Consider the following 55,779-nt stretch of genomic DNA (forward strand, 5'->3'; position numbering starts at 1 on the left):
ACGTCCTTCCAACCCTCCTCCCCGTGCCCGCGCCTCCCCACACCTCCCCCCTTTCTGGTTCTCCCCCCCTCTCCCCCCCCCCCCCCCCCCCCAACCGGTTATGCTCCCCCCCTCCTTCCCCCCCCCCCCCCACTTGTGCGTACGGAAGCCTGCGTACGAGCCCTGCCTACCAGGCGGTCGTCGTCGTCTTCTCCTCCGGCAGCAGCGCCCACAGCGCCAGATAGAGCAGGAACTGCGGGCCGGGCAGCAGGCACGAGAGCAGGAAGAACACACGAACCGTGTTCGCGGAGGTGTTGAAGCGCCGCGCCAGCGCCGCGCACACTCCGCCGATCATGCGTCCGTCACGAGGGCGGATCAATGCGGCCATGGTGGGCTCTCCTTGAAGACCTGTTGGGAGTCACTCCTTGTGGTGCTCCCGTTGTCTCCATGGTGCGGCGGGCGCCCCGCCCCGGGCGTCGCTCTACGGAGCGATGCCGACCCTGGGAATCGTCGGGGTCGCGCCCTGAGGGCCCTCGTCCCGGTGGACGGGCTCCGTGTCGTCCCCCCGGCGTACGGTCCCCCGTACCGTACGGGTACGCCTCCGCCGCCGCAGTCGGGCCCGGCCCGCGGGCACCAGCAGCAGATGCGCCAGCGCCACCCCGGCCGTATTGAGCAGCAGCGAGTCCACATCGACCACCCGGCCGGGGACGCCCGTCTGCAACAGCTCGATGCCCAGCGAGATCATCCCGCCCGCCGTGACCGTACGGGCCATGGAGGCCCAGCCGGAGACGGCGATCCTGCCCCCCGCCATCGGCAGCAGCACCCCGAGCGGCGCCAGCAGGAGCAGCCCTTCGGCGATCCGCCGCGCGCCGGCCACCGGTCCGAGCGCCAGATCCGCCTTGATGCCCGCCAGGGGCGTCAGATTGGCCGCGTGCACCCAGGGGACATCCAGTGGGCGGAGCGTCAGCCACCCCACCAGCAGCAGATGCAGCAGGAGGAGTACGAGCCCCGCCGTACGGAAGCGGATGACGGCGCTGCCGCCCGGACCTTGACGCACGTCCCCAAGGACGCGGCGGCCGGCGGAATCGGTTCCGCCGCTCGCACGTGATGCCCGTCATGAGACCGGAGTCACCCCGGCGGCGGTACGAACCGTACGGTCACGGGGCGCGGCGGTACGAACCGTCCGGCGGTATGACCCGGCCGTACGGTTACGGAGCGGAGCCCGGCCCCGATCCCGACCGCGGCCCGGAAGCGGACGCCGCCCCGGAAGCGGAACCCGCCCCGGACGCGGACGCCGCCGCTGCCCCGGACCCCGAAGGCTCCGGCGCGAGCGTCGGCACCGCGGTGTCCGGGTTGACCTTCGTCTCCCGGTCGCATCCGTAGGCGCGCGCCGGATAGTCGCCGGGCCCGCCCAGCACCACCGTCCCGTCCGTGACCTCGCTCTCCGCGAAGGTGCAGACGATCTGTGCCAGCGCCGTCGCCGGCAGGTCCTCGGGCTGGCGGCTCAGCCGCAGCGCGTCCGCGGGATCGCCCTTGCGGGGCGCGGAGAGAATCAGCGGACCCCGCACATAGGTGGTGAAGCCCGCCTCGCGCTCGCTCTTCGACGGCTGCGCCTGAAGCTCGTCGAGCAGGCCCTGCGCGATCTCCACCCGGTTGTCCGCCGCTTTCCCCTGCGGGATCCGCGCCGCGCGCTCCACCGAAGAAAGGCCGGAGGCGCAGGCGAGATAGATCCGTACCGGAACGCCGGGACGCGCTTGAGTGATCACGCTCTCACCGGCGACCTGGCAGGGCATCCGCGAGGGCGCGGGCCCGGCGTCCACCGGTACGGACGTGGTCCTGATGCCGCAGCCGACGGCGAGGACCGCCAGCGCGGCCACCCCCGCGAGGCGCCGCAGCGCGCCGGCCGTCCGGCCGCCGCCCGGGCCACCCCGCGCCGACCGCGTCCCGGTGCTTCGCGGCATCACGGTGCTCCTGAGCGTCACCGCGCGCCGCCTTCCTCGTCCGCTGCCCCGTCCTCGCCGTCCCGGTCGTGGTCCCGCGCCGCGGTCTCCGTACCGGGCTTCGCGCCGTCCTTCGGCAGCCGCAGCACGAACACCGCGCCGCCGCCCGGCACATTGGCCGCGGTGATGTCACCGCCGTGGATATGCGCGTTCTCCATCGCGATCGACAGCCCCAGACCGCTGCCGTCCGACCGCGGCCGTGAGGCGCTCGCCTTGTAGAACCGGTCGAAGACATGCGGCAGGACGTCTTCGGGGATGCCCGGGCCGTGGTCGCGTACCTCGATCACCAGCGAGCCGCTTTCCGTACGCACCGAGACCCGCACCGGCGAACCGCCGTGCTTGAGGGCGTTGCCGATCAGATTCGCCATGATCACATCGAGCCTGCGCGGATCGAGCCGCGCCATGATGCCCCGCTCGGCGTCCAGATCCACCGCGTCCAGCCAGGCCCGCGCGTCGATACAGGCCGTGACCTGGTCGGCGACATCGACATCGTCCAGCACGAGCCGGGCCGTACCCGCGTCAAAGCGGGTGACCTCCATCAGATTCTCCACCAGCACATTGAGCCGCCGGGTCTCGCTCACCACCAGTGTCACGGCGGGCGCGATCATCGGGTCGAGACTGTCCGCCTCGTCCTCCAGGACCTCGGTCACGGCGGTCAGCGCGGTCAGCGGCGTCCGCAGCTCATGCGACATGTCCGCGACGAAACGGCGGCTCGACTCCTCCCGCGCGCTCATGTCCGCGACCTTCTTCTGGAGCGACTCGGCGGCCTTGTTGAACGTACGCGACAGATCGGCCAGTTCGTCGGTCCCCGACACCCGCAGCCGGGTGTCGAGCTTGCCCTCCCCGAGCTGCCGCGCCGCCTCGCCGAGGCGCTGCACGGGCTTCAGTACGGTCGTGGCCGCGGCCTGCGCCAGCAGCGCCGAGCCGACCAGCGCGAGGGCCGTCGCGATACCCAGCGACCAGGCCAGCGAGTTCAGATCCGCCCGCTCCTGGTCCAGCGACTTGAAGAGATAGCCGGTCGGACCGCCCCCGATGATCCGCGTACCGCCCACCAGATACGGCGTACCGTCGCGCTCGGTGCGCAGCCAGAACACGTGGTACGGGTAGGCGTTCCCGGAGGTGATCTTCTGCTGGTTGTTGACCGCCTGCTGGAGCGACTCCGGTACGTCGTCCAGGGTGAAGGTGTCCGGGTCGGACACGCCGACTATCGGCTTGCCCTCGGCGCGCTCGCCCATCAGCAGCACGCTGTATCCGGCGCTGCCGCCCGCCATCTGCTCCGCCGTGCTCTGCAGCTCGCTCTGGCTCGGCCACAGCGGCAGCTCGGCCGCGCGGCTCTGCATCTTCTGCTGGAAGTCGTTGAGCGCCGAGTCCTGGGTACGGGTCAGCACGGCCTCGCGGTTGAGCCAGTACGCGATCCCCGACGCGGAGACCGCGGCGGTCAGCGCCACCGCGCCGAAGACCACCACGAGCCGCAGCCGCAGACTGGTCCAGCGCAGGCCCGCGAGGATCGCCTTCTTCGCGGCACCGCCCCGCGCCGCCGCGCCGGGCTCCGCCGATCCGTCGCGCCGCGGGCCTACGGCCGGCCCGTCCACGGCGGGTGGCGCACTCACGAAGGCGCGTCCAGCCGGTACCCGACGCCCCGTACCGTACGGATCAGGGTCGGCGAGGACGGTACGTCCTCCACCTTCGCCCGCAGGCGCTGCACACAGGCGTCCACCAGCCGCGAGTCGCCCAGATAGTCGTGCTCCCACACCAGCCGCAGAAGCTGCTGCCGGGACAGCGCCTGGCCGGGGCGGCGGCTCAGCTCCAGCAGCAGCCGCAGCTCGGTCGGGGTGAGCTGGAGGTCCTCGCCGTTCTTGGTGACCGTCATCGCCGACCGGTCGATCACCAGACCGCCGAAGGTCGCCGAGTCCGTGGACTCGCGCTCGCCGCGCCGCAGCACCGCGCGGATCCGCGCGTCCAGCACCCGGCCCTGCACCGGCTTCACCACATAGTCGTCGGCCCCGGACTCCAGACCGACCACCACGTCGATGTCGTCGCTGCGCGCGGTCAGCAGGATGATCGGCAACTGGTCGGTGCGCCTGATGCGCCGGCACACCTCGAAGCCGTCGATCCCGGGCAGCATCACGTCCAGCACGATCAGATCCGGCCGCTGCTCGCGCAACAGTTTCAGGCCGTCCTCTCCCGTCGCCGCGGTGGCCACCCGGTGGCCCTGGCGCGACAGCGAGAGTTCGAGGGCCGTGCGGATGGCGTCGTCGTCCTCGATCAGCAACAGGAAAGGCACGGAGGTCATTGTGTCCCATGGGGGACCGCAGTTCGACCGTTGGAGCGCTCCCATGCGTTCCGCACTGCCCTTCCGCTGTCCTTCCGTTCTCCTTCCGCACTGTCCGCGCAAGCACCACTGCCCCCTGTGACAGGCCTGTGACAGTCGGCGGACAGCGCCATGAAACTGCCCCGGCAAGCTTCTCGGCACAGGGGAAAACAAGACAGCCAAGCAAGACAGCCAAGACAGTAAGCAACTCCACATGACGGGGGGCGCGGGATGAACGCACTGCACGGCACGGCCTCGAACGCGGTGGTCACGCGTCTTCATGACGTCACAAGGAGCGGTGAGAAGTCCGGCGCCGTGAACGGGCGGGGGTGCGTTCGCGGCGCCGGGCGTCAGCACAAGCCGTCGTACATGACGGTGGTTGACGCGGACCGGGCGGCCGACGGGGGAGCGGGGGCAACCGGCGGGCCGGGGGCGACCGGGGGAGCCGCCGCGTACGGGGAGGCATCGGGGGAGCGGACGCTCCCGGCGCGGACGGCGGACGCCGAAGCGGCGTTCACCGCCTACGTCCAGGAGCGCCGCGCCTCCCTGTACGCCACCGCGTACCACCTCACCGGGGACCGGTTCGAGGCGGAGGACCTCCTCCAGAGCGCCCTCTTCTCGACGTACCGGGCCTGGGACAGGATCAGCGACAAGGCCGCGGTCGGCGGCTATCTGCGCCGGACCATGACCAATCTGCACATCAGCGCCTGGCGCAGGCGCAAGCTCAACGAATACCCGACGGAGGAGCTGCCGGAGACGGCGGGCGACACCGACGCGATGCGCGGCACGGAGCTGCGCGCGGTGCTCTGGCAGGCGCTCGCCCGGCTGCCGGAACTCCAGCGCACGATGCTGGTGCTGCGCTACTACGAGGGCCGCACCGACCCGGAGATCGCGGACATTCTCGGTATCAGTGTCGGCACGGTGAAGTCGAGCATCTGGCGGTCGCTCCGCCGGCTGCGCGAGGACGAGGTCCTCAGCTTCGGCCGTGACGAGGAGGAGTCCTTCGGCGAACTGGTCGCCTGAGGGCGGTAGGGGGAAAGACGGGGGAGTACGGGGGAAGGTGGGGGGCCCGCGGTCTCGGGGGAGACGGCGGGAGTACGGAGACAACGGGGGCTCACGGGGGAGCACGGAAAGGGCGGGACTGTACGGGACTGGGGGGTCCTGTACAGTCCCGCCTTTGCCGCTGAACCGCGGCCGCTCTCGCGGAGGTGGTTGCTCGCCGTAGGGGTTGCTCAATGGCCGCTTGCGGTAGGGGCGGCCGAGTCGCAGGTCTCCGCGGCAGCTTCTGCCGCGGCGATACGGGTCAGGGCTTCCGTACGGCCGCAGGGGTACGCTCCGAGGCCCGTCTGGCGGCCGACGATCGAGCGTTCGGCGCGCATCAGCCGCCAGCCGCGCCGGAGCAGGAACGGCACCGACTTCCGCCCCTCGCGCAGATCGCGCAGCAGCCGCCGCCGGAAGGTCGTCGAGGGCCGGCCGCGCAGACAGAGCGCGTCCGCCAGGACGCCCAACTCCCGGCAGCGCGCGACGATATCGGCGGCGAAGATGCCCTCCGCGAGGAACAGCGGGGTGTCCGCGAGATCGAGCGCCTCGGTGCCGGAGCGGGCGCTGGTGGCGATGGAGTAGACGGGCACGTGCGTACGGCCCGTACGGCACAGCTCCTCGATCGCCGCGACCGCGGCGTCCGCGTCCCAGGACAGGGCGGAGTCCCAGTCGATGTCCGTACTGTCCGGGACGAGCGGCAGCGTCGGGTCGTCGCCCTCCTTGTAGAAGTCGTCGAGGCGCAGCACGGGCAGGCCGGTGCGCGCGGCGAGGGAGGACTTGCCGGAACCGGAGGGACCCGCGAGCAGTACGACCCGGGCGGGGTGGGATGGGGAACTCACGGGACACCAGTGTGAGGCATGGACGGTTCCTCGTAACCCCCCGGGTACGGCCCGTTGGTGTGGCGTACCGCAACTCGACGACACCGCGTGTCGTTACGGTGACGGAACAGTCGACCGATCACCCGGCCAGGCAGGAAACCTCATGGCACGTCACACAGCTACTCCGTCCCCGAGTTCCTCGTCCCCGCGCGCTGCCCGCTCCCCGCACCGCGCTCTGCTGCGCGCCGGTCTGACCGTCACCGCGGCGGCGGGCGCGGCGCTCGGTCTGGGCGGTACGGCGGCGCAGGCGTCGTCGGCGCCGGACAACGACAGCCAGTTGGCGGCGGCGGGCACGGCCGCGACGCAGGGCCTCACCGGCGCGCTCACCCACTCCACCACCGGCGCCCTGACCCCGATCACCAAGCTCCGCCTCAATCCCCTTTCCGGCACCGGGGTCGACCCCCTGGACAACGCGGTGGGCACAAAGGTCGCCGACTTCAAACCCGTCTCCACCGCAGCCCTGACGGACCCCTTGACCAAGGGCACCGGCTCCCTCCAGGACTTTCCCCTGGTGGGCCCGGTCCTGGGCCTGCTCCTGCCCCCGCAGCCCTGACGACCAGCCCTGACCATTCGGGCAGCGGGGCGGGGCGCCCCGCTGCCGGAAGGTCCGGGAGGTTCAGTACGACGAGCCCGCGGCGCCCAGGGCGCCGGTGGGGTGCCAGACCGTTTTGGTTTCGAGGAATGCCGTGAGGCGGTGGGTGCCGGGGTCCCCGGTCCAGTCCGTGGGGCGGGGGCGGAGGACTCGTTTGAGGTTGTCCGCCGCCGCGATCTCCAGTTCCTTCGCCAGGACCTCGTCCGCGCCGGTCAGGTCGATGCCGTTCACGTCCTGGTGCGCGGCGAGCGGGGCCGCGATCTCCGCCGTACGGCCCGAGAGGACGTTGACCACACCGCCCGGCAGGTCCGACGTCGCCAGTACCTCGCCCAGGGACAGCGCAGGAAGCGGGGCGCGCTCGCTGGCGACGACCACCGCCGTATTGCCCGTGGCGATCAGCGGGGCGATCACCGAGACCAGCCCCAGGAACGACGAGTCCTGCGGCGCCAGCACCGTCACGACACCGGTCGGCTCCGGCGTGGAAAGGTTGAAGAACGGCCCCGCCACCGGATTCGCCCCGCCCACGACCTGTGCGATCTTGTCGGTCCACCCGGCGTACCAGACCCAGCGGTCCACCGCCGCGTCCACCGCCGCCGCTGCCTTCTGCTTCGACAGCCCCTCCGCGTCCGCGACTTCCCGTACGAACTGGCCCCTGCGCCCCTCCAGCATCTCCGCGACGCGGTACAGCACCTGGCCCCTGTTGTACGCCGTCGCCCCCGACCAGCCGCCGAACGCCTTGCGCGCCGCGACGACCGCGTCCCGGGCGTCCTTGCGGGAGGACAGCGGGGCGTTGGCCAGCCATTCGCCCTTGGAGTCGGTCACTTCGTACACCCGGCCGCTCTCACTGCGGGGGAACTTGCCCCCGACGTACAGCTTGTAGGTCTTGAAGACACTCAGCCGCGTCGTCGCCTCAGACATCGAGATACGCCTCCAGACCGTGGCGGCCGCCCTCGCGGCCGTACCCCGACTCCTTGTAGCCGCCGAACGGCGAGGTCGGGTCGAACTTGTTGAACGTATTGGCCCAGACGACACCCGCCCGGAGCCGGCTCGCCACCGCCAGGATCCGGGAGCCCTTCTCCGTCCAGATCCCCGCCGACAGGCCGTACTGCGTGTTGTTCGCCTTGGCCACGGCCTCCTCCGGCGTACGGAACGTCAGCACCGACAGCACCGGGCCGAAGATCTCGTCCCGCGCGATCGTGTGCGCCTGCGTCACGTTCGTGAAGAGCGTCGGCGCGAACCAGTAGCCGGACGACGGCAGTTCGCACTCCGGCGACCACCGCTCCGCGCCCTCCGCCTCGCCCGTCTCCGCCAGCGCGGTGATACGGGCGAGCTGCTCGGCCGAGTTGATCGCGCCCAGATCGGTGTTCTTGTCCAGCGGATCGCCGACCCGCAGCGTGGACAGCCGCCGCTTGAGCGAGTCCAGCACCTCCTCGTGCACCGACTCCTGTACGAGCAGCCGGGAGCCCGCGCAGCACACCTGGCCCTGGTTGAAGAAGATGCCGGTGACGATGCCCTCGACCGCCTGGTCGACCGGCGCGTCGTCGAAGACGATGTTGGCGCCCTTGCCGCCCAGTTCGAGCGTGACCCTCTTGTCCGTACCGGCGATCTCGCGCGCGATGGCCTTGCCGACGGCGGTGGAACCGGTGAAGGCCACCTTGTCGATGCCGGGGTGCGAGACCAGCGCCGCGCCCGTCGTGCCGTCACCGGTCACGATGTTGACGACGCCCTTGGGGAGCCCGGCCTGGCGGCAGATGTCCGCGAAGAAGAGCGCGGAGAGCGGGGTCGTCTCGGCGGGCTTCAGCACCACGGTGTTGCCGGTGGCCAGCGCCGGGGCGATCTTCCAGGCCAGCATGAGCAGCGGGAAGTTCCAGGGAATCACCTGGCCCGCGACCCCCAGCGGTCTCGGGTCCGCGCCGAACCCGGCGTGGCCGAGCTTGTCGGCCCACCCCGCGTAGTAGAAGAAGTGCGCCGCGACCAGCGGGAGATCGGTGTCGCGCGTCTCCCTGATCGGCTTGCCGTTGTCCAGGGTCTCCAGGACGGCCAGCTCGCGCGAGCGCTCCTGGATGATCCGGGCGATACGGAACAGATACTTGGCCCGCTCGGAACCCGGCAGCGTCGACCACTTCTCGAACGCCTTGCGCGCGGCCCCGACAGCCCGGTCGACATCCTCGGCGCTCCCGTGGGCGACCTCGGAGAGCACCTCCTCCGTCGCCGGGGACACCGTCTTGAAGACCTTCCCGCCGGCCGCCTCGGTGAACTCGCCGTCGATGAACAGCCCGTACGCCGGGGCGATGTCGACGACGGCGCGCGACTCGGGCGCGGGGGCGTACTCGAATACGGATGCCATGGTGATCAGTCCACCGTCACATAGTCGGGGCCGGAGTAGCGGCCGGTGCTGAGCTTCTGACGCTGCATCAGCAGATCGTTCAGCAGGCTGGAGGCGCCGAAGCGGAACCAGTGGCTGTCCAGCCAGTCCGCGCCCGCGGTCTCGTTGACCAGCACCAGGAACTTGACCGCGTCCTTGCTGGTACGGATACCGCCCGCGGGCTTCACCCCGATCTGGACGCCGGTCCGTGCGCGGAAGTCCCGTACGGCCTCCAGCATCAGCAGGGTGTTGGCGGGGGTGGCGTTGACCCCCACCTTGCCCGTCGACGTCTTGATGAAGTCGGCGCCGGCGAGCATGCCGAGCCAGGAGGCACGCCGGATGTTGTCGTACGTGGACAGCTCCCCGGTCTCGAAGATGACCTTGAGCCGGGCGGCCCCCGCGGCCTCCTTCACCGCGCGGATCTCCTCGTACACCTTGAGGTAGTGACCCGCGAGGAACGCGCCGCGGTCGATGACCATGTCGATCTCGTCCGCGCCCGCGGCGACGGCGTCCCGGGTGTCCGCGAGCTTCACCGCGAGGGAGGCGCGGCCTGCCGGGAAGGCGGTCGCGACGGAGGCGACCTTCACCGCGGACCCGGCGAGCGCGGCGACCGCGGTCTCCGCCATGTCCGGATACACACAGACGGCCGCGGTGGCGGGGGTCGTACGGTCGGTCGGGTCGGGCCGCTGTGCCTTGGCGGCGAGCGCCCGGACCTTGCCGGGGGTGTCCGCGCCTTCGAGTGTGGTCAGGTCGATCATGGAGATGGCCAGGTCGATGGCGTACGCCTTGGCCGTGGTCTTGATCGAACGCGTCCCGAGCGACGCGGCTCGCGCCTCCAGACCGACGGCGTCGACGCCGGGCAGCCCGTGCAGGAAACGGCGCAGCGCGCTGTCGGACGCGGCCACGTCGGCGAATGCGGGGGTGATGGTGGGCATGGTCACCAGATGAGCATATCTACGCGCGTAGCGACCTGTACAGGGGGCGGGTCGTTGTGAGGCCGAGCTGTGACCGGGGGCGGGGCGGGCTCGGGTCGGACGAGGGCCGGGGGCGGACCCGGGGAGGGGGCGGCCTGGGCCGGGCGGGGGACCGGGGACTTCGGGCGGCTTCGAGGGTCGGGGGCCGCGTACGGCAGAATCGGGCATATGACGAGTTCCGAGCCTGAGCGGTCCCGGCGGATGGTTGTGCCCGAGGGGGCGGAGCCCGCGCCTGGGGCGGAGTCGCCGCGCGCGGCGGAATCGACGCGTCCGGGTGGGGCGGGCCCCGAGCCCGCGCCGACGCCGGGGGCCGCGGCGGCGTCCGAGTCCGAGCCGGCATCCGGGCCCGAGTCCGCGCCCGGGGCTGCGGCGGCCTCCGCGGCCTCCGCGGCCTCCGCGGCGGCCGTGACCTACCGTGACCAGGTCTACCGGTCGACCGGCGGGATCTTCGGGGGCGTCGTGCTCCTGGGGGGCGTCGGCTGGCTGGGCGTGGACGCGCTGGTACAGGGCACCGGCCGCACCCCGTGGCTGGCCCTGGCCGGCCTGCTCTTCGCCGTACCGCTGATCGTCGCGTTCAGCCTGCGTCCGGCGGTCTTCGCGGGCGAGGACCGGCTGCGGATCAGGAACCCGTTCCGGACGGTCGTACTGCCATGGGCGACGGTGACCGGGATACGGGCCGCGTACTCGTGCGAGGTGTTCACGGAGGGGGCGGGGAAGTTCCAGCTCTGGGCGGTGCCGGTGTCGCTGCGCCAGCGGAACCGGGCGAACCGGTACCAGGACCGTGTGGCGCGGCAGGGTTCGTCGGCGGGTTCGGCGGCGGGCGGGCCGGCGGCGGGCCGGACGGCGGTCGACCCGGTGCGCCTGGCGGTGGCGGACCGGGCGGTGGCGGACCTGCGGTCCCTGGCGGCGCGGGCGGAATCCCGCGCGACGGCTCGGGGGGCGGTGTCGGTGCGGTGGGCGTACGAGGTCCTGGCCCCGACGGCGGCGGGCGCGGTGCTGCTGGCGGTGCTGCTGGCGCTGTAGCCCGGGGCGCGCCCCGGCTGCCGCTTGCCCTCGATCGCCGGACGGGCTTGTCCTCGCGCCCCCGGCACGGTGTCCGACCGGTCCGGCGTATCAGCCGGCAGTCTCTCCTCCGCCTCAGCCGCGGCTGTCAGAGGTGTGCAATACGGTTCTGCCATGGCAGCCAGAATCGATCTGACCCTTGATTGCACAGACGCGAAGCTCCTGGCCGGGTTCTGGAAGACGGCGCTGGGGTATGTGGACGAGCCGCCGCCGGCTCCCTTCAGAACCCGCGAGGAGTGGCTCGCGCAGTTCGACCTCCCGGAGGGCGAATCCGCGGATGACGCCGCGTGGCTCTGTGATCCGGACGGCGCCGGACCCCGGCTCTCCATCCTCAAGGTCCCCGAGCCGAAGACCGCGAAGAACCGGCTCCATATCGACGTCCGGGTGCCGGGACACGGCAGCCCCGATGAGAAGTGGGCGCGGATCAGGGCGGAGTCCGAGCGGCTGGTGAAGGCGGGCGGGGCCGTCCTGGAGGAGTTCGAGGGGCACCATGTGGTGATGGCCGACCCGGAGGGCAACGAGTTCTGCGTCGCCGCGGCCCCGGCTTGAGGCCGACGCGGTGCGGGGCGCGTGTCTTGACCGGGCCCGCCCGGTCGGCCGGTTCGTCCTCAATCGCCGGACGGGCTTCGATGTGGGCCCGCATCGGGCTGGTCCCCGGCGCCGGGGTGGGCGGTTCCGTCCTCAATCGCCGGACGGGCTGGATTTTGCGCCCCCGCGCCCCGGGTGGGCCCGGCGGGAGCACCGCACTCGCACCGCGTCCCGCGTCAAATCCCCGCTGCCACCGCCAGCCCCCTCTTGAGCTCCGCCAGTACCTCCCTCGCCTCCCCCCTCGCCCCTGCCAGCGCCGTTGCGTCCGTCACCGGGATCACGACCTCCAGGTAGCACTTGAGCTTCGGCTCCGTGCCGCTCGGGCGGACGATGACGCGGGCTCGGTACGCGCCCGCGAGGTGGTAGCGGAGGCCGTCCGTCGGGGGGAGGGTGGGGGTGCCGGCGGTGAGGTCCTCCGTGGAGACGACGGACAGGCCCGCCAGCTCCACCGGCGGACGCTCCCGCAGCCGCCGCATCGCGTCGGCGATCAGTGACAGGTCCTTGACGCGGACCGAGAGCTGGTCGGTCGCGTGCAGGCCGTGCGTGACGGCCAGGTCGTCCAGGAGGTCGGTCAGCGTACGGCCCTGCGCCTTCAGTTCGGACGCCAGCTCCGCCACCAGCAGCGCCGCCGTGATCCCGTCCTTGTCCTTCACGCCCTCGGGGTCGACGCAGTACCCGAGCGCCTCCTCGTACCCGTACCGCAGCCCCTCGACCCGGGCGATCCACTTGAAGCCGGTCAGCGTCTCCTCGTACCCCAGCTCCGCAGCCTCGGCGATCCGGCCGAGCAGCGACGACGAGACGATCGACTCGGCGAAGGTGCCGCGCGCGCCCTTGTGGACGAGGTGCGCGGCGAGCAGCGCGCCGGTCTCGTCGCCGCTGAGCATCCGCCAGCCCGCGCCGCCGTCGGCGGTCTCGTCCGGCACGGCCACCGCGCAGCGGTCCGCGTCCGGGTCATTCGCGATGACCAGGTCGGGCTGGACGCGCCGGGCCGTCGCGAAGGCCAGGTCCATCGCGCCGGGCTCCTCCGGGTTCGGGAACGCGACGGTCGGGAACGCCGGATCCGGCTCGGCCTGCTCCGGCACCGGGACCGGCGCCGGGAAGCCGGCCCGCGCGAAGGCCGCCAGGAGGGTTTCCGTACCGACGCCGTGCAGCGCCGTGTGGACGGTCCGGGCGGTACGGGGGGTGCCGGGCGTCAGGACCGTGTCCGTACGTTCCAGATACGCCGTCAGGACCTCCTCCCCGAGGATCTTCCAGCCGCCGTCCGGACGCGGTACGGAAGCGAGCGGGCCGACCGCGTCGATCCGGGCCGCGATCTCGCCGTCCGCTGGCGGCACGATCTGTGAGCCGCCGCCCAGATAGACCTTGTAGCCGTTGTCCCGGGGCGGGTTGTGGCTCGCGGTGACCTCCACTCCGGCCACGGCCCCCAAGTGCCGTACGGCGAAGGCCAGTACGGGGGTGGGCAGCGGCCGGGGCAGCACGGCCGCGCGCAGCCCCGCGCCGGTCATCACGGCCGCGGTGTCCCGCGCGAAGTCCGCCGACCTGTAGCGGGCGTCGTAGCCGATGACGACCAGCCCGCCCCCGTCGCCGCGGTTGTTCAGATACTCGGCCAGGCCGGCCGCGGCCCGGATGACCACGGCCCGGTTCATCCGCATGGGCCCGGCGCCCAGCTCCCCGCGCAGCCCGGCCGTGCCGAAGCGCAGGGTGCCGGAGAACCGTTCGGTGAGCGAGTCCAGATCCCCGGCCTCGATGATCCGGGCGAGTTCCTCGCGGGTCTCGCCGTCCGGGTCCTCGGCCAGCCAGGCCCTGGCCCGGGTGATGACGTCCTGCTCCATGGGGTCCTGCTGCTGCACGGTAGGGGGAACCTCCTTGCGCCTGAACCGGCGCCGCTCTCGCGGAGGTGGTTGGTCTCCGCTTCGGTTGCTCAATGCCTGGTTGACGCGGTACGGGGACCGGCCGGCAGTCCCGGCCTGGTGTCCTTCCCCGCCCGGGCCGCGCTCAGACGCGTTCGAGCACCCGGGCCAGCAGCGCGCCCATCTGCGTCGCCGAGTCACGGCCCGCCTGGAGGACCTCCTCGTGGTTGAGGGGCTCGCCCGACAGGCCCGCGGCCAGATTGGTGACCAGCGAGATCCCCAGCACCTCGGCGCCCGCCTCGCGCGCCGCGATGGCCTCCAGGACCGTGGACATGCCGACGAGATCGCCGCCCATCACCCGGACCATATTGATCTCGGCGGGCGTCTCGTAGTGCGGCCCGGGGAACTGTACGTACACCCCCTCCTCCAGCTCCGGGTCGATCTCCTTGCACAGCGCGCGCAGCCGCGGCGAGTACAGATCGGTCAGATCCACGAAGTTCGCGCCGACGATCGGCGAGACGGCCGTCAGATTGATGTGGTCGCTGATCAGTACGGGCTGGCCCGGGCGCATGCCCTCGCGCAGCCCGCCGCAGCCGTTGGTCAGGACGACGGTCTTGCAGCCCGCGGCGACGGCGGTACGGACCCCGTGCGCCACCGCCGCCACATCGCGGCCCTCGTAGTAGTGCGTACGGCCGAGGAAGACCAGGGCGCGCTTGTCGGCGATCTTGTACGAGCGGATCAGCCCGCCGTGGCCCGCCACGGCGGGCGCGGGGAACCCCGGCAGCTCGGTCACGGGGAACTCCGCCTCGGGCTCGCCGAGCGCTTCGACGGCCGGTGCCCAGCCGGAGCCCATCACAAGGACGACGTCATGGGTCTCGGCGCCGGTCAGCTCGCGCAGGCGCGCGGCGGCGGCGCCTGCGGCGGCCAGGGGGTCGGGTCCGTCGGCGTTGGCCGGGATAACAGATGCGTTCACGCGGATGAGGGTAGCCGGTCATTCCCTACGCGCGTAGATGATGTCCACATGCTCTTGACATCGTTGTGCTGTCGTTTCCGACAAAAGAGGTCACCGCATGGGTCCGTACGAGTGGCCGGGTGTCCGGTCCGTGCCGGTATGTCCGTCGGTTTCCGGCCGGATGCGCATCGCTTCCGGACGCCGGCTCAGCAGGGGCGCTTGCGCAGTTCCATCACATAGTCGTGCGGGGCTCCCGCCGATTCCGCCGCGTCCGCCAGCTCGCCCAGATAGCGGGCGGAGGGCAGCCCGCCCTCGTACGCGTTCAGTACGTACATCCAGGCCGGCTCCTCGCCGTCCAGGGTGTGTACGCGGATCCGCATCCGGCGGTATATGTCGAGCCCCACGCCCTCCCAGCGGTCCATGGAGTCCTCGTCCATCGGGGCGATGTCGTACAGCGCGACGAAGACCTGCGAGCGCGGCGCCTCCACCACCGTGACCAGCGCGCCCTCCCAGCCCATCTGCTCGCCGCCGAAGGTGAGCCGCCAGCCGTTGAGCCAGCCGGTGCCGCGCAGCGGGGAATGCGGGGCGCGGCGGGTCATCAGCCGCGCGTCGAGGTTGCCGGCGTACGCGGCGTAGAGCGACATGAGGTTGAGGGTACGGGAGGTGCGGGCGTGGCCGACGGTCCACCGGCCCGGGGGGTCCCGGATGGCGCCCGGGGGTTTCCCGATGGAGGGCCCCGGGGGGAAGCTGGGGTGAGCGTACGGGACACTGGAGTACGTACTGCATCCCCCGGGGGCTCCCCCGGAACCCCGGCCGGGGTGGCAGACGGGCCGGGTTGACAACGCGAGGCGGATTTTTTCGTGACCCGGATCGTGATCATCGGTGGCGGACCCGGCGGCTATGAGGCGGCCCTGGTCGGAGCCCAGCTCGGCGCGGAGGTGACCGTCGTGGACTGCGACGGCCTCGGCGGGGCGTCGGTGCTCACCGACTGCGTGCCGTCGAAGACCCTCATCGCCACGGCCGAGGTGATGACCACCTTCGACTCCTCGTACGAGGAGCTGGGCATCATCGTCGCGGACGACACGCCTCCGCTGGAGCGGTCGGCCCGCGTCGTCGGCGTCGACCTCGGCAAGGTCAACCGGCGGGTGAAGCGGCTCGCGCTCGCCCAGTCCCACGACATCACCGCCTCCGTCACCCGGGCGGGCGCGCGCGTCATGCGCGGCCGTGGCCGGCTCGACGGGCGGCAGGCCGTGGACGGCTCGCGCCAGGTGATCGTGACCGCGGCCGACGGCAGCGAGGAGTCGCTCACCGCCGACGCCGTGCTGATCGCCACCGGCGCGCACCCCCGGGAGATCCCGGACGCGCGGCCGGACGGCGAGCGCATCCTCAACTGGACGCAGGTGTACGACCTGGACGAGCTGCCCGAGGAACTGATCGTGGTCGGCTCCGGTGTGACGGGCGCCGAGTTCGCCGGTGCTTACCAGGCCCTGGGCTCGCGCGTCACCCTCGTCTCCTCCCGCGACCGGGTGCTGCCCGGCGAGGACCCGGACGCCGCCGCCGTACTGGAGGACGTCTTCCGGCGCCGGGGCATGAACGTGATGTCCCGCTCCCGCGCCGAGGCCGCCAAGCGGGTCGGCGACCGGGTCGAGGTCACCCTCTCCGACGGGCGGATCATCTCCGGTACGCACTGTCTGATGGCGGTCGGCGCGATACCGAACACCGCGGGCATGGGACTGGAGGAGGCCGGGGTCGTCCTCAAGGAGTCCGGCCACATCAAGACCGACCGGGTCTCCCGTACCTCCGCGCCGGGCGTCTACGCCGCCGGGGATGTCACCGGGATCTTCGCGCTCGCCTCGGTCGCGGCCATGCAGGGCCGGATCGCGATGTACCACTTCCTCGGCGACGCGGTCGCGCCGCTCAACCTCAAGACCGTCTCGTCGAACGTCTTCACCGACCCCGAGATCGCGACCGTCGGCTACAGCCAGGCGGACGTCGACAGCGGCCGGATCGACGCGCGGGTCGTCAAGCTGCCGCTGCTGCGGAACGCGCGCGCCAAGATGCAGGGCGTCAGGGACGGCTTCGTCAAGATATTCGCCCGGCCCGGTACGGGCATCGTCGTCGGCGGGGTGGTCGTCGCCCCGCGCGCGAGCGAGCTGATCCACCCCATCTCGCTCGCCGTCGACAACAGTCTGACCGTCGAGCAGATCGCCAACGCCTTCACCGTGTATCCGTCGCTGTCGGGCTCGATCGCCGAGGTGGCACGGCAGTTGCACACGCGAAAGACGGCGGAAGAGGGCTGAGCCCGCGGGGCCGGGCGGCCCCGTACGGGGTGCTGCCGGGGCTCTCGCCCAGGCCCGGGTGGCGGTTCTGTCCGGTGTGGATCACCTTCGTGTCGGCGTATACCACTTCGTGTGCTCGTCTGAGTACAACTTCTGTTATTCGGCGCAAACTGCTGAAAGCAGACGGTCGTTGGGGTTACTGTCAGTTTCGTGTTCGCTGCAGAACGTCGCCAATTGATCCTCGAAATGGTGCGCGCCAACGGAGCCGTGTCGCTCCGGGAGCTCGCCCGCGTCGTCCAGACCTCCGAAGTGACCGTACGGCGGGACGTGCGGGCGCTGGAGGCGGAAGGACTCCTCGACCGCCGGCACGGCGGTGCGGTATTGCCGGGCGGATTCACGCGAGAATCCGGCTTTCCGCAAAAGTCCCATCTCGCAACGGCGGAGAAGACGGCCATCGCCGACCTCGCCGCGAGCTTCGTCGAAGAGGGCGAGGCCGTGGTGGTCGGCGCCGGTACGACCACGCAGGAGCTGGCGCGCCGGCTCGCGCGGATCCCCGGGCTGACCGTTGTCACCAACTCCCTGCTGGTCGCGCAGGCGCTGGCCCATGCCAACCGGGTCGAGGTCGTCATGACCGGCGGCACGCTGCGCGGTTCGAACTACGCGCTGGTCGGCAGCGGGGCGGAGCAGTCGCTCCAGGGGCTGCGGGTCACCCGCGCGTTCCTCTCGGGGAGCGGGCTGACGGCCGAGCGCGGTCTCTCCACGTCCAACATGCTGTCGGCGAGCGTCGACCGGGCGCTGGTGCAGGCGGCGGCGGAGGTCGTGGTGCTGGCCGACCACACGAAGCTCGGTACGGACACGATGTTCCAGACGGTGCCCACGGATCTGATCAGCCGGCTGGTGACGGACGAGCCGCCGGCGCATGACGATCGGGCGGGTACGGAGCTTCAGGCGCTGGCGGACCAGGGTGTGCAGGTCGCGGTGGCGGGAGCGGGGGTGGGCGCGGGTTCCGTCGGCGCGGGCCCGGGGTCGCCGTCTTCCGGCGGTGGCCCGTCGGCCGACGCGCCGCCTCCGGCCCGCCAGCCGCGCCGGGACGTCCCGGTCCCGGGCCAGCGCCGCACGCACGGGGGCGCCCAGGGAGGCCCGGCGGGCGGCTCCGGCGCGCAACTGCGCAGCGCACCGACCTCACTGACGCCGGACCCGACGGAGCGGGCGGCCCGCGTGGCAGACCTCCGCCGCAGATAGCCGGGGCCGTCCGGAGTACGGGTTCGTCCTCAATCGCCGGACGGGCTTGATTTTGCGCACCCGGCACCGGCGCTGACCGTTCCGTCCTCAATCGCCGGACGGGCTTGAATGTGGGCCCGCATCCGACGGAGACCCGATCACGTACCGGCGCCCCCGCCCTGCAAGGCGCCCGGCATCAGGCGCCGCCCAGCAAAACCAAGCCCGTCCGGCGATTGAGGACGGAACCGGTGGCCCCGGTGCGGGGCGCCTTTCGGTTGGGCTTCTGCCCGCAGGGCAAGAACAAGCCCGTCCGGCGATTGAGGACGACGCCCGGTGCGGGGCTACGCGTGGGGTTTCAGGCCTGTCAGGGTGAGGTTCAGGAGGCGGTCCGCGAGCTCCGGGGCCGATGGGGACTGCTCCGCCGCCAGCGCGATCGCGTTCGTGAGCTGCATCAGGTCGTCGATCGACACCTCCGCCCGCACATGCCCCGCCCGCTGCGCCCGTACCAGCAGCCGTTCCCCCGCCGCCCGTAGCGGCACGCTGCACTCCGACAGTGCCGAACTCTGGTCGTACGAGACCGACATCAGGGCGCGCGACAGCCCCCGGTACTCGCCCGCGTGCGTGATCAGGGCGCGCAGCCACTCGACCAGGGACGCGCAGGGCGGGTCGGCCCGGGAGAGTTCGTGGGAGCGTTCCAACAGCGAGGCCAGGGCCTCCTGGAAGACCGCGTTCAGCAGCGCGTGGCGGTTGGGGAAGTGCCGGTAGAGCGTGCCGATGCCCACGCCCGCCCGGCGCGCGATGTCCTCCAGCGAGGCGTCCGTACCGTGCTCCGCGAAGCACGCACGCGCCTCGGCCAGCAGCCGTTCGTAGTTGCGGCGCGCGTCCGCGCGCATGGGCCGCGGTGTCTGGGCCGTACTCGTCGCCGTACTCGTCGCCATTCGCGGTCCTCCTCCCACCCGGTGGCGTCCAGGATGCCAGGCCCGCGGACCGTACCGGGTACGGCGAGGTCCTGTCCGGTGGGTCTTCGGGGATCAGGCCGCGGCGTCTGGTGCGGTGGATCGCAAGGCGGAGGATCGCCCGTGTACTGGATGTACTCGGGCGACTCCGACAACGCAGCGAGGTGCCGTGCCAGGCGTCGCGGGCCCCCGAAGACCCACCGGACAGGGCCTGGGCCGCCGGATGGATCCGGCGGCCCTCCGTCGGAGGTCAGTCCTTGATCTCGCAGATCGTCGCGCCCGACGTGAGCGACGCGCCGACCTCCGCCGAGAGGCCCTTGATCGTGCCCGAGCGGTGCGCGTTCAGGGGCTGTTCCATCTTCATCGCCTCCAGCACGACCACCAGATCGCCCTCCTTGACCTGCTGGCCCTCCTCCACCGCGACCTTCACGATCGTGCCCTGCATCGGGGAGGCCAGGGTGTCGCCCGAAGCCGCGGACGCGGACTTCTTGGCCGCGCGCCGCTTGGGCTTGGCGCCCGCGGCGAGGCCGGTCCGGGCCAGGGTCATGCCCAGGCTGGTGGGCAGGGAGACCTCCAGCCGCTTGCCGCCGACCTCGACCACAACCGTCTCACGGCCGGGCTCGTCATCGGTCTCGGCGTCGGCCGGGGCGGCGAAGGCCGGGATGTCGTTGACGAACTCGGTCTCCATCCAGCGGGTGTGGACGCTGAACGGGTTGGACGTGAACGCCGGGTCGGTGACGACCTTGCGGTGGAAGGGGATCGCCGTGGCCATCCCCTCGACCGTGAACTCCTCCAGCGCCCGCGACGCCCGCTGGAGCGCCTGCTCACGGGTGGCGCCGGTGATGATCAGCTTGGCCAGCAGGGAGTCCCAGGCCGGGCCGATGACCGAGCCGGACTCGACGCCCGCGTCCAGCCGGACGCCGGGGCCCGCGGGCGGGGCGAAGGCCGTGACCGTACCGGGGGCGGGCAGGAAGCCGCGGCCCGGGTCCTCGCCGTTGATACGGAACTCGAAGGAGTGCCCGCGCACCGCCGGGTCGTCGTACCCCAGCGGCTCGCCGTCCGCGATCCGGAACATCTCGCGGACCAGGTCGATCCCGGTGACCTCCTCGGTGACCGGATGCTCCACCTGGAGACGGGTGTTGACCTCAAGGAAGGAGATCGTGCCGTCCGTGCCGACGAGGAACTCGACCGTGCCCGCGCCGACGTACCCCGCCTCCTTGAGGATCGCCTTGGACGCCGCGTACAGCTCGGCGTTCTGCTCGTCGGAGAGGAACGGCGCCGGGGCCTCCTCGACGAGCTTCTGGTGGCGGCGCTGGAGCGAGCAGTCACGGGTGGAGACGACCACCACATGCCCGTGCTTGTCGGCCAGGCACTGGGTCTCCACGTGCCGGGGCTTGTCCAGATAGCGCTCGACGAAGCACTCGCCGCGGCCGAAGGCTGCGACCGCCTCGCGGACGGCCGACTCGTACAGTTCGGGGATCTCTTCGAGCGTACGGGCGACCTTGAGGCCGCGCCCGCCGCCGCCGAAGGCCGCCTTGATGGCGATCGGCAGACCGTGCTCCTCGGCGAACGCCACGACCTCGCCGGAGCCGGAGACCGGATCGGGGGTGCCCGCCACCAGGGGGGCGCCGGCGCGCTGCGCGATATGGCGGGCGGCGACCTTGTCACCGAGGTCGCGGATGGCCTGCGGCGGCGGGCCGATCCAGGTCAGCCCGGCGTCCAGGACGGCCTGGGCGAATTCCGCGTTCTCGGACAGGAATCCGTAGCCCGGATGGATCGCGTCCGCGCCCGAGTCCTTCGCCGCCTGGAGCACCTTGGCCATGTCCAGATAGCTGGCCGCCGGGGTGTCACCGCCCAGGGCGAACGCCTCGTCTGCCGCGCGGACGTGCAGGGCGTCCCGGTCCGGGTCGGCGTAGACGGCTACGCTCTGGATCCCGGCATCCCGGCAGGCACGGGCGACGCGGACAGCGATTTCGCCTCGGTTGGCGATGAGCACCTTGCGCACGATGGCTCCCTCCTTGAAACAAGCTGAGTTTAGGGACTGCCGACACGCCCCATCGAACAGTCCCCATTCGTGAGCTTCCCCACACGGAGCGTGTTTCGAGGCCGGCTCAAGTCGCGAAATCCCTTGTGACACCACGGTACGCCGCGATCCACCGTCGCACAGTAGCGTCCTGATGTGGTCCAGCTCTCTGTCCGAGTGCCCCTCGGCGGATCGCGATTCTTTGTGGAGTCCCTACGAATGGCGGAATGCTCCGCCGGCTTCGTTCGGGCCCTTGTCCGAAGGTTTACCCGTTAGTAGCGTGCGCGATGGCGTACGTACTGGCGGTAACAGAGGGCAAGGGAATGAGGTGGGGAGCCGTGGGGCGGAGACCGGTGGCCTGGGTGGCCGCGGTCGTACTGCTGCTGGAGGCGCTCGGCATCGTGTTCGTCAACGGGGTGCTCGCCACGGTGGTCGACAACCAGCGGATGTCCCTGGCGGGGCTCGATCCTGACGCGATGTCCGCCGGGAGCTGGGTGCTGGGCGGGATCCTCGGGCTGTTTCTCGTGCTGTGCGCGGCGATCGTGGTGCGTACGGCCGTCCGGGACCGGGCGCCCGGTCGCTGGGCGCGGTACGCGCTGATCGGCTGCGCCGTGGTGCACGGGGTGCTGGGCGCGCTGGCGGTGGGGCTGGTGGGGTGGACGGCGTTCGCGTTCCTGATGGTGGTCCTGGGGATGCTGGTCCTGGTCCTGGTGGCGTACGAGCAGCGGGACGCGGCGGCGGCCTGAGGCCAACCGCCGTGGCGACGGCGGGAGTTCAGGTCCGGGGCCGGTTCCGGACCGGGGGCCGGTTCAGGACCACAGGTCGGTGATCGTGATGCCGTGCTCGGCGAGCAGCCTGCGCAGCAGGGGCAGCGACAGACCGATGACATTGCCGTGGTCGCCGTCGATGGAGTCCACGAAGGGCGCGGAGAGGCCGTCCAGGGTGAAGGCGCCGGCCACGCGGAGGGGTTCGCCGGAGGCGACGTACGCGGCGATCTCGTCGTCCGTCGGGCTGCTGAAGCGGACGGTGGTCGAGGCTGTCGCTGAGGCGCTGCGGCCGGTCTCGGTGTCGATCACGCAGTGGCCGGTATGGAGGATCCCGGCGCGCCCGCGCATCGACTTCCAGCGGGAGGTGGCCTCCTCCGCGTCGGCGGGCTTGCCGAGCGCCTCGCCGTCCAGTTCCAGCAGGGAGTCGCAGCCGATGACCAGGGCTCCGGCCGCCTCTGGGCGCGCGGCCACGGCGGCGGCCTTGGCCTCGGCGAGTACGAGCACGAGCGCGGCCGCGTCCGGCGCGGAGAGCGCGTCCTCGTCGACCCCGCTGACGATCACCTCGGGCGCGAGCCCCGCCTGCCGGAGCAGATTGAGCCGGGCGGGCGAGGCGGAGGCGAGGACGAGCCGACGGCGCTGATCAGTCATGCGGGCCATGGTAGGTGCCTGCGTACGGCTCGGTGAAAGCCGGTCAGTGCACGCCGAGAACGATCATCGCCACCACCACGGCCAGCGCGAGCAGCACGCCCGCGCGGCGCAGCATCGACTGGGCGTCGCGCAGTTCCTGGGGCGGCTCGTTCTTGGGGTCGGACCACAGCATGGAGCCGATACTCCGGCCACCCGGACCGGAGCGCCTGAGTACGGGTACTCATCCACGGCGCCCCGGCGGGCCGTCCCGGACCAGGACCTGTCCGCGGATCAGCCATGGAACGCGCCGGCGCGCGCGCCCGCGAGGGCCACCGCCACGGCCCGCTCCGCGTCGGCCGGGGTCAGGGGCTCGCGGCTGATGGCGAAGCGGTAGTAGAGGGGCGCGGAGACGGCGCGCAGGACCTCGGTCGCGTCCGTACCGGCCGGGATCTCGCCGCGCGCGACGGCCCGCTCCACAGCCGGGGCCCATTCGCGCAGCCGGGTCGTGTAGAAGCCGTTCAGCGCGGCGGCGCACTCCTCGTCGCAGGCGGCGGACCCGATGACCGCCTGGAAGACGGGTCCCATCCGCGGGTCGGTGAGCGTCTTCAGTACGAGCAGGGCGTTGGCCCGCAGATCACCTTCGAGGCTCCCGGTGTCGGCGGCGGGCAGCGACTGCTCGGCCATGTCGTGCAGCAGGTCGGTGATGAGCCCGATCGACGAACCCCAGCGCCGGTAGACCGTGGTTTTGCCCACGCCCGCCGCCGCCGCGACCCGGTCCATGTTCAGCGCGTGGAAACCCTGCTCGGCCAGGGCGTCCTGGGTCGCCTCCAGGACCGCGGCCCGGACCTTGGCGGTACGGCCACCGGGGCGGACGGTCCCGGGCGTGGCCGGAGCGGGCCCCGGCGTGGCCCTCGACACGGCTGACGCGGCCCCCGAGGGCGTCGGCTGCTCGCTGCTCAAACGGGTCTCCTGTTCCATTAGCTGCTCCTGTCCTGCTACCGTCATGGACATCTTAATGGAACCAGGGGCCCATTTAAGGGTTTCGGGGAGGGGCGGAGCCATGACCACAGCCGAGCCGGCGGTGCCGACCCCGGCGCCGGGAAAATCGCCGGGAGACCGCCCGCCGCGAGATCACCGTATGGACGGGCGGGCCCGTCTGACCCTGGTGGTGCTCCTGGTCGCGCAGTTCATGCTCGCGGTCGACTTCTCGATCCTCAATGTCGCGCTGCCCGCGATCGGCGACGGGCTCGGCTTCTCCCTCGCCGGGCTCCAGTGGGTCGCCACCGCCTTCGCCCTCGCCGCCGCGGGCTTCACCCTGCTCTTCGGGCGGGTCGCCGATCTCGTCGGGCGGCGCCGGATCTTCCTCGGCGGCATGGTCCTGCTCGGGGTCTCGTCCCTGGCGGGCGGGCTCGCGGCGACCCCCGGGACCCTGCTGATCGCACGTGCCGCGCAAGGCCTCGCCACCGCCGCCGTCACCCCGGCCGGACTCTCGCTGCTGACCACCGCGTTCCCCGAGGGCCCCGCACGCGACAAGGCGCTGGGGCTCAACGGCGCGCTCATGTCCGCGGGGTTCACCACCGGCGCGGTCCTCGGCGGCGTACTGACCGATCTGCTCTCCTGGCGCTGGGCCTTCCTGATCAATGTGCCGGTCGCCCTGGCCGTTGTTGCGATCGCCCCCGCCGTACTGAAGGAGAGCCGCCCCGAGAAGCGCTCCCGGCTGGACATACCGGGCGCCCTCACCGTCACCGGCGGACTGCTCGCCCTGGTGTACGGACTCACCGCCGCCGGTGAGCACGGCTGGGGCAGCCCGTACGCACTCGTCCCGCTGGCCCTCGGTGCCGTACTCCTGACCGGGTTCCTCGCCCTGGAGAAACGGTCCGCCGCGCCGCTCGTACCCGTACGGATCCTGCGCCGCCGGACCGTCGTCTGGGGCAATCTCGCCGGACTGATCGCCTTCGCCACCGAGACCTCGCTGGTCTTCCTGATGACGCTCTACCTCCAGCAGGTCCTCGGCTTCTCACCGCTCGCCGCCGGGCTGTCCTTCGGGGTGCTCGGCGCCGGTACGGTCCTGGGCGGGGTGGTGGCCTCGCGCGTCATCGGCCGGTACGGCACCCGCGCCACGCTGATCGCGGGCGGGCTGCTCCAGGCGGGCGCGACGGCTTCTCTGTTCGCGCTCGGTGACGACCGGGGCTGGCTGGGGCTGCTGCTCGCCGGGACGTTCGCCGGCGGGGTCGGGAACATGCTGGCGATCGTCGGCTTCATGGTCACCGCGACCTCCGGGCTGCCGGATGAGGAGCAGGGCACGGCGACCGGGCTCGCGACCATGACCCAGCAGATCGGGATCACCATGGGCACGCCGGTGATGGCCGCGGTGGTCGTCACCTCGGGCACGCTGCTCACCGGGATCGGGCTGGCGGTCCTGGTCAACGCGACGATGGTGCTGGCCGGGGCCCTTCTGGCGGGCCTGTTCCTGAAGCACCCCTGACCCCGTGCGTGCGGTGTCCTCAATCGCCGGACGGGCTGCTGCGCTGTGTCCTCAATCGCCGGACGGGCTGCTGTGCTGTGTCCTCAATCGCCGGACGGGCTTATTTCAGCCCGGCCAGTACGTCCGTGCCCAGGCCCTCGGTCCCGGGGCCGGGGTGCGGTGGCGGGCGATACGGGTGGGGGACGCCCACTCGGCCGGCGGCTCCGGCGGGGCCTCCGACGGCGCGTTCGCCGCCGCGGCGCGGGCCCGGACCACTGCCAGTGCGGCGGCCAGCTCCTCCCGCGTGGGGTTCCCCCGTACCACAACCTTGATCATGTGCGGCTCCCTTCCTGAAGAGGCCTCTCGGCCTCCTACAGCGGAATGTTCCCGTGCTTCTTCGGAGGCAGGCTCTCCCGCTTCGTACGCAACTGCCGCAGCCCCTTCACGATATGCGCCCGGGTGTCCGACGGCATGATCACCGCGTCGACATAGCCGCGCTCCGCCGCAACGTACGGGTTGAGCAGCGCGTCCTCGTACTCCCTGATCAGCCCGGCGCGCGCCGCCTCCTGCGCCTCCTCGTCGCCGGCCGCGGCGATCGTACGGCGGTGCAGGATGTTCACCGCACCCTGTGCGCCCATCACCGCGATCTGCGCGGTCGGCCAGGCCACATTGAGATCGGCGCCCAGGTGCTTCGACCCCATGACGTCGTACGCGCCGCCGAAGGCCTTGCGAGTGATCACCGTGATCAGCGGGACCGTGGCCTCGGCGTACGCGTAGATCAGCTTGGCGCCGCGCCGGATGATGCCGCCGTACTCCTGGTCCACGCCCGGCAGGAAGCCCGGCACGTCCACGAAGGTCAGCACCGGGACGTTGAAGGCGTCGCAGGTACGGACGAAACGCGCCGCCTTCTCCGAGGCGTTGATGTCCAGACAGCCCGCGAACTGCAGCGGCTGGTTGGCGACCACGCCGACCGGGAACCCCTCGACCCGGCCGAAGCCGGTGATGATGTTCGGCGCGAACAGCGCCTGGGTCTCCAGGAACTCACCGTCGTCCAGCACCCGCTCGATGGCCGTGTGCATGTCGTACGGCTGGTTCGCGGAGTCCGGGATCAGGACATCGAGATCGCGGTCGTCGTCGGTGGTCGTGAGGTCGGCCGGCTCGGGGAAGGCGGGCGGCTCGGAGAGATTGTTCGAAGGGAGGTACGAGAGCAGGGACTTGACGTACTCGATCGCGTCCTTCTCGTCGCCCGCCATATGGTGCGCGACCCCGGACGTGGTGTTGTGCGTACGGGCGCCGCCCAGCTCCTCGAAGCCCACGTCCTCGCCGGTCACCGTCTTGATCACATCGGGGCCCGTGATGAACATGTGCGAGGTCTGGTCGACCATCACCGTGAAGTCGGTGATCGCCGGGGAGTAGACCGCGCCGCCCGCGCAGGGGCCGACGATCAGGCTGATCTGCGGCACCACACCCGAGGCGTGCACATTGCGGCGGAAGATCTCGGCGAACAGCCCGAGCGCGGCCACCCCCTCCTGGATCCGCGCGCCGCCGCCGTCGTTGATGCCGACGATCGGGCAGCCGGTCTTCAGGGCGAAGTCCATGACCTTGACGATCTTCTCGCCGTACACCTCGCCCAGCGAGCCGCCGAAGATGGTGAAGTCCTGCGAGTAGACACAGACCGGGCGCCCGTCGACCGTGCCGTACCCGGTGATCACACCGTCTCCGTACGGGCGGTTCTTCTCGATGCCGAAGGCCGTGGAGCGGTGGCGGGCGAACTCGTCGAGTTCGACGAAGGACCCCTCGTCCATCAGCAGCCCGATCCGCTCGCGCGCGGTCAGCTTGCCCTTGGCGTGCTGCTTCTCCACCGCGCGGGCCGAACCGGCGTGCGTGGCCTCCTCGATACGGCGCCGGAGATCCGCGATCCGGTCCGCGGTGGTGTGGGCGGCGGACCCGGCGGCGGCCCCTTCTGGGGATCCGGGGGAGGTCTCCGCGGGCGTTCCGGCGGCGGTTCCGGGGGCGTTTTCCGGCTCGGACATCGGGATGCGGCTCCCTGCGGGGTCACGGATGCGGTTGTTCCGGGTGCGGTCCCGGGCTGCTACTGATCCGTAGCGTATCGGCGCCGATACCGTTCGGCAGTGCGGTGTTCCCCACACCTAGGGTGGCTTGCATGAACGACTCCCACACCCCCGTGAGCCGCTGGTCCGACCTGGACCGTCCCCCTCTCGACGCTACCGCGCTGCGCCGGGCGCTGGTCAGGCCAGGCACCCTGTGGACCTCGGTGGACGTGGTCACCGAGACCGGCTCCACCAACTCCGATCTCGCGCTGCGGGCCGGGGCCGGCCGCGCCGAGGAGGGCGCGGTGCTGGTCGCCGAGGAGCAGACCGCCGGGCGGGGGCGGCTGGACCGGCGGTGGACGGCGCCCGCGCGCTCCGGGCTCTTCTTCTCCGTACTGCTCAAGCCGGGCCCCGACGTGCCGGTCGGACGGTACGGCTGGCTGCCGCTGCTCACCGGAGTGGCCGTGGCGACCGGCCTGGCGCGGGCGGCGGGCGTGGACACGGCCCTCAAATGGCCCAACGACCTGCTGGTGACCGTCGCCGGCGAGGAGCGCAAGGCGGGCGGGATCCTCGCCGAGCGCGTGGGCGAGGACGCGATCGTCGTGGGCATCGGCCTCAATGTCTCGCTGCGGGAGGCGGAACTGCCCGTACCGACGGCCGGTTCCCTGGCCCTCGCGGGCGCCGCGTCCCTGGACCGGGACATCCTGCTGCGGGCGGTACTGCGCTCGCTGGAGCACTGGTACGGGGAGTGGCGCGCGGCGGGCGGCGATCCGGCGCTGTCCAGGATCCAGGAGGCGTACGCGGCGGGCTGCGCGACGCTGGGGCGTACGGTACGGGCCCAGCTTCCCGGCGACGGCGAACTGGCCGGCGAGGCGGTGGCGGTGGACGGCGACGGCCGGCTGGTCGTACGGACCGCGGACGGCGAGCGGCACCCGGTCGGCGCGGGCGACATCGTCCACCTGCGCGCGGCGGACTGACGCGGGACTGACGCGCGGCGGACCGGGCGGGCGGACCGGGCGGACTGAACGGCCCGGCCCCGGAAGCCGTATCAAGGACACGTACGAAGGAGACAAAGGCCCACCCGAACCGGGCACACCGGCGGCCTCCCGGACGTATAAATAGGCTGGTGGGTGGGACGTGAGCCAGGGCACACCTGCCGTATCGTTGAGGCGGTCCACGACAGATCGGCAGGACAGTGCGCAGGGAACGGGCAGGAGGCGGCTGGTGACCGTCGACGACGCGACTTCCGGCGAGGACGCGCGGCGCCCGTCGGAACGGTCCGGATACCCGACCCCCCACCATGTCGTCGACCACACGGCCGAGCCGACGCACGACCCCCTCGCCATCCGCCTCGAACAGCTCATCCTCGGCGCCGAGCGCCGCTACACCCCCTTCCAGGCGGCCCGTACCGCCGGGGTCTCCATGGACCTCGCCTCCCGTTTCTGGCGCGCCATGGGCTTCGCCGACATCGGCCAGGCCAAGGCCCTCACCGAGGCGGACGTGCTGGCGCTGCGGCGGCTCGCGGGCCTGGTGGAGGCCGGACTGCTCAGCGAGCCGATGGCGATCCAGGTCGCCAGGTCGACGGGACAGACCACGGCCCGGCTCGCGGAGTGGCAGATCGACTCGTTCCTGGAGGGGCTCACCGAGCCGCCCGAGCCGGGGATGACGCGTACGGAAGTGACGTATCCGCTGGTGGAGCTGCTCCTGCCGGAGCTGGAGGAGTTCATCGTCTACGTCTGGCGGCGCCAGCTCGCCGCCGCCACCGGACGGGTCGTGCAGGCCGCGGACGACGAGGAGATGGTCGACCGGCGGCTGGCCGTCGGCTTCGCGGACCTCGTCGGGTTCACCCGGCTGACCCGGCGGCTGGAGGAGGAGGAGCTGGGCGAGCTGGTCGAGGCGTTCGAGACGACCTGCGCCGATCTCGTCGCCGCGCACGGCGGCCGGCTGATCAAGACCCTGGGCGACGAGGTCCTGTACGCGGCGGACGACGCGGGGACGGCGGCGGAGATCGCGCTGCGGCTCATAGAGACGATGGCCCACGACGACTCGATGCCGGCGCTGCGGGTGGGGATCGCGTTCGGGACGGTCACCACGAGGATGGGCGATGTCTTCGGTACGACCGTGAACCTGGCCAGCAGGCTCACCTCGATCGCGCCCAAGGACACGGTGCTTGTCGACGGCGCGTTCGCGGAGGAGCTGATCCGTACGCGCGAGGCCCCGGAGTCCGAGGCGCAGGCGGCCGAGACGGCGGCGGAGGCCGAGAAGCTGGGGCAGGCGCCGCCCTCGTACCGCTTCGCGCTCCAGCCGATGTGGCAGCGGCCGGTGCGCGGGCTGGGCGTGGTGGAGCCGTGGCTGCTGGGGCGGCGGAGTACGTAGGTCTTTTGATTTGGGCAGGCTCTAGGATCGGCTTCCGGTGAACCGTCGTTAACCGGGAGGGTACGGTCATGGGCGAGGCTGAAGAGATCGCGGGCGAAGGCGCGGAGCGGTTCGGGGAGTTCGTCGTCGTACGGCGGCACGGCCCCGGCGGACATGTCGCGGAGCTGGTCCTGGACCGGCCGCAGGCCATGAACGCCGTCTCGACCGCGATGGCCGCGTCCATCGCCGCCGCGTGCGCGGCGCTCGCCGCCGACCGGGATGTACGGGCGGCCGTCGTGACCTCCACCCACGCGCGGGCCTTCTGTGTCGGCGCGGACCTCAAGGAGCGCAACTCCCTCACCGACGCCGAGCTGGTGCGCCAGCGGCCGGGCGCGCGGGCCGCGTACACCGGGGTGCTCGATCTGCCGATGCCGGTGATCGCGGCGGTGCACGGCTACGCCCTGGGCGGCGGGTTCGAGCTGGCGCTCGCCTGCGATCTGATCGTCGCGGACCGTACGGCGGTGCTGGCGCTGCCCGAGGTGTCGGTCGGGGTGATCCCCGGCGGCGGCGGTACGCAGCTCCTGCCGCGCCGGGTCGGGGCCGCGCGGGCCGCCGAACTCGTCTATACGGCACGGCGGGTGGCGGCCGAGGAGGCCGAACGGCTGGGCCTCGTCGACCTGCTGGTGGACGAGGGCGCCGACCGGGACGAGGCGCTCGCGCTGGCCGGCCGTATCGCCGCGAACTCGCCGGTCGGCCTGCGGGCCGCGAAGCGTGCGCTGCGGCTCGGGCAGGGGCTCGATCTGCGGGCCGGACTGGAGGTCGAGGACGCCGCGTGGCGGTCGGTCGCGTTCTCCGGGGACCGGGCGGAAGGGGTCGCCGCGTTCAACGAGAAGCGGAAGCCGGAGTGGCCGGGGGAGTGAGCGGGGCGGGGTCTCGGGGGTGGCCGGGGGCGAGCCGGGCGCGGCTCGGGGAGAGGCCCCGGGAGTGGTCCGGCGACCCTGTGCGAGACGCGTGATCATCGCCCTTCGCTCCAGATGATCAAATCCGCACATACCGTCCTAAGCTGGGGGAATGGGAGTGGACGGGCGGCTGCGCGCCATAGTGGAACTTTCTCAGGCAATGGCGGCGGCCCCGACGGAGACCGCGTCCTGGCGGGCCGCCGCGCGGGGCGCGATGGAGGCGCTCGGGGGCAGCTTCGGGGCGCTGTCGGTGTGGGAGCGGGACCAGGGACGGCTCAGGGTGCTCGTGAACGCGGGGGAGCGGGCGGAGGGGGAGGAGGAGTTCCCCGAGGACGAGACGTATTCCGTGCACGAGTTCCCGGAGATCGCGGAGTTTCCGCACGAGCGCTGGGCGGTGGGGGCGGGGCCGAGCGCGTGGGTCGAGACGGCGTCGGGGGCGGGGCCGGGCTCCGGTCGCGGCGGTCCGCGGGCCGCTGCTCTGCGCAGGCGCGGCCGTGGCTGCTGTGTCGTCGCGCCGGTCGTGCTGCACGGGCGGGCGTGGGGCGAGCTGTATGTGGCGCGGCCCCGGGGGGCGCCGGTGTTCGGCCGGGACGACGCGGACTTCGCGACCGTCATCGCGTCGGTGGTCGCGGCCGGGCTCGCGCAGACCGAGCGGCTCGAAGAGGTCCGCCGCCTCGCCTTCACCGATCCGCTGACCGGGCTCGCGAACCGGCGGGCGGTGGACGTACGGCTCGACGAGGCGGTCGCGCGGCACCGGCGTGAGGGTGCCGTCGTCAGCCTCGTCGTCTGCGACCTCAACGGACTGAAGCGGGTCAACGACACCCATGGGCACGCGGTCGGCGACCGTCTGCTGGAACGGTTCGGCACGGTGCTGTCGGTCTGCGGCGCGAAGCTCCCGGGCGCGCTGGCGGCGCGGCTGGGCGGTGACGAGTTCTGCCTGGTCGCGGTGGGGCCTTCGGCGGACGAGGTGATCGCGGTGGCGGACGAGCTGTGTGCGCGGGCGGGCGAGCTGAATCTGGGCGAGGGCGTGGCGTGCGGTATCGCCTCGACGGGCGACCCGATCGGCGAGGTCCGCTCGGCCCGCCGCCTCTTCCGCCTGGCGGACGCGGCGCAGTACCGGGCGAAGGGGGCGAGGTCGGCGGTGCCGGTGGTGGCGGGGCGGGACGAGCGCGTGGTGGAACTGGCGGACGCGCCGCCGCGGGGCGGTGACCGCCGCAGGTTCCGCGACGCGGGGCCGGGTGCGTAGGGTGCCGCGTCCGTGCGGGGCGCGATGTCTTTCCCGGGCCCGCCCGGGGTGCCGGTTCGTCCTCAATCGCCGGACGGGCTTGTTTTTGCCGGCCGGCACCGCGACGCGGGGCCGGATTGTCCTCAATCGCCGGACGGGCTTGTTTTGGCGCCGGGTGCGCGAAATCCAGCCCGTCCGGCGATTGAGGACGGAACCGCCCAGCCTGGTGCCGGGGGCTGCCCAGGGTCAGGCGAGCCTGCGCAGGAGGTCGGCGACTTCTGTCGGCATCGTGATCATGCAGTCGTGGCCCGTCGGCAGTTCCCACACGGGCTCTGCCGCCGGGACGGGCCGGCGGACAATGCCCTCCGGCATCCCGGCAACGCAGTGGATATGCGCGCGCGGAATCGTATGCACCGCCGGGTTGTCCAGCCTGACCGGCTGCTGGAGGCAGCGCACCGACTGGTCCGACAGCATCGTGCGCAGCCAGGCGACGTCCGCCGGGTCGGTGACCCCGAACAGGCCCGCGGGCGGCGGCAGCTCGGGGAGCGGCGGAACCCGCCAGCCGGGCCCGGACTTCGTGGCGTTGTCGATCAGGACCTGAGTGATGGGCTGGACATCGGCCGCGCTCTCGCCGTCCTCCGGGACCATCGCGTCGAGAAAGACCAGCCGCGCGATCCGGTCCGGGACCCGGTTGGCCGCGGACGAGATGACCAGCCCGGCATAGCTGTGTCCCACAAGGACCACGTCCGTGAGATCTTCCTCGGTGATCAGCCCGACGATGTCGTCGACGTGCGTGTCGAGCCCCACCTCGGGGCCGAGCAGATGCGCCTTGTCGCCGTGGCCGGTCAGCGACGGCGCGAACACCCGGTGTCCGGCCGACGCCAGCAGCGGGACCACTCGCTCCCAGCACTGTCCGCTGTGCCAGGCGCCGTGTACCAGCAGATACGTTGTCATGCCGATCAGGCTGCCTTCCGCGTACCGGCCGAGCGAGGGCCCCCGCGATCCTGGGGGTGACAGGACCAGGCTCGCGCGCGGTCGCCCGGATTACAGTGCGGAGATGAGCGACGAACCGAACCTGCTCGGCGATTACGTACGCGCCCGCCGTGAGCTCGTCACTCCTGAACAGGTCGGCATCCCCGTTCTGGGCGTACGGCGCGTGCCGGGCCTGCGCCGGGAAGAGGTCGCGATGCTCGCCGGTATCAGCGCCGACTACTACCTGCGCCTGGAACAGGGCCGCGACCGCAACCCCTCCGTGCAGGTCCTTGAGTCCCTCGCCCGTGTGCTGCGGCTCGACGACGACGCGACGGCGTATCTGCTGCGCCTCGGCGCCGCCAAACCCCGACGGCCCCGGCGCCGTCCCCGTAAGGAAACCGTGCCGCCGGGCATCGCCAAGCTCGTCGCCGCGCTCCCGCTGCCCGCGCTGGTCGAGGGCCGCTACTTCGACGTCCTGACCGCCAATGCCTTGGCGACCGCTCTGTCACCGCGCCTCACGGCGGGGGGCAACCGCCTGCGGGACGTGTTCCTCGACCCCGCCGAGCAGGCCCTCTACCCGGACTGGGAGGACGCCGCGACGGGCATGGTCGCCGGCTTCCGCGAGTCCGTCGGCACCGATACGGACGACCCCCGGTTCATCGAACTCGTCGGCGAACTCTCCCTCGCCAGCCCCCGCTTCAGCGAGCTGTGGGCCCGCCACGACGTGGAGGCGTGCGAGGGCACCCCCAAGACCATCGACCACCCGCAGGTCGGTGCCCTGCGCCTGAACCGGGAGAGGCTGGCTGTCGCCGGCACGACGGGCCAGACGCTGGTCGTCTACCACCCGGACCTGGGAACGAACGCGGACAAACTGACCCTCCTGGCCTCCACGGTCCAGCCGTCGGCACCCCTCTCGTGACATGGACGGATTCAGTCCGTAGGGTTCTGAATATGGATATGCACACTGTCGTGGTGGGGACCGTCGGCGCCACCGCCGCGGATGTCATCGCCGTCGCCCGCCACCGCGCCCCCGTCGAGCTCTCCCAGGACGCCCTGCGGGCCATGGCCGAGGCGCGGGAGGTTGTGGACGCGCTCGCCGCCAAGCCCGAGCCCGTGTACGGCGTCTCGACCGGGTTCGGCGCGCTCGCGACCCGGCACATCGGGCAGGATCTGCGGGCGCGGCTCCAGCGCAACATCGTGCGGTCGCACGCCGCCGGCATGGGCCCCCGCGTCGAGCGGGAGGTCGTGCGCGCGCTGATGTTCCTGCGGCTCAAGACGCTCGCGTCGGGGCGTACGGGCGTACGCCCCGATGTCGCCCGCACCATGGCCGCCGTGCTGAACGCCGGGATCACCCCCGTCGTCCACGAGTTCGGCTCCCTCGGCTGCTCCGGCGACCTCGCGCCGCTCTCGCACTGCGCCCTGACGCTCATGGGCGAGGGCGACGCCGAGGGCCCCGACGGCACCCTCGCCCCGGCCGCCGAACTGCTCGCCGCGCACGGCATCGCCCCGGTCGAGCTGCGCGAGAAGGAAGGGCTCGCGCTGCTCAACGGCACCGACGGCATGCTCGGCATGCTGATCATGGCCATCGACGATCTGCGCCGCCTCTACATCTCCGCCGACATCACCGCCGCCCTCAGCCTGGAGGCCCTGCTCGGCACCGCCAAGGTCCTCGCCCCCGAGCTGCACGCCATCCGCCCGCACCCCGGCCAGGGCGTCAGCGCCGCCAATATGCTGCGGGTCCTCGCCGGGTCCGGGCTCACCGGGCACTTCCAGCAGGACGAGGCCCCGCGCGTCCAGGACGCCTACTCCGTACGCTGCGCCCCCCAGGTCGCCGGCGCGGGCCGGGACACCCTGGAGTACGCGAGCGTGGTCGCCGGACGCGAACTGGCCTCCGCGGTCGACAATCCCGTCGTCCTGCCCGACGGCCGCGTCGAGTCGAACGGGAACTTCCACGGCGCCCCCGTCGCGTACGTCCTGGACTTCCTGGCGATCGCCGCCGCCGACCTCGGCTCCATCGCGGAGCGCCGTACGGACCGGCTCCTCGACAAGAACCGCTCGCACGGCCTGCCGCCCTTCCTCGCCGAGGACCCCGGTGTCGACTCGGGCCTGATGATCGCCCAGTACACCCAGGCCGCCCTGGTCAGCGAGATGAAGCGGCTGGCCGTGCCCGCGTCGGTCGACTCGATCCCGTCCTCCGCGATGCAGGAGGACCATGTCTCCATGGGCTGGTCGGCCGCCCGCAAGCTCCGTACCGCCGTCGACCATCTGACCAGGATCATCGCCGTCGAGCTGTACGCGGCGACGCGCGCCGTCGAGCTGAGGGCCGGTCTGACACCCGCGCCCGCCTCCCTCGCCGCCATCGGCACCCTGCGCGACGCGGGGGTCCAGGGCCCGGGCCCCGACCGCTTCCTCGCGCCCGACCTCGCCGCCGCCGACGCCTTCGTACGCGAGGGCGCGCTGATCGAGGCGGTCGAGGCGGTGACCGGCCCGCTGGCCTGAAGTCGCGCGGTACGAGGAGGGGGCCGCCCGGACTGTGCCGGGCGGCCCCCTCGTACTCGTACTGACTCGTACGGAAGCGCCTTACAGCGCCCTGTTGCCTCTGCGCACCGAGTGCACGACGAGCCCGGCGACGATCCCGAGGATCGCGGACCCCCCGAACAGATACGGCGTGGCATCCACACCGCCCGGATCGGCGAGGGCGAGCTGCCGCGGGCTTTCCGCGGCCGCGGAGTCCTCGTCGGACTCCCCGGAGGAGAGGCTGTGCACGGTCCGCTCCGACACCTGCGCCGGGGCGCTCCGGTCATCCGTGGCGTTCGCGGAAGGAACGAACCACAGAGCACAGAGCAGCGCCCCGGCGGCGACGGCGGTCAGCAGCGGTCGGCGTACGACGGACACGGAATCGATCCCCCTTGTGACAACGCCGAATTGGCTGGGTGCGCCGATGCTAGTGAAAGCAGCGGGTCGCGGGAAAGTCGAGAGGGTTCCGCGCTCTACCCTCCGTCGTATGACCACTACAGAAACATCACGGTATGTGCGGCTTCGGGTGGAATTGGTGCTTGAGGTCGACGACCCCGAGAAACTGAGCGCCACCGCCCTCGGCCGTATCGGCGCAGACGAGTTCATGCCCGACGACGAGCGCGCCCACGCCGAGTCGGCGGTACGGGAGGACGAGGCCGAGGCCATCGCGTACCTCGTGGAACCGTTCGACCTGGTCAGAAGCGTCCCCGGGGTCCAGCTCGCCCAGGCCTCGTGGAGCAGCGAGCAGATCGACTACGACCCGGACTCCGTGGAATGGAACCTCGATCGCGCCGGCGCCGACGACGACGATGACGACACCGCCGCCGAGGACAGCGACGGGGATCGTGAGGAAGAGGAGGAGGAAGTCCGAGCTGGTCGGGGCTAGCGCTGGAGCGTGTCACCCTGGTAAGCCCCGGTCCGCGTCAGCCGACGGGCCGGGGCTCGTCCATGCCGTGCGGAGGGTCATGCGGTACGGCGGGTTTCGTACGGTACGGCGAGTGGTGTGCGCCACATCTCGGTTGAAGTGGAACCGGACGAACCGGTACAGCAGTTCTTAATGGATACCGGCAGAGGTAGCGGCGATGATGGAGAAGCGTGTGATGACGGACAGCAAGCGGCGCAAGGGCCTCATGGTCGCGTCCGCGGTGCTCGGCGGGGTACTGGTGCTTTCGGCATGTAGTGAGGGCGCGGACGACGCATCCGCCGACAGCACGAAGTCTCCGTCGTCACAGGCCCAGGTGGACGAGGCGGCGGCCAAGGACACCTCCGAGGCCCAGATAGCCATCTCGCCGAAGAACGGCGCCACGAACGTCGGTATCAACAACGACGCCAAGGTCACCGTCACCAAGGGCACCCTCAGCGAAGTCACCATGACCACCGCGGACGGCACCGACGTCCCCGGCACGATGTCCGACGACTCCACGAGCTGGCAGCCGGACGGACAGCTCGACCGCTCCACCACGTACAAGATCACCGCGTCGGCGAAGGACGCCAAGGGCCGCGCGGCCCATGAGAACTCGTCCTTCACCACCGTCTCGCCCTCCAACAGCTTCATCGGGAACTTCACCCCCGAGGACGGCTCCACGGTCGGCGTCGGCATGCCCGTCTCGATCAACTTCGACAAGGCGATCAGCGACCAGAAGGCCGTGCAGGAGGGGATCACGGTCACCTCCAGCAGCGGCCAGGAGGTCGTCGGCCACTGGTTCAGCTCGCAGCGGCTCGACTTCCGCCCCGAGCAGTACTGGGAGGGCAACTCGACGGTCACCCTCAAGCTCGACCTGGACGGCGTCGAGGGCGCCCCGGGCGTCTTCGGGGTGCAGCAGAAGACGGTCACCTTCACGATCGGCCGCAACCAGGTCAGCACCGTCGACGCCCAGAGCAAGACGATGACGGTCACCCGGGACGGCCAGACGATCAAGACCATCCCGATCTCCTCCGGCTCCCCGGAGAACCCGACGTACAACGGACAGATGGTGATCTCCGAGAAGTTCAAGGAGACCCGGATGAACGGCGCGACGGTCGGCTTCACGGACGACGACGGCAAGGGCGAGTACGACATCAAGGACGTGCCGCACGCCATGCGCCTGTCCACCTCGGGCACCTTCATCCATGGCAACTACTGGGGCGCCAAGTCCATCTTCGGCTCCGTCAACACCAGCCACGGCTGTGTGGGTCTGGCGGATGTGAAGGGCGCGGGCGACGCGAACCAGCCGGCGGCGTGGTTCTACAACAACTCGCTGATCGGCGATGTGGTCGTCGTCAAGAACTCCCCGGACAAGACCATCAAGCCCGACAACGGCCTCAACGGCTGGAACCTCAACTGGGCCGACTGGCAGGCCGGTTCCGCGGTCTGATCCGGTTCGGCCGGGTCCCGGCCCGTATCCCGGCCCGGCTCGCTTCGTACGGCTCGCCTCGTACGTCCGTACGTACGCCCCACGGCGGCGGCACCCTCCCGGTGCCCCCGCCGTCCGCGTTCCGGGCTCCGTACCCGGTCCCGTTCTCATCCAGCTCTCAGCCGGGCCTCAACACTTCATCACGCCCGGTGCCTAGCTTCAGGCCATGTTCTTCACCTATCTCAGGCGCGAGCTGCGCCGTCGCAGGAAGGCGGCGCTCGTCGTCGCCTCGGGGCTCGCCCTGGGCATCGCGCTGGTGATCGTCGTCAGCTCGGTCTCCTCAGGAATGAGCCAAGCGCAGGACAAGGTCCTTCAGTCGCTGTACGGCCTCGGCACCGACATGACCGTCACCAAGGCCGCGCCCCCGCCCAGCGAGGAGGGCCAGGGCAAGCGCCGCTTCGAGTTCGACGCCAAGGGCGACGACGAGCAGAGCAGCGACCGGGTGCTGGTCCAGGGCTTCCAGACGCTGGCCGCCTCGACCGTCGACAAGGTGGGCGACCAGGAGGGGGTCGCCGACGCGGTCGGCGGGCTCAGCCTGACCGTCCTCAAGGTCAACGGCGAGTTCAAGCCCGGTGAGTTCACCGCGCCGCCCGGCGGCGGCCAGGGCGGTCCCAGCGGCGGTGGCGGCGGTGGTGGTGGCCGGGTCGAGGGCGGCGGCGCCGCGTTCGACGTCAACACCTACTCGGTGTACGGGACCGATGTCAGCGTGCCCGCCCTCGGCCCGCTGACCTCTTCCAAGATCACCTCGGGCCGTACGTTCAACAGCTCCGAGGCCGATGCCGCGGTCGCCGTCGTCGACAGCGCGTACGCCAAGGAGAAGGGCCTCGCGACCGGCAAGACCGTGACCATATCCGGCACCAAGTTCACGATCATCGGGGTCGCCACCGCCGACAGCGGGGACGCCGCCGCCAACCTCTACATCCCGCTGAAGAAGGCCCAGACCCTGGCCGACGCCAAGGACAAGGTCACCACCGTCTATGTGAAGGCCGCCGACTCGCAGCAGATCGACAGCGTCAAGGCCGCCATCCAGAAGAACATCGCGGGCACCACCGTCACCACGTCCGCCGATCTCGCGGACACGGTCTCCGGTTCCCTGTCCACCGCCTCCGACCTGGCCACCACGGTCGGCAAGTGGCTCTCCATCGCCGTGCTGATCGCGGCGTTCCTGGTGGCCGGTCTGCTCACGTCCTCGGCGGTCAGCCGCCGGGTACGGGAGTTCGGCACGCTCAAGGCGCTCGGCTGGAAGAGCGGCCGGGTGACCCGCCAGGTGGTCGGCGAGGCGCTGGTCAACGGCCTGCTGGGCGGCGCGCTCGGGATTGCGCTCGGGCTCGGCGGCGCGTATCTGGTCACCGCGATCAGCCCGAACCTGACCGCACAGCTCGGCGGCGGCGCGGGCGGCGGCGCCGGGAGCGGCATGGGCGGCGGCGCCATGCTGGCCGGCGGCGGTGCCGCACGGCAGGCCACGGCCAAGACGCTCGACATTGCCCTCACCGCGCCGGTGTCCCTGGCCACCCTCGCGGTCGCCGTGGGGCTCGCCGTGGCGGGCGGGCTGATCGCGGGCGGCTTCGGCGGCTGGCGGGCGGCCCGGCTGCGGCCGGCGGACGCGCTGCGCCGGGTCGAGTGACCGCCGCCGTTCCGGTCCGGCCGTTTCGCACCCCGGTCCGTCCCCGTCCGGCCGTCTCGAACCCCGGTCCGGCCCCTTCCGGGCTCTTTCTCACCTCGCCAGCAGGAAACCCGTACCAGCAGTCCCGTACCACCGTTCCGTACAGCAGGAGTTGAACCGTGTACCAGCTCAGCGGCGTCACCAAGCGCTATCAGCGCGGCAAGAAGACCGTCGACGCGCTCGCGGGCGTCGATCTGACCATCGAGGACGGCGGCCGGCTCGTCATCCAGGGCCCCACCGGCGGCGGCAAGTCCACCCTCCTCCAGATGCTCGGCGGGCTCGACCGCCCGACCAGCGGGAGCGTCGAGTTCGACGGGGTCGACCTCGCGTCGCTGCCCGAGGCCCGGCTCACCAAGGTCCGTGCCGAGAACATCGGCTTCGTCTTCCAGAGCTTCAACCTCATCCCCACCCTCACCGCGCAGGAGAACGTCGAGACGGCCCTGGTGCCCCTCGGCCTCAAGGGCGCCGCCCGGCGCGAGCGGGCCGCCGAGGCGCTGGACTCCGTCGGCCTCGGCGAGCGGCTCGGCCATGTGCCCGGCGAACTCTCCGGCGGCCAGCAGCAGCGTGTCGCGATCGCCCGCGCGCTCGTCAAGCGGCCGAAGGTGCTGCTCGCCGATGAACCCACGGGAAATCTCGACGAGTCGATGCGTGACGAGATCATGGAACTGCTGGAGGGGCTCTGGAAAGAGCACGGCCTGACCTTCATCATGGTCACTCACGACAGTTCGATCGCCCGCCGGGCCCCACGGCTCGCCACGATCCGCAAGGGCCGGGTCACGGTCACCGAGAACGCGGCCGCCTGAGCCGCCTTGCCGGGCGGACCGGGGCCGGCCGCCGGCGGGGTGCTCGTGTCGTCGGGGCGCGGGCACCCCGTGGGCACCCCGTCCCGTCCGGATGCCCCGCCCGCCCGGGGCGTCGCCCTCCTCGCACGCGTAGGTTCCAGCCATGCTGATCACTCTGGGAAGCCCGCCCTCGGACGCCGAGACAGCCGCCTGGCACGCGGTGGTCAGCGCGGCGCACGTCCTCGATCTGCCGGCCTCGGCGCCCGAGCCCAGCAGGGCCGAGACCGCGGGCAGGCTGCGGGTGCCGCCGCTGGGCGGGCGCCATATCCATCTCGCGGCGGTGGCCGAGGACGGCTCGTACGAAGGTGTCGCCTCGCTGCTCCTCTTCACCGGCCCGGAGCAGCGGCACACGGCCTTCCTCGACGCACTGGTGGTACGGCCGGACGCCCGGCGGCGCGGGGTCGGCGCCGCGCTCTGGGCCGCCGTACGCGACCGGCTCCTCGCGCACGGCCGCACCTCGGTCTCGACCGTGCTCGAACTCGGCGGCGCGGGCGAGGCGTTCGTCGACAGTCTCGGCTTCGCCAATGTGCTGCCGCTCGGCTGGTACGTCCTGCGCGTCCGGCAGGCGGTGGACGGCACCCCGTGCCCGGTCCTGCCCGCAGGGTTCCGCTTCACCGACTGGTCGGGCGCGGTCCCGGACGGCCCGGCCGAGTCGTTCGCACGCGCCCACGCCACGGTACGGGACGTGCCGCTGACGGGTCCTGGGTCCGGGTCCGGGGCCGGAGTGCAGGCGGCGGGCCCGGATGTGGCACGGGTACGGGCGGCCGCGCGGGTGATCGAGGAGCGCGGCGGGATCATCCTCACCGCCGCAGTCCTCGACACCACGGAGGGCGACGCCGTCGTCGCGTACACCGAGGTGATCCTGAGCGACCCCGCCGACACCCGCGCGGTCCAGTACGACACGGTGGTCGTCCCGGCCCGCCGCGGCCGGGGCCTGGGCCGCGCCGTCAAACGCCATCTGCTGACGAGGCTGCGCGAACTGCACCCGGGCGTACGGGAGATCAGTACGACGGTCGCCGACGACAACGTATCGATGCTGGCGGTGAACGAGGCACTGGGATACAGACGCGAGCGCCCGGCGGGGATCTTCCGTACGAAGCTGTAGCCGGGGCGGGGGCGCGGGCAGGGGCGCGGGCAGGGGCGGGGGCGCGGTCGCCCCGCCGGACACCGGAATCCGCCGGGGTTCGGGCATATGCCCGGGCGCGCGTTCGACCGGCCTCTATCGTGGGCCCAGGGCCTGCCCGCCGGCCGGCCGCGAGGGCTGTGGCGAGGGCTGTGGAGGGCACCTGTGGAACCGGGACAGAAGGGCGCGGCAGAGCATCTTCCACGAGAGCATCTCCCACGGCTGCGCCTGGACGAGCTGCTGGAAGAACTCCAGATCCGCATCGACGCCGTACGCAATACACGGGACCGGGTGCACGGCCTCCTGGAGGCGGTGCTCTCGGTGGGGCGCGAGCTGGATCTGGCGCAGGTGCTGCGGGGCATCGTCGAGGCCGCCACCGTTCTGGTGGACGCCGAGTACGGCGCGCTGGGCGTGATCGGCGACGACGACAAGCTCTCCGAGTTCCTGACGGTCGGCATCGACGACGAGCTGAGGTCCCGGATCGGTCCGCTGCCCAGCGGGCACGGGCTGCTGGGGGAGCTGATCCGCCACCCCCGGCCGCTGCGGCTGGCGGAGCTGTCCGGCCATCCCTCCTCGTACGGCTTTCCCGCCGGCCATCCGCCGATGCGCTCCTTCCTGGGCGTCCCCATCCGGGTGCGTGACGAGGTCTTCGGGAATCTGTATCTGACCGAGAAGCGCGGCGGCGGGGAGTTCGACGCGGAGGACGAGTCCGTACTCTCCACGCTGGCCGTGGCGGCGGGCGTCGCCATCGAGAACGCGCGGCTGTACGAGGAGGCGCGCCGCCGTGAGCAGTGGCTCGCGGCCAGTGCGGAGGTGACGAGCAGTCTGCTGTCGGGAGGTCCGCGTACCCAGGTGCTCGAACTGATCATTGAGCGGGCCCGGCAGATCGTCCTCGCGGACCTCGGTCTGGTGGCCCTGCCGGCCGAGGGCACGGGCGAACTCCGTACCGTACTCGCGGTGGGCCGGGACGCCGAGGCGTACAAGGGGCTCCGGATCGCCGACGGCGACGGCTTCGTCGGGGCGGCGTTCTCCGCCGCGGAGCCCGTCGTCAGCGGCGATATCGCCCGCGATCCGAGGGCCGGTGGCGGTGATGCCAGGTGGTCGGGGCTGGGCCCCGCGGTGGCGGTGCCGATGGGCGGCCCCGGCGGTGTGCGCGGTACGCTCCTGCTCGCCCGCGCCGAGGGGCGGCCCGCGTTCGGGGCGGGCCAGACGGTTCCGCTCCTCGGTTTCGCCGGCCAGGCGGCGCTCGCCCTGGAACTGGCCGAACGCCGCAGCGCCGCCGAGCAGATAGCCCTGCTGGAGGACCGGGACCGGATCGCCCGTGACCTTCACGACCTGGCCATTCAGCGGCTGTTCGCGACGGGGATGACCCTCCAGAGCACCCAGAGGTTCGTCCAGCACCCGCAGGCGGCCGAACGCCTGGAACGCGCCGTCGACGACCTCGACGACACCATCAAGATCATCCGCTCGACGATCTTCGGACTCCGCACCCAGGAGACGCGCCGGACGGCCCAGGGGGTACGCGCCCGGCTGGCGGTCGCGGCCGAGGCGGCGGCGGCCTCGCTCGGCTTCAGTCCCGCCGTACGGACGGAGGGGCTGGTCGACACGGACGTACCTCCCGCGATCGCCGACCACCTGATCGCCGTGCTGGTGGAGGCGCTGAGCAATGCCGCGCGGCACGCCCGGGCGAAGGCCGTCGACGTACGCCTGGTCGTCGCGGCCGGTGAACTGACCCTGACGGTCACGGACGACGGTGTGGGATTCGGCCCGGACGCTCCGCGCAGCGGCCTGAGGAACATCAAGGAGCGGAGCACCGCGCTGGGCGGCACCTTCGTCCACGACACCCCGCCGGGAGGCGGCTCCCGTCTGGTCTGGCGCGTTCCTTTGCGGGGGGATGCGGCGGAGGCGGTGGGGACCGCGGACGCGACGGAGACGGCGGACGTGGCGGACGTGGCGGACGCGGCGGGGGCTGGTGAAGGGGGCCGGGGCTGAGCCGGTGTCGGGCGCTGCCTTCCTCAGCGCTTTCCTCAGGGCAGCCGCGTGTCCGGTCGTACGGCGGCGGTCATGGGCGTCCGGACACCCTGCTGGACCCCGAGTTTCGGCAGCAGGCGGGACATCCGGTGCCTGACGGTCTTCTCGGCGAGAAAGAGCCGCTGCCCCAACTGGCGGTCGGTGAGCCCGTCTCCGAGCAGCCTCAGCATGTGCCGCTCCCCCGGGGAGAGCACGGCCGGAGTCCGCGCCCCCGGCCCGGCTTGCGGCCGGCCGTGGAGGGGACCGCCCAGCAGCCGGGTGACGGCCGCCGGGTCGAGCAGGGACCGGCCAGAGGCGACGGACCGGACGGCGGAGACGAGCGCGGAGTCCTTGATCTGCTTGAGCACATAACCGGAGGCGCCCGCCAGGACGGCGTTCAGCAGCGCCACCTCGTCGTCGAACGACGTGAGCATCAGCCAGGCCAGGCCGGGCGTTCCCGATCGCAGTTCGCGGCAGGCCCTGATGTCGTCGGCATCGGGCACCGGAACATCCAGCACCGCGACATCGGGAGGCGGCGACGGGACCCTGGCCAGTGCCTCGCCCGCGGAGCCGGCGTGCCCGACGACACGGATGTCGGGTTCGGCGTGGAGGACATCGCCGAGGGCGTGTCTGACCTCCGCCTGGCCGTCGACGAGGACCACCCGTATGGGTTGCCGCGAGGAGAAGGTACGGGCTGTGCTCATGGGGATTCCTTGTTCCGGGTGGTTCCGTTCCGGGTGGGGGCCGGGGCCGGGGCCGGGGCCGCGGTCGGGGTCGGGGTCGGCCGAGGGCCAGGCCGTGTCTGCCGCATTCCGCACATCCCGTCCGGCGCGCGACGTCCGGCACGTACGCTCGCCGCATCGTTCGGATCGTTCACGTACGTCCGGGCCATCGACGCTGTTGATTCTTAGCCTTGCGATCGCACGGATCGCACGCACCGCGGTGACATCAGCCGCTGCGTGGCGGGCGCACGCCCCGCCTTGCGGGGGGACGACGCCATGTGCTGGACACTGCGCGGGCATGGTGCGATCCTCCCGTCGCCGCCCTGAGGGCCACCAGGGCCGTATGGGCCCATGCCGGGCCCGTACGAGGGCCGGACGGCTCTTCTCTTCGGCACCCTGGACGGACTTTCTCCCGGGGTCCCGGCTCCCCGGCGGGACCGGAGACGGGTGGCGGCCCTGGGTGGCTCCGGGCTGCGGCGGGCGCGGTGGCCGTCACTGCGGTAGGGAGCGGTCCGTGGCGTACGGGACCGGGCGCCCCGGACCGCGCCGAGCCGCTCTCCCTCAGAATTAGCGCTCAGAACTCGCGGAGCCATGTGCCGCCGGCTTCGCGTGGGACCCATCCCGCCGGGCGGAGGCGCGAGTCGTCCACGCGGTGGGTGAGCCGGTCGACGACAGCCACTACACCGTCGATCCGGCTCGTCATACGCAGCGCGACCGGCTTCTCGCTCAGCCGCTCCACCTGGCCCGAGAGCGTGACCACGCCGTCCCGCACCTCCACCACGACGGACTGCGGTGCCAGCCACGGCGTGCCGTCGATCACCTCCTCCAGAACCGTGCGCCTGATCTCCTCGTCGGGGCGGAGGAAGACCTGGAGCAGGTCGCGCCGTGTGACGATGCCGACGAGGCGATCCTCCTCGTCCACCACCGGCAGCCGCTCGATTCCGTGCCGCGCCATGGTCCGCGCCGCGTCCGCGATGGTGCTCCCGGCGCGCACCGTGACCGCCGGGCTGGACATCAGGGCCCCGGCGTGCCGGGCCGCGGGCTTCCCGGTGCCGCGGCGGCCCCGGATGAGCCGGTTCAGCCGGGCGCGCAGGCGGTTCGTACGGCCGGCGGGCGCGGTCCGGCCGGCCGTACGGAGGAGATCGGTCCCGGAGACCACACCGATGACCTTGTCGTCGTCATCGAGCACCGGGAGCCCGCTGACGCGATGGACGGCGAGCAGCCGGGCGATCTCCTTGAACGAGGTGCCGGGCGCGGCGGTGACGACCTCGTTCGTCATCACGGTGCCCACCTTGGTGTGCTTCATCGTGTTCTCTCCTTCTGCGCTGTCCGGTGCGGTCGGGTGCCCCGAAGGTCCGGGGGTCCGGGGGCTCGGCTTCAGACTCCGACGCCTCGGCTGTCCGGTTCCAGGGACCGCCCGGACACGGCGGCGGGCCGACCGGCCCTGATCGGCCCGCGTCGCACCGTCCGCGTCGCGCACCGTCCGCAGGGTGCGGCTCCGCCGTACGGTCACGGCTCCGCCGGCCGCCCCGGGCCCCGCCCGCCCCAACAGGCCTTCGCCCCAGTGCCGTTCGGCCCACCGGGCAGGGCCGTCGGGCCGCAGCGGCGCGGCCCCCGGCGGCGGGAGATTGAAGCCGCGACAAAGCGACTGACACCGAAGCCGAAGCCGAAGCCGAACGACAAGACACCGGCACCGGCACCGGCACCGTTCCCGGCCCCTGAAAGCCCCCTGGATACCCCCTGAAAGGGATGACAGACATGGCAGTTCACCAGACGCCCCGCCACAACAGGTTCCGCTTCTCCGCGTCGCGGAGGGCCACGGCGGTCGTGCCGGCCGACGGGGTCCGGTCCGAGGCGGTGACGGGGCGGCTCGCCCAAGTCGCCGCCACGGCCCGCATCCTGATCGGATTCGTCTTCCTCTGGGCGTTCTTCGACAAGACCTTCGGCTGGGGTTACGCGACTCAGTCCTCCGGCGCCTGGATCGACGGCGGTTCACCCACCAAGGGCTTCCTCGGCGGTGTCTCCGCCGGACCGTTCCGGTCGGCCTTCAACTCCTGGGCCGGGGACACCTGGACCGACTGGCTGTTCATGCTGGGCATGCTCGGTATCGGCCTCGCGCTCACCTCCGGCGTCGCGCTGCGGCTCGCCGCCGCCGCGGGCACCGTGATGATGGCTCTGATGTGGGCCGCGGAGTGGCCGTTGGCCAGGCACCTCGCCGACGGATCGCCCAGCATGTCGTCGAACCCGGTCGTGGACTACCACGTCATGTACGCGGTCATCATGATCGTCCTCGCCGTCGCCGCCGCGGGCCGCACCTGGGGCCTCGGCAAGCTCTGGCAGGAACTGCCCTTCGTACAGCGCCACCGCTGGCTCGTCTGAGCCGTAGGCGGCACCGGCCGGGGCGCCTCACCGCGCCCCGGCCGCCTCGTCGTTCCGGCCGCGTCGCGAACGTACGTCAAGGGCGGCATGGGTGACCGCGGGTCAGGGCCGACCGGCCCTGGTACGGGTGGAGCGGTGCGGGCCAGGATGGAGCCGACCGGCGGGAGCGCACCATGAACCCCGGAGAACCCGGAGAACCCTGGAGGACGACGATGACCGACGACCGGGAATCCGCTCGGCAGCGGCCGATCCGGGTGCTGCTGCTCGATGATCACGAGGTGGTACGGCGCGGGGTACGCGATCTGCTCGACGCCGAGCCCGGCATCGCGGTCGTCGGCGAGGCCGGAACGGCTGAACAGGCCCTGGCCAGGGGCCCGGCGCTGCGCCCGGACGTGGCCGTCCTCGACGTACGGCTGCCGGACGGCGACGGCATCACGGTCTGCCGGGAGCTGCGGTCGGCGATGCCCGGGCTGGCGTGTCTGATGCTCACGTCGTTCGATGACGACGACGCGCTCCTCGACGCGATCATGGCCGGAGCCGCGGGCTATGTGCTCAAGGAGATCAAGGGGTCCGCGCTCGTCTCCGCGGTCCGTACGGTCGCGTCCGGCCAGTCGATGCTCGACCCGGCCACCACGACGCGCCTGATGAACAGCCTGCGCGGGGAGGAGTCCGCGCCGGAGTCCGAACCGGGACTGCTGGACGGCCTCTCTCCGCGCGAGCGCGAGATCCTCGCCCTGATCGGCAAGGGACTGACCAACGCTCAGATCGGCAAGCGGCTCTATCTCTCGGAGAAGACGGTCAAGAACAACATCTCCCGCCTGCTGGCCAAGCTCGGTGTGGAGCGCCGCATCCAGGCGGCGGTCCTGGCGACGCGGGCCGCGCCGCAGGACTCGCCTCGCGACGAGCGCTGAGTACCGCTGAGAGCCCTCGTACCGGCCCCGGCCAGGGACGGTACGAGGGCTCTCAGCGGTCAGTGTTGAGGGGGCAGTGCTGAGGCGCGCCACGGCCGCCGCGGGGAACGCGCCGGCCGCCACACGGGCCCCTCAGAGGCCGCCGCCGCGACGCGTGCCGAGGTCCGAGGGAACAACCAGCACCGGGCAGCGGGAGCGGTGCAGCAGCGCGTGCGCCGTCTGGTCGTGCCGGACACCCCCGTTGCCGTGCCGGTGATGGGCGATGACGACAACACCCGCGTCCGCGGTGGCGGCGATCAGCTCGTCCAGGGACAGCCGGGGAGCCGTCCGGTCCGGCCGCCGGCCGGTGTCCCGCGCGGGCGCCGCCGTTCCCGTCGGCAGACCCGTGTCCGAAGACAAGTCCGCGCCGCCCGGGGCCCGCAGGGCCGCCGGAGGACACGGTCCCGGCGGTACGGGGAGCCGGTAGAGGGGCGTGTGGACGAACCGTACGCGCGTGCCCCGGCGTGCGGCTTCCTCGTCGGCGTAGACCGTCGCCTCGGCGTCCGCGTCCGTCTCGATGGCGAGCAGCACGTCGCCCGCCCCTGTGTGGTACGGGAGATGGCCCGCGCCGACGACCAGCAGCGGGCAGTGGATACGCTCCATCAGCCGGCGGGCCACCGACCGCGAGGCCAGTGCGGCGAGGCCGCCCAGGGCGCGGGTGCCGACCACGGTCAGCGCCGCCCGTCGGCCCTTCCTCGCCAGCGCTTCCGCCGGGTCGGCGTCGACGGCGGCGAGACGGACGCTCAGCCCGGGATGGCGGGCACGGACACGGGCGGCGGCCGTGGCCAGCACCGGCCCGGCCACGTCCAGTTCCGGAACGGCGTAGACGATCTCCAGCGGCACCGACCTGCGCACCGCCTCCTCGGCGGCCGCGTCCTGCGCGCGTGTCGAGATGATCGAACCGTCGGTCCCCACCACCACATGGCGCTCTGGCATGTGCCTTCCCCTCTCCTGCTGTTGCCGACCGGCCTGCGGACGGTCACGGGCATCAGCGTCCGTCCGCGAGCCGACCAGAGGCAGGGGCCGACCGGGACCCCACGCCCGGCGACCGGCCCTCGTGCGGGGCAGCCCGCGGCGGCGGACGGCGGCGGGCGGTGAACGCAGCGGCGGACGGCGAACGGTGGGCGTGGCGATTCCGTACGGGTCCGCCGTCCGGCAGTCGTACGCCCGGTCCCGGGGCGTACGCCCGGCCCCGACGCGCCGTAGAGGCACGGCCGGAACAGCGGGCACCCATGGCGTGGCGGTTCCGATACGGGCCGTCAGATACGCGCCGTACCAAGCCGTACCAAGCCGTACCGGGATGAGGGCGCCGGGCCGGTTCCGAGTGCCCGGTCAGCCCTTCGCGCAGTCGGCTGCCGCGTGAGGCAGGCGGTACGGCGACTCCAGGCGGTAGTCGCCCGCCTTCGGGACCGTCAGGCGCACCCACTCGCCCGCCCGTTCCACGCACGCGCCGCGGGCCCTGAGCCAGGGGGAGTAGGCGATCCGTACCGTCACCGAGCCGGGCCCCGGCATCCTTACGACCAGGTCCGCCGCGCTGCCGCCGGCCACCGAGGCGGGCGTAGAGACCAGGGGGACGGCGTTCCGTACGCGGTAGACGGTCCAGCCGTCGTCCTCGTACACCCGCTCCAGCCACTCCGGACCGCTTCTGACCAGCGCCGCCTCGGCTTCGGCCGGGCCGTCCGGCCGGCCGTGGTGCAGTACGACGAGGCCCACCGCCCAGCGGTCCAGCCAGGCGCGGTAGGCGGACTCGGCGAGGGGGCCCTCGGTGTCCTCGTAGAAGAGGCGCCCGCGCTCGACGTCGAGCTGACGGTTCCAGCCGCGGGCCATGGTGATGTACGGGGCGAGGATGTCGGCCTCGCGGTGGTTGCGGGCGGGGACGACCTCGACTCGGGTACGGTCCGCCCCCAGCCGGTCCAGGGCGGCGACCAGTCCGTCGGTGTGCGCGGCCCAGTACGGCACGGTGTTCGATACGACGAGGTCGTCCTCGGTCTTGTCGACCAGCCAGTTGGTGTTCACGGCGAGGGCGGCGGCGAGAACGAGATGCGGGAGCGCGCGCCAGGGCCGGGCCTTGAGGGCCTTCAGGGCGTCCGGCGCACTCGGCGCACCCGGCGTGCCCGGTGTGCTGCTCACACCCGGGGCGCGCGTCAGCAGGGCCGCCAGCAGCACCGGCGGTCCCGCCAGCCCCACCAGCCGCTCCACATTCGTACCGATCGGCGAGGCGACCAGAAAGGTCAGGACGACCCCGACGGCGTAGACGGCCGCGCCGTACCGCACCACCCGCCACCCGCGCGGCGCCGCCACGCACAGCGCCGCGCTCGCGACGAGCGGCATCCACAGCTTGCCGGGGCTCATGGGCTGCTCGCCCTGGAACGGGAAGAGGACGGTTATCGCGGCTATGACGACGAAGGGCGGCACGATCAGCGCCGCCCCCTTCGCCCACCGCCGGTCCAGCAGATACGCCGCGCCCGCCACGACGAGGAAGAGTGCGGCGACCGGGCTGGCGAGGCCGGTGAGCGCGGCGCAGAGGGCGGCCCACCACGGGCGGTGCCGGCCCTGAACACAGAGGACGGCGGTCAGCCCGATGGCCACCCCCAGCGCGAACGTCGTCCGACCCGACGCGACATTGCACCAGAGCGCCGCCGCCCCGAGCAGCGCGGGCCACAGCGGCCGCCGCACCCGCCGTACCGGCCGTACCCCCGCCCGTACGAACAGCACCCCCAGCACCCAGGTCCCGGCCAGCCCCGCCCCCACGGACACCGCTCTGACCCCCAGCCACGCCATGAGCGGCGGCGCCAGCACGCTGTAGTTGGCGGTGTGCGTACCCCCGTACCAGCCGAGGTTGTACGCGGACCCCGGATGCCGCGCGACGAACCCGGCCCAGGCGAACTGGGCCGCCAGGTCACCACCCCCGGTGGCGAGCAGGACGGCCCACAGCACATAGAACGGCACGGCGACCCCAACAGCGACAACCGGCCCCCGCCACCGGTCCCACCCGCCCGCCGGCCTGTCGTCGCCACCACCACCAACCGGCCGCGCCCGGGTCACCGCACTGGTCCACATCCGCCCCAGACTAGGGCGTGCCTTTTGGATCTTGCCTGGGCCGTCCTCCGCCCCGCGATTGCCGGCGAGGTACACCGCGTGCTCCGCCTCCAGGTCCACCACCGTGAACTCCTGCCAGACGTCCGGGTGTACGGGGCGTACGGGGGCCGAAGGCGCTGGATGGAAACCCCGAAAGGGGAGGTCGACGAGCCGGGGTGGCGGCCGGCCGAAGGCGGTCAGGTGGCGTCCGTACCGGTCCTCCGGCGGCGTACGACGTACACGGCACCCGCGCCGAGCGCGACGGCCGCGCCGCCCGTGAGACCGATCAGCGGGAGCGCGGAGGACGAGCCGGTGTGGGCCAGGTCGCCGGTAGGCGCGGTGGGTGCGGTGGGCGTGGGGGCCGGGTCGGCGGATGCCGTACCGCCGGTCTGCGGCGTGGGCTCGCTGCTGCTCGGCGGCTCGGACCCGCCTCCGTCACCGGTTTCCGTTCCGGGCTTGAAGATGTTGTAGAACCAGACGTCCCCGTACTTGCAGATGCCCTCGCCGTCGGGGCCGAAGACTTGGAGGTCGAGATAGCCGGTCCCGACGGGCACGGTTTCCAGCTCGGGCCAACTGCCGTAGGGGAAGTCCTTTTCGACTCTCATGCGGAGCTGGAGAGTCACGGTCTTGCGGGGGGCTATGTCGATGGGCGGCAGCGGGCCCTCCGTCTCGTCCGTGTCCCAGGGGATCTCCGCCCAGGTGCGGGACTGCGTGTCCCACCGCTGGATGGTGACGTATTCCTGCAGGTTCGCGGGAAAGTCGGGCACCACGTCGTACGCGTGTTTCTCCACCTTGACCGTGATGTCCCGCAGAGCGGTGTCGGAGACGTTCTCCAGCTTGGCCGTGAGGCCGTGCCAGCCGCCGCCCACATTGAAGCGGCTGGTCTCGCCGGACACGGTGGCGGACAGGAAGTCGTCGACCGGCTTGTCCGGGCACCTGCGCGAATCCCTGGGCGACGGCGAGTCGGAGGCCGGCGGCGATGACGGGGACGGGGAAGAGGACGTGGGCGATGCCGGAGAGGCGCTGGGCGAGGGGGACTCGGAAGCGGGAGCGGAGACGGATACGGACGGGGACGCGGACGGTGTCGGGGACTCGGGGGACTCGCTCACGGCCGGAGCGGACGGTGTCGGCGATTCGGTGGCGGACGCGGTGGCTCCGGTCAGTAACGCCGCCGGGATCAGCGCGGCGGCGATCGCCAGAGCAGGACGGGATCTCATCGACTAGTCCTCTAGTCCTCGGGTAAAGGAAACAGGATCCTTCCGCGTCCCCGCACACGGGGACTGCGAATATCTGCGGACACCTGTGTGACCCCTCCGGCGCACCGATGGTTGTAGCCGATGGCGACCGGCTGCCGCCCTGACACTCAGGTGTCGCCGTCGAACCCGAACGGTGCGCAAGGCGGGGAACTTTGCCGGAACCACCCACCCCGCCACCGACGTCTGTCGCCAACATGAGCGGACATCCACGGGACAGCGGACATCCACCGGACCAGGACATGAGCAGCCCTTCAGACACCATCGGCTACGGCGCCGGGTGTCTCCTTGCCGGTCTCGGCGCAGCGACTGCGGCCCTTGCGTGGGCACCGCGGGCCGCTGTCAGTGTCGATGGTGGGTTCGAGGGCCATGCCCGTGATCTGAGCGTGCTCTACGTCGACCTGCCGCTCGTACTGCTGGGCGGTGCTCTGGTTCCGCTTCTGGTGTGGGCGCTGATCACCCGCTGGGTGGGCCGGCCCTGGGTTGCGGTACTCGCCGCCGTGGCCGCGCTCGCCGTTGGGGTGTGGGGACTTCTGGAGTGGTGGACTCCGCAGCGGGGACCACACCCGGACTCCGGCGGCAACGCCTCAGCCACGTCTCGGTTCATCGTGTCCACGGCGTGAAGTCTCCCCGTGAGATCCGACGGGAGGTTCTGGCCGCTCCGTACTGAGGGGCGATTGCCAGGTGCGGTCGTGGTCAATGACGAGGTGGGGCCGGCTCGCCGTCAGAATGCAGCGGGAGTTTGGAACTGCCCGCTGGCCGGCGGGACGTCGGCAGGTCTCGGGAGCGCCGGATCGGGGAGAAGAGCAGGATCAGCGCGGCGAGCGGGACCCCCGCAGTCGTGACGGCCATGGCGGTGCGGAGGCCGAGTGCGGTTCCGAGCGCGCCGCCGAGCAGTGCTCCGACGGGGATCGTTCCGTAGCTGAGGAATGCTGTGCTTGCGGTGAGGCGACCGAGGAGATCCGGCGGGCAGTAGCGTTGCTGGAAGCTCGCCTTGATGATGTTGCCGGCCACGACGCCCGCGGAGACGCTGAAGCCGCCTGCCGCGAAGAGCAGGATCCCGGCTCCGCCGACGGTCAGCGGGATGAGCAGAGCGAGCATGGGAAGTCCCAGTTCGAACAGCAGTGTCGCGCGGGCCGTGCCGATCCGGTGGGCGACCCGGCGTGCGGCGAATGCCCCGGCAACGCCTCCTGCACTGGTAGCCGCGATGAGCGCGCCGACCGTCCCCGGGGTCAGGCCGACGCTCCGGACCAGGAAGACCACCTGGATCGACTGGTATCCCATCAGGGCCAGGTTGGAGGCGGCTCCGAAGAGTGTGAGCGTACGGAACCAGGGGTCGTCGGCGATCAGCCGCAGGCCTTCGCGGACTTCGCTGACCAGTGATGGGGAGCGATGTCCGGTTCTGGTGACGCGTGGCTCGCGGTGCCGGATGCCTGTGAGGCAGAGCAGGGAGACGAGGAATGTCGCGGCGTTGGCGAACATTCCGTTCACCGCACCTGCCAACTGTGCGATCAGGCCGCCACCACCGAGCCCGGCAATCTGCGCGGCGGACGCGCTGCCGTGCAGTTTGGCGTTGCCCTCGGGCTGGTCATCGGGTTCGAGAAGGCTGGGAAGATAGGCGCTGTAGGCGGTCTGGAAGAACACCGCTGCCGTACCCGTCAGCAGGGCGACGGCCAGCAGTAGTCCGACACTCAACCAGCCGGACCATGCGGCGACCGGGACGGCGGCGAAGAGTGAGAGGGAGACCGCGGCAGCGGTCAGCATGATCGGTCTGCGCCGTAGCCGGTCCACCCAGACCCCGACCGGGAGACCGATGATCAGCCAAGGGGCCCAGGTGGCGGCGCTCAGCAGGCCGACCTCGAACGTGCCGGCGTGCAAGGTCGAGACGGCAACCAGCGGCATCGTCACCCCGGTGACGGACGCGCCGAACTTGCCGGCGGTCTCGCCGCACCAGAGCAGGCGGAAATCGCGGTGGCGGCGCAGGAGGCCACCGCGTATGCCATGGTTCACGCGGTGCCGCGTTCCTTGCGGGGGAAGGACTGGAGCTGCACGACGACAGGGAGCGCGTCCGGGGCGGGCTCGGCGTCCGGCGCAGGGGTGTGGCGGGCGATCACAGCCATCAGCTCCGCGTTGAGCGCCTCCAGCTGATTGGGGGTCATCCGCAGGTCACTCCAGTCCGAGACGGTGCCGGCGCTCCGCCACCTGTCGTCCCAGTCCTCGCTGATGTAGTTCACGACCCGGCTGAAGTACTGCTGCACCAGTTGGTGCAGGTAGACCGACAGCGCGCCCCGGGTGTCGGGATCGTCGCGGAAATCGGCGGTGTTCAGCTCATTCGTGACGCCGACCCTTCTCCACCAGCGCTCGCGTTTCGTGCCCCGTCCGGTCTCCTCCTCGATGAAGCCGTGCTCGGCGAGGTGGCGCAAGTGCCAACTGATGGTGCCGGTGTTCTCCCCGAGGCGTTCGGCGAGCCCGGTGGCGGTGGCGGGGCCGTCCAGACTGAGCAGTTCAAAGATGTTCATCCGCAGCGGATGGGCCAGCCCCCGCAGGCTGCGCGCATCGATGCGCCGGACGGGCTTGGCGGGCCGTGGTGTGCGCTCGGTTTCGTCGGACATGCCGGCAGCGTATGTTGCAGAGTCCTCTCTGCATAGGATTCTCTGCAGAGAGGACTCTGCAAGTTTTCACCGCTGCTTTGCCGGGGCTCCTTCCCGTACGACCCGACCACCGTCCAACTCCAGCCTTCTGCCCGGGAAGCCCGTGCGGAAGCGGCGGTCGTGGGAGACCACTACCACCGCGCCCTCGTATGTGCGCAGTGCCTTCTCCAGTTCCTCGACCAGGCTGAGTGCGAGGTGGTTCGTCGGCTCGTCGAGGATCAGGAGGGCGGCGGGGCGGGTTACCAGGCGGGCCAGTTCCAGTCTGCGGCGCTGGCCGACCGAGAGGGCGGCGACCGGGACGGGCAGGTCGTCGTCGCGGAACAGGCCGAGGGCCAGCAGGTCGTCCGCGTGGTCCTCGGGCATGCCGGGGCGGCCCGCCGCGAAGGCGGAGAGCAGGGGCAACCGGGAGGATACGGCGGGGAGTTCCTGCGCCAGGTAGCCGGTGGGCACGGGCCGCAGTACGGAACCGCTGTCCGGCCGCAGCTCCCCGGCCAGCACCCGCAGAAGCGTGCTCTTGCCCGCCCCGTTCGCGCCGGTCACCAGGACCCGTTCGCCGGACCGTACCCGCAGGTGAGCGACCCGTAGCCGGTCACCGACGACGACATCGTCCAGTCCGGCCGCGAGGTCGTCCGCCTCGCCCTGTTCGGGACCGGCCAGCGTCGGCCGGAACCTCAGCGGCTCCGGTGGTGCCGGGACCGGCTCCTGCCGCAGCCGCCACAGTCGCTCCCTCGCCGCCCTCACCTGGCCCGACAGCTTCGTCTCGTGCGAGCGGCGGTGTTTGCCGAAGCCCTGGCGGGGGTCCTTGCCCGTGCTCGCCAGCCGTTGCCCGGCCGCCGCGACCAGCTCCTCCGTACGGGCCACCTCGGCCACCCACTCCAGGTGGTCCAGCCGCCACCGGTTGCGGGCCGCCGCCTTCGCCGTACGGTAGCCGCGCCAGCCGTCGCCGTACCGCGTCACCGCCCGCGTATCCCGGTCCACCTCAAGGATCGTCGTCGCGATCCGCTCCAGGAACGCCCGGTCGTGGGTGACCGCCACCACCGTCCCGCGGTGCGCCCTGAGGTGGTCCTCCAGCCAGGTGGTGGCCTGGAGGTCGAGATGGTTGGTGGGCTCGTCGAGCAGCAGCAGTTCGGGCGCCGACGCCAGTACGCAGGCCAGCGCGAGCCGGGACTGCTCCCCGCCGGAGAGCGACCGGAGCAGCCGGCCGCGGCCGATCCGGGCGAGCCCGAGACCGTGCAGCGCGGCATCGACCCGGGCGTCGGCCTGATAGCCGCCGCGCTCCTCGTACACCGTCAACAGCTCACCGTACGCGGCCAGTTCGGCGTCCCCGGCCTCGCCGAGCGCCGCCTCGGCCGCGCGCAGCCGCCGCTCCAGCTCGCGCAGTTCGGCGAGGGCCGCGTCGACGGCGTCCTGGACGGTGTGGGCCGGACCGAGGCCGAGGGTCTCGTCGAGAGTCTGGGCGAGATGGCCGACACCGCCGGGGAAACGGACGGTGATCTCACCGCCGTCAGGGCGCTCGGCCCCGGCCAGCAGCCGCAGCAGGGTCGACTTGCCGGAGCCGTTCTCCCCGATGACTCCGGCCTTCTCGCCGGGGCGTACGGTCAGCGACACCAGGTCGAGGACCGACCGGTCGCCGTACGCCTTGGAAACATCCTTCATCGCCAATTGGGCGCGCTCGCGCATTGCTACTTCCTGTCAGGTGACATGCCC

The 55,779-nt window shown here is 71.9% G+C and carries 53 protein-coding genes; 24 read left to right on the forward strand and 29 right to left on the reverse strand.

The features are described from left to right. Positions 1–166: 166 nt before the first annotated feature. The 5 genes from ACFU9P_RS06460 to afsQ1 all read right to left on the reverse strand — a co-directional run bounded on the left by ACFU9P_RS06460 (position 167) and on the right by afsQ1 (position 4,263). Positions 167–367, reverse strand: a complete 201-nt coding sequence (locus tag ACFU9P_RS06460; protein ID WP_384078042.1) for a PspC domain-containing protein — start codon at positions 365–367, stop codon at positions 167–169. A 93-nt stretch (positions 368–460) separates the two neighbouring features. Continuing rightward, entirely contained in the window at positions 461–1,036 is a 576-nt protein-coding gene (locus ACFU9P_RS06465; RefSeq protein ID WP_376378775.1) for a VanZ family protein, read from the reverse strand. A 151-nt stretch (positions 1,037–1,187) separates the two neighbouring features. Then, the gene (locus tag ACFU9P_RS06470) at positions 1,188–1,940 is read right to left on the reverse strand and encodes a hypothetical protein (RefSeq protein WP_384078043.1); all 753 of its coding nucleotides are present in this window, start codon (positions 1,938–1,940) and stop codon (positions 1,188–1,190) included. Between the two features lie 17 nt (positions 1,941–1,957). Continuing rightward, positions 1,958–3,688, reverse strand: a complete 1,731-nt coding sequence (locus ACFU9P_RS06475) for an ATP-binding protein (RefSeq protein ID WP_384078371.1) — start codon at positions 3,686–3,688, stop codon at positions 1,958–1,960. Then, a complete protein-coding gene (afsQ1, locus tag ACFU9P_RS06480; protein WP_079124961.1) occupies positions 3,586–4,263 on the reverse strand; it encodes a two-component system response regulator AfsQ1 in 678 nt (225 codons plus the stop codon). Before afsQ1 ends, ACFU9P_RS06475 begins: the two co-directional genes overlap by 103 nt. Before the next feature lie 258 nt (positions 4,264–4,521). On the opposite strand from afsQ1, the gene ACFU9P_RS06485 reads away from it, so the two are divergent. Further along, on the forward strand, positions 4,522–5,313 hold the full coding sequence (locus ACFU9P_RS06485; RefSeq protein ID WP_376378768.1) for a SigE family RNA polymerase sigma factor: 792 nt from the start codon (positions 4,522–4,524) through the stop codon (positions 5,311–5,313). Between the two features lie 209 nt (positions 5,314–5,522). Here the strand turns inward: ACFU9P_RS06485 and ACFU9P_RS06490 are convergent, their stop codons facing one another. Then, complete coding sequence (locus ACFU9P_RS06490) at positions 5,523–6,170, reverse strand: uridine kinase (protein WP_376378765.1); 648 nt, start codon at positions 6,168–6,170, stop codon at positions 5,523–5,525. 142 nt (positions 6,171–6,312) lie between these two features. Here ACFU9P_RS06490 and ACFU9P_RS06495 point away from each other — a divergent pair, with 142 nt between their 5' ends. Beyond that, positions 6,313–6,762 carry a hypothetical protein gene (locus ACFU9P_RS06495; protein WP_376378762.1) on the forward strand — a complete coding sequence of 150 codons (450 nt, stop codon included), beginning with the start codon at positions 6,313–6,315 and terminating at the stop codon, positions 6,760–6,762. Between the two features lie 63 nt (positions 6,763–6,825). On the opposite strand, the gene ACFU9P_RS06500 is transcribed toward ACFU9P_RS06495, so the two are convergent. Genes ACFU9P_RS06500 through deoC form a run of 3 tightly spaced genes read right to left on the reverse strand, consistent with a single transcriptional unit; the run spans position 6,826 to position 10,101 of the window. Further along, positions 6,826–7,719 carry an aldehyde dehydrogenase family protein gene (locus ACFU9P_RS06500; protein WP_384078044.1) on the reverse strand — a complete coding sequence of 298 codons (894 nt, stop codon included), beginning with the start codon at positions 7,717–7,719 and terminating at the stop codon, positions 6,826–6,828. Continuing rightward, positions 7,712–9,148 carry an aldehyde dehydrogenase family protein gene (locus ACFU9P_RS06505; RefSeq protein ID WP_384078045.1) on the reverse strand — a complete coding sequence of 479 codons (1,437 nt, stop codon included), beginning with the start codon at positions 9,146–9,148 and terminating at the stop codon, positions 7,712–7,714. The genes ACFU9P_RS06500 and ACFU9P_RS06505 overlap by 8 nt, the downstream gene beginning before the upstream one ends. Positions 9,149–9,153: 5 nt before the next feature. Next, on the reverse strand, positions 9,154–10,101 hold the full coding sequence (gene deoC, locus ACFU9P_RS06510) for a deoxyribose-phosphate aldolase (RefSeq protein ID WP_384078372.1): 948 nt from the start codon (positions 10,099–10,101) through the stop codon (positions 9,154–9,156). Between the two features lie 207 nt (positions 10,102–10,308). On the opposite strand from deoC, the gene ACFU9P_RS06515 reads away from it, so the two are divergent. Together ACFU9P_RS06515 and ACFU9P_RS06520 are read left to right on the forward strand one after the other, a co-directional pair. Further along, positions 10,309–11,163 carry a PH domain-containing protein gene (locus ACFU9P_RS06515; protein ID WP_376378753.1) on the forward strand — a complete coding sequence of 285 codons (855 nt, stop codon included), beginning with the start codon at positions 10,309–10,311 and terminating at the stop codon, positions 11,161–11,163. A gap of 153 nt (positions 11,164–11,316) precedes the next feature. Further along, positions 11,317–11,751, forward strand: a complete 435-nt coding sequence (locus tag ACFU9P_RS06520) for a VOC family protein (RefSeq protein ID WP_376378749.1) — start codon at positions 11,317–11,319, stop codon at positions 11,749–11,751. A gap of 215 nt (positions 11,752–11,966) precedes the next feature. On the opposite strand, the gene ACFU9P_RS06525 is transcribed toward ACFU9P_RS06520, so the two are convergent. From ACFU9P_RS06525 to ACFU9P_RS06535, 3 genes are all read right to left on the reverse strand, one after another. Continuing rightward, positions 11,967–13,622, reverse strand: coding sequence for a phospho-sugar mutase (locus ACFU9P_RS06525; RefSeq protein WP_376378797.1), 1,656 nt, complete (start codon positions 13,620–13,622; stop codon positions 11,967–11,969). Between the two features lie 163 nt (positions 13,623–13,785). Further along, complete coding sequence (locus ACFU9P_RS06530; RefSeq protein WP_376378746.1) at positions 13,786–14,613, reverse strand: purine-nucleoside phosphorylase; 828 nt, start codon at positions 14,611–14,613, stop codon at positions 13,786–13,788. A gap of 185 nt (positions 14,614–14,798) precedes the next feature. Continuing rightward, a complete protein-coding gene (locus ACFU9P_RS06535) occupies positions 14,799–15,236 on the reverse strand; it encodes a gamma-glutamylcyclotransferase (protein ID WP_376378743.1) in 438 nt (145 codons plus the stop codon). A 216-nt stretch (positions 15,237–15,452) separates the two neighbouring features. Here ACFU9P_RS06535 and ACFU9P_RS06540 point away from each other — a divergent pair, with 216 nt between their 5' ends. After that, positions 15,453–16,892 carry an NAD(P)H-quinone dehydrogenase gene (locus ACFU9P_RS06540; protein WP_376378740.1) on the forward strand — a complete coding sequence of 480 codons (1,440 nt, stop codon included), beginning with the start codon at positions 15,453–15,455 and terminating at the stop codon, positions 16,890–16,892. Positions 16,893–17,117: 225 nt separating this feature from the next. Further along, entirely contained in the window at positions 17,118–18,113 is a 996-nt protein-coding gene (locus tag ACFU9P_RS06545) for a DeoR/GlpR family DNA-binding transcription regulator (protein WP_376378794.1), read from the forward strand. Between the two features lie 320 nt (positions 18,114–18,433). Here the strand turns inward: ACFU9P_RS06545 and ACFU9P_RS06550 are convergent, their stop codons facing one another. Continuing rightward, entirely contained in the window at positions 18,434–19,030 is a 597-nt protein-coding gene (locus ACFU9P_RS06550; RefSeq protein ID WP_376378736.1) for a TetR/AcrR family transcriptional regulator, read from the reverse strand. A 268-nt stretch (positions 19,031–19,298) separates the two neighbouring features. After that, positions 19,299–21,053 carry an acetyl/propionyl/methylcrotonyl-CoA carboxylase subunit alpha gene (locus tag ACFU9P_RS06555; protein WP_376378733.1) on the reverse strand — a complete coding sequence of 585 codons (1,755 nt, stop codon included), beginning with the start codon at positions 21,051–21,053 and terminating at the stop codon, positions 19,299–19,301. A gap of 341 nt (positions 21,054–21,394) precedes the next feature. Here ACFU9P_RS06555 and ACFU9P_RS06560 point away from each other — a divergent pair, with 341 nt between their 5' ends. After that, positions 21,395–21,817: a hypothetical protein gene (locus ACFU9P_RS06560; protein WP_384078046.1), complete on the forward strand. Its 423-nt coding sequence runs from the start codon at positions 21,395–21,397 to the stop codon at positions 21,815–21,817. 63 nt (positions 21,818–21,880) lie between these two features. Here the strand turns inward: ACFU9P_RS06560 and ACFU9P_RS06565 are convergent, their stop codons facing one another. The 3 genes from ACFU9P_RS06565 to ACFU9P_RS06575 form a co-directional block, all read right to left on the reverse strand. Continuing rightward, positions 21,881–22,495, reverse strand: coding sequence for a Maf family protein (locus ACFU9P_RS06565; protein WP_384078047.1), 615 nt, complete (start codon positions 22,493–22,495; stop codon positions 21,881–21,883). A 34-nt stretch (positions 22,496–22,529) separates the two neighbouring features. Further along, positions 22,530–22,658, reverse strand: a complete 129-nt coding sequence (gene mmpB, locus ACFU9P_RS06570; protein WP_384078048.1) for a morphogenic membrane protein MmpB — start codon at positions 22,656–22,658, stop codon at positions 22,530–22,532. A gap of 98 nt (positions 22,659–22,756) precedes the next feature. Next, positions 22,757–23,425, reverse strand: coding sequence for a TetR/AcrR family transcriptional regulator (locus ACFU9P_RS06575; RefSeq protein WP_384078049.1), 669 nt, complete (start codon positions 23,423–23,425; stop codon positions 22,757–22,759). Positions 23,426–23,525: 100 nt separating this feature from the next. Here ACFU9P_RS06575 and ACFU9P_RS06580 point away from each other — a divergent pair, with 100 nt between their 5' ends. After that, on the forward strand, positions 23,526–24,950 hold the full coding sequence (locus ACFU9P_RS06580; protein WP_384078050.1) for an MFS transporter: 1,425 nt from the start codon (positions 23,526–23,528) through the stop codon (positions 24,948–24,950). A gap of 105 nt (positions 24,951–25,055) precedes the next feature. Here the strand turns inward: ACFU9P_RS06580 and ACFU9P_RS06585 are convergent, their stop codons facing one another. Together ACFU9P_RS06585 and ACFU9P_RS06590 are read right to left on the reverse strand one after the other, a co-directional pair. Next, a complete protein-coding gene (locus ACFU9P_RS06585; protein ID WP_384078051.1) occupies positions 25,056–25,265 on the reverse strand; it encodes an acyl-CoA carboxylase epsilon subunit in 210 nt (69 codons plus the stop codon). 35 nt (positions 25,266–25,300) lie between these two features. Next, positions 25,301–26,962 (reverse strand): acyl-CoA carboxylase subunit beta, encoded by a 1,662-nt coding sequence (locus tag ACFU9P_RS06590; protein ID WP_384078052.1) that lies wholly within the window; start codon positions 26,960–26,962, stop codon positions 25,301–25,303. 131 nt (positions 26,963–27,093) lie between these two features. On the opposite strand from ACFU9P_RS06590, the gene ACFU9P_RS06595 reads away from it, so the two are divergent. The 4 genes from ACFU9P_RS06595 to ACFU9P_RS06610 all read left to right on the forward strand — a co-directional run bounded on the left by ACFU9P_RS06595 (position 27,094) and on the right by ACFU9P_RS06610 (position 31,540). After that, positions 27,094–27,957 carry a biotin--[acetyl-CoA-carboxylase] ligase gene (locus ACFU9P_RS06595; protein ID WP_384078053.1) on the forward strand — a complete coding sequence of 288 codons (864 nt, stop codon included), beginning with the start codon at positions 27,094–27,096 and terminating at the stop codon, positions 27,955–27,957. 247 nt (positions 27,958–28,204) lie between these two features. Further along, a complete protein-coding gene (locus ACFU9P_RS06600) occupies positions 28,205–29,356 on the forward strand; it encodes an adenylate/guanylate cyclase domain-containing protein (protein ID WP_376378705.1) in 1,152 nt (383 codons plus the stop codon). A 68-nt stretch (positions 29,357–29,424) separates the two neighbouring features. Then, positions 29,425–30,255 carry an enoyl-CoA hydratase/isomerase family protein gene (locus ACFU9P_RS06605; RefSeq protein WP_376378702.1) on the forward strand — a complete coding sequence of 277 codons (831 nt, stop codon included), beginning with the start codon at positions 29,425–29,427 and terminating at the stop codon, positions 30,253–30,255. A 151-nt stretch (positions 30,256–30,406) separates the two neighbouring features. Then, positions 30,407–31,540 (forward strand): diguanylate cyclase domain-containing protein, encoded by a 1,134-nt coding sequence (locus ACFU9P_RS06610; RefSeq protein ID WP_384078054.1) that lies wholly within the window; start codon positions 30,407–30,409, stop codon positions 31,538–31,540. 225 nt (positions 31,541–31,765) lie between these two features. Here ACFU9P_RS06610 and ACFU9P_RS06615 read toward each other — a convergent pair whose 3' ends face one another. Continuing rightward, the gene (locus tag ACFU9P_RS06615) at positions 31,766–32,473 is read right to left on the reverse strand and encodes an alpha/beta fold hydrolase (protein WP_384078055.1); all 708 of its coding nucleotides are present in this window, start codon (positions 32,471–32,473) and stop codon (positions 31,766–31,768) included. Positions 32,474–32,576: 103 nt separating this feature from the next. Between ACFU9P_RS06615 and ACFU9P_RS06620 the strand changes: the two genes are divergently transcribed. Both ACFU9P_RS06620 and hutH read left to right on the forward strand, forming a co-directional pair. After that, positions 32,577–33,410 carry a helix-turn-helix domain-containing protein gene (locus ACFU9P_RS06620; protein ID WP_384078056.1) on the forward strand — a complete coding sequence of 278 codons (834 nt, stop codon included), beginning with the start codon at positions 32,577–32,579 and terminating at the stop codon, positions 33,408–33,410. Between the two features lie 32 nt (positions 33,411–33,442). Further along, the gene (gene hutH, locus ACFU9P_RS06625; protein ID WP_384078057.1) at positions 33,443–34,990 is read left to right on the forward strand and encodes a histidine ammonia-lyase; all 1,548 of its coding nucleotides are present in this window, start codon (positions 33,443–33,445) and stop codon (positions 34,988–34,990) included. Between the two features lie 81 nt (positions 34,991–35,071). Here the strand turns inward: hutH and ACFU9P_RS06630 are convergent, their stop codons facing one another. After that, on the reverse strand, positions 35,072–35,386 hold the full coding sequence (locus ACFU9P_RS06630; RefSeq protein WP_376378688.1) for a hypothetical protein: 315 nt from the start codon (positions 35,384–35,386) through the stop codon (positions 35,072–35,074). A gap of 109 nt (positions 35,387–35,495) precedes the next feature. Between ACFU9P_RS06630 and ACFU9P_RS06635 the strand changes: the two genes are divergently transcribed. From ACFU9P_RS06635 to ACFU9P_RS06660, 6 genes are all read left to right on the forward strand, one after another. Next, on the forward strand, positions 35,496–35,894 hold the full coding sequence (locus tag ACFU9P_RS06635) for a hypothetical protein (RefSeq protein WP_376378685.1): 399 nt from the start codon (positions 35,496–35,498) through the stop codon (positions 35,892–35,894). A 199-nt stretch (positions 35,895–36,093) separates the two neighbouring features. Beyond that, positions 36,094–37,362, forward strand: coding sequence for an Ig-like domain-containing protein (locus ACFU9P_RS06640; protein ID WP_376378791.1), 1,269 nt, complete (start codon positions 36,094–36,096; stop codon positions 37,360–37,362). A 205-nt stretch (positions 37,363–37,567) separates the two neighbouring features. Next, positions 37,568–39,025, forward strand: coding sequence for an ABC transporter permease (locus ACFU9P_RS06645; RefSeq protein ID WP_384078058.1), 1,458 nt, complete (start codon positions 37,568–37,570; stop codon positions 39,023–39,025). A gap of 158 nt (positions 39,026–39,183) precedes the next feature. Further along, positions 39,184–39,867, forward strand: coding sequence for an ABC transporter ATP-binding protein (locus tag ACFU9P_RS06650; RefSeq protein ID WP_384078059.1), 684 nt, complete (start codon positions 39,184–39,186; stop codon positions 39,865–39,867). 142 nt (positions 39,868–40,009) lie between these two features. Continuing rightward, on the forward strand, positions 40,010–41,011 hold the full coding sequence (locus tag ACFU9P_RS06655; RefSeq protein WP_376378676.1) for a GNAT family N-acetyltransferase: 1,002 nt from the start codon (positions 40,010–40,012) through the stop codon (positions 41,009–41,011). Positions 41,012–41,194: 183 nt separating this feature from the next. Then, positions 41,195–43,021, forward strand: a complete 1,827-nt coding sequence (locus tag ACFU9P_RS06660) for a GAF domain-containing protein (RefSeq protein WP_384078060.1) — start codon at positions 41,195–41,197, stop codon at positions 43,019–43,021. A gap of 35 nt (positions 43,022–43,056) precedes the next feature. Here the strand turns inward: ACFU9P_RS06660 and ACFU9P_RS06665 are convergent, their stop codons facing one another. Then, positions 43,057–43,743, reverse strand: coding sequence for a response regulator (locus tag ACFU9P_RS06665; protein ID WP_384078061.1), 687 nt, complete (start codon positions 43,741–43,743; stop codon positions 43,057–43,059). Between the two features lie 592 nt (positions 43,744–44,335). Further along, on the reverse strand, positions 44,336–45,067 hold the full coding sequence (locus ACFU9P_RS06670; RefSeq protein ID WP_384078062.1) for a CBS domain-containing protein: 732 nt from the start codon (positions 45,065–45,067) through the stop codon (positions 44,336–44,338). 452 nt (positions 45,068–45,519) lie between these two features. Between ACFU9P_RS06670 and ACFU9P_RS06675 the strand changes: the two genes are divergently transcribed. Both ACFU9P_RS06675 and ACFU9P_RS06680 read left to right on the forward strand, forming a co-directional pair. Then, positions 45,520–46,140 carry a hypothetical protein gene (locus ACFU9P_RS06675; protein ID WP_384078063.1) on the forward strand — a complete coding sequence of 207 codons (621 nt, stop codon included), beginning with the start codon at positions 45,520–45,522 and terminating at the stop codon, positions 46,138–46,140. A gap of 212 nt (positions 46,141–46,352) precedes the next feature. Then, positions 46,353–47,051: a response regulator gene (locus ACFU9P_RS06680; protein ID WP_384078064.1), complete on the forward strand. Its 699-nt coding sequence runs from the start codon at positions 46,353–46,355 to the stop codon at positions 47,049–47,051. Between the two features lie 132 nt (positions 47,052–47,183). On the opposite strand, the gene ACFU9P_RS06685 is transcribed toward ACFU9P_RS06680, so the two are convergent. The 3 genes from ACFU9P_RS06685 to ACFU9P_RS06695 form a co-directional block, all read right to left on the reverse strand. Continuing rightward, entirely contained in the window at positions 47,184–48,026 is an 843-nt protein-coding gene (locus tag ACFU9P_RS06685; protein ID WP_384078065.1) for a universal stress protein, read from the reverse strand. Positions 48,027–48,422: 396 nt separating this feature from the next. Further along, positions 48,423–50,150, reverse strand: coding sequence for a hypothetical protein (locus ACFU9P_RS06690; RefSeq protein ID WP_384078066.1), 1,728 nt, complete (start codon positions 50,148–50,150; stop codon positions 48,423–48,425). 215 nt (positions 50,151–50,365) lie between these two features. Beyond that, entirely contained in the window at positions 50,366–51,064 is a 699-nt protein-coding gene (locus tag ACFU9P_RS06695; RefSeq protein WP_384078067.1) for a hypothetical protein, read from the reverse strand. 28 nt (positions 51,065–51,092) lie between these two features. On the opposite strand from ACFU9P_RS06695, the gene ACFU9P_RS06700 reads away from it, so the two are divergent. Together ACFU9P_RS06700 and ACFU9P_RS06705 are read left to right on the forward strand one after the other, a co-directional pair. Then, positions 51,093–51,392 (forward strand): hypothetical protein, encoded by a 300-nt coding sequence (locus ACFU9P_RS06700; protein WP_384078068.1) that lies wholly within the window; start codon positions 51,093–51,095, stop codon positions 51,390–51,392. 271 nt (positions 51,393–51,663) lie between these two features. Then, on the forward strand, positions 51,664–52,044 hold the full coding sequence (locus tag ACFU9P_RS06705) for a hypothetical protein (protein ID WP_384078069.1): 381 nt from the start codon (positions 51,664–51,666) through the stop codon (positions 52,042–52,044). Between the two features lie 73 nt (positions 52,045–52,117). On the opposite strand, the gene ACFU9P_RS06710 is transcribed toward ACFU9P_RS06705, so the two are convergent. The 3 genes from ACFU9P_RS06710 to abc-f all read right to left on the reverse strand — a co-directional run bounded on the left by ACFU9P_RS06710 (position 52,118) and on the right by abc-f (position 55,752). After that, complete coding sequence (locus tag ACFU9P_RS06710) at positions 52,118–53,431, reverse strand: MFS transporter (RefSeq protein ID WP_384078070.1); 1,314 nt, start codon at positions 53,429–53,431, stop codon at positions 52,118–52,120. Next, positions 53,428–54,033: an ArsR/SmtB family transcription factor gene (locus tag ACFU9P_RS06715; RefSeq protein WP_384078071.1), complete on the reverse strand. Its 606-nt coding sequence runs from the start codon at positions 54,031–54,033 to the stop codon at positions 53,428–53,430. Before ACFU9P_RS06715 ends, ACFU9P_RS06710 begins: the two co-directional genes overlap by 4 nt. A 66-nt stretch (positions 54,034–54,099) precedes the next feature. After that, positions 54,100–55,752, reverse strand: coding sequence for a ribosomal protection-like ABC-F family protein (gene abc-f / locus ACFU9P_RS06720; RefSeq protein ID WP_384078072.1), 1,653 nt, complete (start codon positions 55,750–55,752; stop codon positions 54,100–54,102). Between the last annotated feature and the right edge of the window lie 27 nt (positions 55,753–55,779).

It is taken from the genome of Streptomyces sp. NPDC057617, from assembly GCF_042800555.1.
Classification (GTDB): Bacteria; Actinomycetota; Actinomycetes; order Streptomycetales; family Streptomycetaceae; genus Streptomyces.

Bases quoted from the DNA above. Each gene is read 5' to 3' on its own strand.
- ACFU9P_RS06460 (WP_384078042.1), bottom strand. From the start codon at position 367: ATGGCCGCATTGATCCGCCCTCGTGACGGACGCATGATCGGCGGAGTG.
- ACFU9P_RS06705 (WP_384078069.1), top strand. From the start codon at position 51,664: ATGAGCAGCCCTTCAGACACCATCGGCTACGGCGCCGGGTGTCTCCTT.
- mmpB (WP_384078048.1), bottom strand. From the start codon at position 22,658: ATGCTGTGGTCCGACCCCAAGAACGAGCCGCCCCAGGAACTGCGCGAC.
- ACFU9P_RS06515 (WP_376378753.1), top strand. From the start codon at position 10,309: ATGACGAGTTCCGAGCCTGAGCGGTCCCGGCGGATGGTTGTGCCCGAG.
- ACFU9P_RS06485 (WP_376378768.1), top strand. From the start codon at position 4,522: ATGAACGCACTGCACGGCACGGCCTCGAACGCGGTGGTCACGCGTCTT.
- ACFU9P_RS06655 (WP_376378676.1), top strand. From the start codon at position 40,010: ATGCTGATCACTCTGGGAAGCCCGCCCTCGGACGCCGAGACAGCCGCC.
- ACFU9P_RS06620 (WP_384078056.1), top strand. From the start codon at position 32,577: ATGAGCGACGAACCGAACCTGCTCGGCGATTACGTACGCGCCCGCCGT.
- hutH (WP_384078057.1), top strand. From the start codon at position 33,443: ATGGATATGCACACTGTCGTGGTGGGGACCGTCGGCGCCACCGCCGCG.
- ACFU9P_RS06565 (WP_384078047.1), bottom strand. From the start codon at position 22,495: ATGGCCCGCATGACTGATCAGCGCCGTCGGCTCGTCCTCGCCTCCGCC.
- ACFU9P_RS06615 (WP_384078055.1), bottom strand. From the start codon at position 32,473: ATGACAACGTATCTGCTGGTACACGGCGCCTGGCACAGCGGACAGTGC.
- ACFU9P_RS06675 (WP_384078063.1), top strand. From the start codon at position 45,520: ATGGCAGTTCACCAGACGCCCCGCCACAACAGGTTCCGCTTCTCCGCG.
- ACFU9P_RS06525 (WP_376378797.1), bottom strand. From the start codon at position 13,622: ATGGAGCAGGACGTCATCACCCGGGCCAGGGCCTGGCTGGCCGAGGAC.
- ACFU9P_RS06500 (WP_384078044.1), bottom strand. From the start codon at position 7,719: ATGTCTGAGGCGACGACGCGGCTGAGTGTCTTCAAGACCTACAAGCTG.
- ACFU9P_RS06645 (WP_384078058.1), top strand. From the start codon at position 37,568: ATGTTCTTCACCTATCTCAGGCGCGAGCTGCGCCGTCGCAGGAAGGCG.
- ACFU9P_RS06685 (WP_384078065.1), bottom strand. From the start codon at position 48,026: ATGCCAGAGCGCCATGTGGTGGTGGGGACCGACGGTTCGATCATCTCG.
- ACFU9P_RS06545 (WP_376378794.1), top strand. From the start codon at position 17,118: ATGGTGCGCGCCAACGGAGCCGTGTCGCTCCGGGAGCTCGCCCGCGTC.
- ACFU9P_RS06535 (WP_376378743.1), bottom strand. From the start codon at position 15,236: ATGTCGCTCTACGCCGCGTACGCCGGCAACCTCGACGCGCGGCTGATG.
- ACFU9P_RS06495 (WP_376378762.1), top strand. From the start codon at position 6,313: ATGGCACGTCACACAGCTACTCCGTCCCCGAGTTCCTCGTCCCCGCGC.
- ACFU9P_RS06590 (WP_384078052.1), bottom strand. From the start codon at position 26,962: ATGTCCGAGCCGGAAAACGCCCCCGGAACCGCCGCCGGAACGCCCGCG.
- ACFU9P_RS06610 (WP_384078054.1), top strand. From the start codon at position 30,407: ATGGGAGTGGACGGGCGGCTGCGCGCCATAGTGGAACTTTCTCAGGCA.
- ACFU9P_RS06580 (WP_384078050.1), top strand. From the start codon at position 23,526: ATGACCACAGCCGAGCCGGCGGTGCCGACCCCGGCGCCGGGAAAATCG.
- ACFU9P_RS06560 (WP_384078046.1), top strand. From the start codon at position 21,395: ATGAGGTGGGGAGCCGTGGGGCGGAGACCGGTGGCCTGGGTGGCCGCG.
- abc-f (WP_384078072.1), bottom strand. From the start codon at position 55,752: ATGCGCGAGCGCGCCCAATTGGCGATGAAGGATGTTTCCAAGGCGTAC.
- ACFU9P_RS06605 (WP_376378702.1), top strand. From the start codon at position 29,425: ATGGGCGAGGCTGAAGAGATCGCGGGCGAAGGCGCGGAGCGGTTCGGG.
- ACFU9P_RS06665 (WP_384078061.1), bottom strand. From the start codon at position 43,743: ATGAGCACAGCCCGTACCTTCTCCTCGCGGCAACCCATACGGGTGGTC.
- ACFU9P_RS06690 (WP_384078066.1), bottom strand. From the start codon at position 50,150: ATGTGGACCAGTGCGGTGACCCGGGCGCGGCCGGTTGGTGGTGGTGGC.
- ACFU9P_RS06635 (WP_376378685.1), top strand. From the start codon at position 35,496: ATGACCACTACAGAAACATCACGGTATGTGCGGCTTCGGGTGGAATTG.
- ACFU9P_RS06680 (WP_384078064.1), top strand. From the start codon at position 46,353: ATGACCGACGACCGGGAATCCGCTCGGCAGCGGCCGATCCGGGTGCTG.
- ACFU9P_RS06595 (WP_384078053.1), top strand. From the start codon at position 27,094: ATGAACGACTCCCACACCCCCGTGAGCCGCTGGTCCGACCTGGACCGT.
- ACFU9P_RS06505 (WP_384078045.1), bottom strand. From the start codon at position 9,148: ATGGCATCCGTATTCGAGTACGCCCCCGCGCCCGAGTCGCGCGCCGTC.
- ACFU9P_RS06520 (WP_376378749.1), top strand. From the start codon at position 11,317: ATGGCAGCCAGAATCGATCTGACCCTTGATTGCACAGACGCGAAGCTC.
- ACFU9P_RS06670 (WP_384078062.1), bottom strand. From the start codon at position 45,067: ATGAAGCACACCAAGGTGGGCACCGTGATGACGAACGAGGTCGTCACC.
- ACFU9P_RS06585 (WP_384078051.1), bottom strand. From the start codon at position 25,265: ATGATCAAGGTTGTGGTACGGGGGAACCCCACGCGGGAGGAGCTGGCC.
- ACFU9P_RS06470 (WP_384078043.1), bottom strand. From the start codon at position 1,940: ATGCCGCGAAGCACCGGGACGCGGTCGGCGCGGGGTGGCCCGGGCGGC.
- deoC (WP_384078372.1), bottom strand. From the start codon at position 10,101: ATGCCCACCATCACCCCCGCATTCGCCGACGTGGCCGCGTCCGACAGC.
- ACFU9P_RS06550 (WP_376378736.1), bottom strand. From the start codon at position 19,030: ATGGCGACGAGTACGGCGACGAGTACGGCCCAGACACCGCGGCCCATG.
- ACFU9P_RS06715 (WP_384078071.1), bottom strand. From the start codon at position 54,033: ATGTCCGACGAAACCGAGCGCACACCACGGCCCGCCAAGCCCGTCCGG.
- ACFU9P_RS06640 (WP_376378791.1), top strand. From the start codon at position 36,094: ATGGAGAAGCGTGTGATGACGGACAGCAAGCGGCGCAAGGGCCTCATG.